The following is a 57,671-nucleotide window of genomic DNA, read 5'->3' as shown; positions in this document are numbered from 1 at the left end:
ACCCGCCGCGAACTCTGCTCGCGCAAGCACACCAGCGTCTCGGTCAACCGCCGGGTGCAATCGGTGATCGGCAACGCACACACCCGCGAATCCGCGCCAAACTCCGCCGCCGACACCACCCCCACACCGATCCCCACCACCACCGCCTCGCGCGCGGCTTCCCGGCCCTCGACCTGAATCGCCGGACGAATGCGAAAACCGGCGCGGGCCATTTCCTCTTCCAGGGTCTGGCGGGTTACCGAGCCGTGCTCGCGCAGCACCAGTGGCGTGTCATCGAGATCGGCCAGACAGATCGACTCGCGCTCGGCCCACGGGTGATGGCGCGAGACGAACGCCACCATCGGGTCGTTACGCAGCGGCACGCACAGCAGACGTTCATCAGTGACATCGCGCCCGAGCAGCGCCAGATCGGCCTGATAGTTGAACAGACGAAACAGCGATTCATCGGTGTTACCGGTCTCGATCTTCACGCTGATCCCCGGATACCGCTCGCAGAACCGCGCGATCTGCGGCAGCACGTGTATCGGTGCGTCCACTGCGAGAATCAGGCTGCCAGTCTGCAACGCCTGGGATTCCTGCAGCAGTTCCTGGGCTTCAGCCTCGATCACAAACAGCCGCTGAGTAATCGCCAGCAGCCGCTCACCGAGATCGGTCAGGCGCACCGAACGCTTGTTGCGATGGAACAGCAACACACCAAAGCGCTCTTCGAGTTTGCGCACCTGGTCGGAAATCGCCGGTTGCGTGAGAAAAAGCCGTTCGGCGGCTTTGGTGAAGCTTCCATGGACGGCCACGGCGTGGAAGGCTTTGAGCTGGGCGTGGGACACCGACATGCAGCCTCCAATAACAAGCTGAGCTTATGTGTGAAATACGATAAATCGATTTTATTTATTAAACAGTAATTGCTTTGATCCGCTCACGCCAGCGCTGACTGTTCGCTCGGACAGCAGCGTCGGCGATGAGCCTGTGCGTGCAACAACAGGACTCATCTGACCGCTATCGCCATCAGGGATGGGGCGCTGGCGCAGTGCTCAACAATAAAAAACACAGGCGTTTACTTAACGATTCTGCCGGCACACTCACACCCTGAGGTCAGAACCACAATGAACAAGCACATCGGCACCATTGCGCGTTGGCGCATGCAGATTTTCGCTGTCACCTGGCTCGCGTACGCCGCTTTCTATTTCACCCGCAAAGCGTTTTCGGTGGCCAAACTGGGCATCGCCGAAGATCCGACCTTCATGCTCGACAAAATGGCCATGGCCAACCTCGATGCGATCTATCTGGCGGCCTACGCCATCGGCCAATTCACCTGGGGCATGCTTGCCGACCGTTTCGGCCCAAGGGTCGTGGTGCTTGGCGGGCTGCTGATTTCCGCTGGTGCGGCATTGGTGATGGGCAGTTTCGCGACCTTGCCGATCTTCGCCACTTGCATGCTGATCCAGGGGCTGGCGCAGTCCACCGGCTGGTCGGGATTGTGTAAAAACCTTGGGAGTTTCTTCCCGGCGCAGCAGCGTGGGCGGGTGCTCGGATTGTGGAGCTCCTGCTATGCGTTTGGCGGTCTGGTGGCCTCGCCGTTCGCCGGCTGGTGGGCGTATACGCTGATGGGCACCTGGCACGCGGCGTTCATTTCCAGCGCGGCAGTGGTCGCGGTGGTGGCGCTGTTGTTCTTCATTTTTCAGCGCAACAAACCGGAAGACGTCGGCCTGCCGGCGGTGGAGCCGGAGCCGGAACTCAGTGCCGCGGAAACCGAAGCCAACAGCAAACTCAGTGTCTGGGAGCCGTTGAAGGAAATCTTGCGCAACCGCACGGTGCTGGTGCTGGGCCTGGCGTACTTCATGTTGAAACCGGCGCGTTACGCGATTCTGTTGTGGGGCCCGGTGATCGTCTTTGAGCAGATGCCAAGTGTCGGCAAGGTCGGCGCGGCGATCATTCCCACCTCGTTCGAACTGGCCGGTCTGCTCGGGCCGATCATGATCGGCTTGGCCTCGGACAAGCTGTTCGGCGCCCGGCGCATGCCGGCCTGCGTCCTCAGCCTGCTGGCGCTGACCGTGACCCTGGCGCTGTTCATGGGCGCGTTGCACACCGGCAGCGTGATGCTGGTGGTGGCGTTGCTGTTTGTCATGGGCCTGACCCTGTACGGGCCGGATTCGATGATCAGCGGCGCGGCCGCCATCGACTTCGGCAAGGCCAAGGCCGGTGCCACCGCGGCCGGTTTCGTCAACGGCTGCGGCTCGGTCGGCGCGGTGCTCGGCGGATTGCTGCCGGGTTACTTTGATTCGGTGACGGTGTTCATCGTCTTCGCCGGCTGCGCATTGTTCTCGGCGCTGGTGCTGATTCCGCACTGGAACAGCCGCCCGGTCGGGGTGATGGAACCGCGCGCGGCCATTCCCAATTGCCCGCTGACCATCAAACCTCTGCGTAACTGAAAACCCTTGCCCTGCGGCCTGCTGCGGCGCTCGCGGCAGGCTGTGTCGTGGCCATCTGACTGGAGAATCCCATGCGACCGTTTTGGCTCGAACAGGCCTTGCAGGCCGATCCATCCGCGACGTGTCCGTCACTGCAAGGCGAAGTGCGCAGCGACGTGTGCATCGTCGGCGGCGGCTACACCGGGTTGTGGACGGCGATCATGCTCAAGCAGCAGAACCCGGAACTCGATGTGCTGCTGATCGAAGCCGATATCTGCGGCGCCGGTGCCAGTGGGCGCAACGGTGGTTGCGCGTTGTCGTGGTCGGCCAAGTATTTCACCCTCGAGCGGCTGTTCGGTGTCGAGGAGGCAGTGCGTCTGGTCAAGGAATCCGAGCGCAGCATCCACGCCATCGGCGCGTTCTGCGAACAGTTCGGCGTCGATGCCGATTACCGCCTGGACGGCACGCTGTACACCGCCACCAACAAGGCGCAGGTCGGTTCGACCGACGCGGTGATCGCGGCGCTGGAGCGCAACGGCATCAACTCGTTCACGCAGCGCCCGGTGGCCGATGTGCAGCGCATGGCCGGTTCCAGCAAGCATCTGGAAGGCTGGTTCTCGCCAGCGGCAGCCAGTGTGCAACCGGGCAAACTGGTGCGCGGCTTGCGTCGGGTGGCGTTGCAACTGGGCGTGAAGATCCACGAGAACACGGCGATGACCGGCCTGGAGGAGGGCCGTCCGGCGCGTATTCACACTGCTGGCGGCTGCGTAATAGCCGACCGCGTGGTACTGGCGATGAACGCGTGGATGGCCCGCGCTTTTCCGCAGTTCGAACGCAGCGTGGCGATTGTCTCCAGTGACATGCTGATCACCGAGCCGCGCCCGGATCTGCTGCAGGAAATCGGTTTGACCAGCGGTGTCACGGTGCTCGATTCGCGGATTTTCGTGCACTACTACCACAACACGCCGGACGGCCGGATCATGCTTGGCAAGGGTGGTAACACGTTTGCGTATGGTGGGCGGATGTTGCCGGTGTTCGATCAGCCATCGCCCTATGCGGATTTGCTCAAGCGCAGTCTCGGCGACTTCTTCCCGGCGTTTGCCGATGTAAAGATCGACGCGACGTGGAACGGGCCGTCGGATCGATCGGTCACCGGGTTGCCGTTTTTCGGGCAGATGAGTGCCAGTGGCAATGTGTTTTATGGCTTTGGTTATTCCGGCAGTGGCGTCGGGCCGTGTCACATGGGCGGGCAGATTCTTGCCTCGTTGGTGCAGGGGCTCGATAACCCCTGGACCCGCTCGCCGTTGGTGAACGGGCCGCTGGGGTATTTTCCGCCGGAGCCGATTCGGTATCTGGGGTCGTTGATGGTGCGTAATGCGATTCGGCGCAAGGAGCGGGCTGAGGATCATGGGCGGCGGCCGCGGCGTCTGGATGTGCGGTTGGCGAGGTTTGCGGCGGCGGCGGGGAAGGCTGACAAGGGGTGAATGGGGGCTTTGATTTATGGGGGCATATCCGTTGCTGCGGTAACGGCTGCTTAGGGTTCCGCCCTTACGGCGGGTCACTTTTGCAGACGCCCAAAAGTAACCAAAAGGCTGGGCCCCGGCGTACGGCCCTCGCTTAGGCTCGGGTTCCTTCGCTCCGGGGTTCATCCGGGGGCATCGCCTCCGGTTTGCTTCGCTGCACCTCCTCTCGATGTGTTCGACTTCGTCGAACGGTCGCTGCGCTCCCACCCCCGGATAAACCCCTCCACTCAGCCTGCCGATGGGGCCGGCACGGCAAGATCAAGAGCTTTCGGCGAGCTGACACTCGGCCATTTGAGTGGTGAAAAGCATGCGCTTGGCTTTAGCTCCCTGTGGGAGCGAGCTTGCTCGCGAAGGCGGCCTCCCAGCCGACCCACCTCCAACAGCCCACACCCAATCCAACTGTGGGAGCTGGCTTGCCAGCGATAGCAATCTCCCAGCCGACCAATCTCCAACAGCTCACACCCAATCCAACTGTGGGAGCGGGCTTGCTCGCGAAGGCGGCCTGCGAGCCGACCCACCTCCAACAGCCCACACCCAATCCAACTGTGAGAGCTGGCTTGCCAGCGATAGCAATCTCCCAGCCGACCAATCTCCAACAGCCCACACCCAATCCACTGTGGGAGCGAGCTTGCTCGCGAAGGCGGCCTCCCAGCCGACCCACCTCCAACAGCCCGCACCCAATCCAACTGTGGGAGCTGGCTTGCCAGCGATAGCAATCTCCCAGCCGACCAATCTCCAACATCCCACACCCAATCCACTGTGGGAGCGGGCTTGCTCGCGAAGGCGGCCTACGAGCCGACCAGCGTCCAACTGCCCGCACCCAATCCAACTGTGAGAGCTGGCTTGCCAGCGATAGCGACCTCACAACCACCCAGTTTCTTCCAGGTGTACTCAATGCCAATGTCTGCGGCGCTTACGGATCGGCACCGTGCAGCAGCCAATCGAGCAACAGGCTGCTGTCGCGCGGTGGTGGTGTTTCACTCGGTGGCGCAGGGCGTGGGTTGGCGAGGCACAGAATCGGTCGATCCGGGTCGCTGTCGAGGAAGCTGACCCACACCTCACTGCCGGCGCGGGGCAACTGGTGGGTGGCGAGCCGGCCGGCGCCGGTCAGTGCGATTGGCAGCCACAGGCATGCAGACTCAGTTGTCTGCGCCGGCCAGAGGTTGACGCCGATGCGCCCGCGATCATCCAGTTGCGCGGGCTGGCCGGGCGATCCCAGCACTTGTGCCAGATGGTAGCCGCCAATGTTCGGGCGCGGCTGTGCCAATGGCGGGCGAAAATCGCTTGACCAGGGCAGGGCAGTGAAGTCGTTTCGATAGCGATGCACATCAGTGGTCGGGTCGAGGATCGAGGGGTGCTGGCCCTGGTGATGCAGTTCGGTGATCAGCCATTGTTCATTGAAGGTATTGATCGGATGCTCGCTGATCTGTAACAGATGCCCGCTGCGCAACGCGCTGCAATCGCAGGTGCCCCGGATCGAGCGCGACTGACAGCGCTGGCGCTGCAGATGGCGACGGCTGCGTTGTTCGGCGTGACGCTGTTCGCCGGACAGGTTCTGCGGTGCGAGTGCGGGCACGGGATGGTTGGCCGCGTCGGTGGCGATGGCCTCCTGCCCGCGGTTGCGAATGCCGTGCGCAGCCATCACCGGTGGCGCGTCATGGCGCTGAAACAGCGTGCTGACGCGCGGTGATGGTGTGTCGTCGGTGATGCCAAACGGCACCGGCAACGGTTCTTGCGGCAGGCTGAGGTTGTCATCGGCAAACACCAGCACATGCCCGTTCGGGTGATGTTCGAAGTGATAGTGGATGCCTTCCTCCTCACACAGCCGTTGCACGAAGGCCAGGTCACTTTCTTCGTACTGGATGCAAAAGGGCCGCGGCGGGTATTGGCCGACGCTCATTTCGATCCGGTAACTGTCCGCCGGCAACTCATGCTCGCCGAGCAATTGCGCGAGGATCGTCGGCACGCTCGTTTGCACGAAGACCCGGCGCCGGGGCGGCTGGTCCAGACTCAGCAGCAGCGGGACGAGGATCAGCCGGTAGCCGATGCGGTGGCTGGCGCGATGCTCGCAACTGACGCTGTGGATCAGACCGTGGATCCCGTGATCGGCGCCCAGGCGCAGGAACGCCGGTTGGCGCAGCAGACTGCCTGGGGGCAACGCCGGTGCCAGACCGATCATTTCAATTTCGAAGCGAAACGGTTGATTGAGTGCTTCCTTGCCACTGAAACGCAAGACCGGCAGGCACAGCGGGCCGTCGGTCAGGGTCAGGGTGAACGGGCTTTCCTTATCATTGAGCATTCGTACGGGCTCTGTGGGCAATACGGACGGCAGAGGGTACGAAAACGCGAGCACGAATGGTCATGGCTGGTGGGCTTTTCAGAATCGCCCTACAAGTCGTGGTGACGATGTCGATTCAACAATGATTTTTTTGGTCGATTGCCGACTTTAGGCCGTATAAACTTGGCGCCACGCGTCGGCCAATAGATGTCTCGGCGCCACAGATCAAGAGAGTGAGTAATGGGCGCACAGTGGAAGGTTAAACACAAAGAAGCGGCAGCCAACGCCAAGGGCAAGATCTTCGGCAAACTGGTGAAAGAAATCACCATCGCTGCCCGCAACGGTGCCGATACCGCCACCAACGCACACCTGCGTCTGGTGGTCGAGCAGGCCAAGAAAGCCTCGATGCCCAAGGAAACCCTGGACCGCGCCATCAAGAAAGGCGCCGGCCTGCTGGGCGAAACCGTGCAGTACCACCGCGTGACGTACGAAGGTTTCGCACCGCATCAGGTTCCGTTGATCGTCGAGTGCGTCACCGACAACATCAACCGCACCGTCGCGGAAATCCGCGTGGCGTTCCGCAAGGGTCAACTGGGCGCTTCCGGTTCGGTGGCCTGGGACTTCAACCACGTCGGCATGATCGAAGCGTCGCCGGACACCCCGGACGCCGATCCGGAAATGGCCGCGATCGAGGCCGGTGCCCAGGACTTCGAGCCGGGCGAAGAGGGCGCGACCCTGTTCCTGACCGATCCGACCGACCTCGACGCCGTGCAGAAAGCCCTGCCTGAGCAAGGCTTCACGGTGCTGTCGGCCAAACTCGGCTACCAGCCGAAGAACCCGGTCAGCGGCCTGAGCGCCGAGCAGATGGCTGAAGTTGAAGCGTTCCTCGAAGGCCTCGACAACCACGACGACGTGCAGGACATGTTTGTCGGTCTGGCGGGCTGATTTGCTGCAAAGATAAACTGTGGCGAGGGAGCTTGCTCCCGCCCGGCTGCGCGGCAGTCGTTGTTTTTGGGACGGCTTTGCCGTCCAGCGGGAGCAAGCTCCCTCGCCACAGGATTTGCGTCAGTTACAGCGTTTCCAGGACCTCGATCACTTCGCTGAACCCCGGCCGCGCCAGCACGTCCGGCTGACAGCAACGCTGTTCCAGCGCCTCCAGCACCTCGCGTTGTTCATCGCTCAACCCCGAGTCGACGCGCGCCAGCAATTCCCCGAGCAGAACCCCGAACGCCCGCACTTCGATGCGTTGCAGTGCCCGGGTTTCCAGATTGTCGGTGGTGGCATGGAACGACGCCGCGCCGAAATCCCCGAGCAAGCAATCGCCCTGATCGTTCAGCAGAATGTTGTGGCCGTAGAGGTCGCCGTGGGTGATGCCCTGTTGATGCAAGTGCTCGGCCGCCGAAGCGATGCCCTTGGCAATGTTCAGCGCCACTTCGGCACTGAAGCGGCAGTCCTCGGCATACACATCCCGCGAGCAGCTCGCCAGGCTCGGTAATGCCGCCAGGTTACGAAAGCTTGAGTCGATCAGTTGCATCACCAGCCCCTGTTGGCCATCGGGATGCCCGTGAATACGGCCTTCCACGCGGATCAGGTTCGGGTGCAAGCCCGCGGTGATGCAGGCGTTCATCTCGTGCAGCGGCGAACCGTCGCTGGTCATTTCACCTTTATAGAGCTTCACCGCGACCGGCACCTGCGAGCCGTCGGCGCGCTGCCACTGTGCCCGGGAAATCACCCCCGAGGCGCCTTCGCCCAGGCGCTGTTCCAGACGCAGCGCCGACCAGTCGATCAGCGGCGTGGCTTCCAGCGCGGCGGCATCGGCTTCGGTTTCCAGCGGATTGCCGGCATACGCCAGCCAGGTCAGGCTCGGCAGGGTCAGCAGCCACTGCGGCAGTTCACGCATCTGGTTGGCGGCGATGCGGATCAGCTCCAGGCGATGGCACTGGCTGATTGAGGCGGGCAGCGCTTGCAGGCGATTGCCGGCCAGCAGCAGTTTCTGCAGATACGGGCGCTCACCCAGTTCGACGGGCAGGCTTTCGATGCAGTTGTCGGTCAGGATCAACCAGCGCAGCAGCGGCGGCAGTGCTGCGCCTGGCACGTGGCTGATGCGGTTGGCCTTGAAGCCGATCATCGTCAGCGCCGCGCATTTTCCGACGCATTCCGGCACCTCGGTGAAGTGGTTGTCCGAGCAAAACAGAATGCGCATCCTGGTCAGGCGATGCAGATCATCGGGCAGACTGCTCAAGGCGTTGCCGCTGAGGTTGAGCACCTCCAGCGTATCGGCCAGTTCGAAAATCTCCCGGGGGAACTCGGTCAGGCCGCAAGACAGATCCAGCCGGGTAATGCCCGACAACTCGCCGGCGCGCAATTGAGCAAGGGTGTGCATGGGGATGTTCACTATCAAAGGAAAGAAGCGCCGGGCGCTCGGAATGGGCGACATGATAACGGCAAAGCCGGGATTTGCACTGAAGAACACTCTGATCCACTGTGGGAGCGAGCTTGCTCGCGAAGGCGTCCTGTCAGTCAGTGATTTGTCATTGACACTCCGCTTTCGCGAGCAAGCTCGCTCCCACAGTGGTAATCGGTGGTGATCAATGGGGTCAGTGGGTTTCCTGCAACTGCCCCAGGCGACTGCGGGTGCGCGCCAGATCGATGGCATTCCCGCCAAGGGCCTCGCGCAGTGGCAAGCGGCTGAGCAGTGTCAGGTGCTTGTCCTGGTCGTAGAGCACGTCGATCAGGTTGATGAAGCGCTGTTGTGCGGCGATCGAGCACTCACCGAGTTCCGGCAGGTCGTCGATGATCCACTGGTCGAAACGCCGACACAGCTCCAGATAATCCATCACCGCTGTCGGTTGCTCGCACACGTCGCTGAAGGTGAAAGCGACCCGGCTGCCATCGCACAGGCGCGCCTGAACGTGTCGGCTGCCCACCGGCAACGCAATGGCCGGGGCACCTTCGGGCGGCAGGTTCAGCGCCTGGCGCTGGGTTGCGGTGGCTGGCCACACATAGTGGCCCTGCGTGAAAGCCTGATGCGCATGGTTGCTCGCCTGGCTGCGGTAATCGTGCGGGCCGCCGACCTCCATCACTTGCATTCGGGCGTTGATCAATTCGATCACCGGTTTGAAGCGCGCGTGATAGAGCGGGTTGGGCAGCAAGCCTTCCGGCGGATAGTTGGAAGTCACCAGCAGCAGAATCCCGCGCTCGAACAAGGCCTTGAACAGGCGGGTGATGAGCATCGCATCGCCGATGTCATGCACATGAAATTCGTCGAAACACAGTACCTGGCAATCGGCTAACAGCTCGTCGAGGGTGACGCCGAGAGCGTCGTCCTGTTCGCGATGGTTGAACATGCCCTGATGCAACCGGGCAAAGAATTCATGGAAATGCACGCGCTGTTTCTGCGCGGTCGGCAGTGCCTGGAAAAAACCGTCGAGCAGCCAGCTCTTGCCGCGTCCGACCGCGCCATGCAGGTACAGGCTCGGCGGCATTTGCGGCTTGGCGCCGAACAACAGGCTGGCCTGCTGCGCCATGCAATCGATCACCCGCTGTTGGCTGTGGCTGAGGGTGTAACCCTGACTATGGGCCTTGTGCCGGAAATAGTCGCGGATCGACTGGGCATTCGCGTCATGCCCGGCATGCGCTGGCCGGCCCTTGGCGAACCAGCGGCGCAGCGCCGACCAGCGTAGGGTCAGTGGCGATCGTTTGGGCGCTCGAGAGGGCACAGTGCAGTCACTCCGTGTTCATCAGACCGGCGCCCGGGAGCGCGGCGCCGTAGTGTAACCAGAGGCTGCGCCCGGCTTCCATCGCGGCTCGTCGACTGTGGGCGATCACTGAACAGATTTGTGCGGGACGTACAGCTATTTTCAGCGATGTAATTCGCCGTGTTGCCAAACTTTCGAAACATATCCCGGCAGGACCATGGATCCAATCGACTGGCGGATTCGTCGTCCATTGCTACCCTGAAACACAGTAACGTCATCCAGGATGTTCCCTCACAAGGAATGGGACAGTGATTGTACGTGTGGTGATGGGCCTGCTCGGGGTGCTTGGGGCCTCGGTGCATGCGGCGGATCTTCAGGTCGAAGTCCGCGTTGACGTGCAGCGTGGTTGCCAGTTGATCGGCCAGCAGCGCGAGGCAGGTATTGAACAGCTGGGCGTGCTGGATTTCGGCAGTGCTGCGCGTCTCGATGATCCGGCCGGGCCACTGGGTGCGGCGCTGACCAACCAACGGTTGCCACGTCTGGAATGCAACCCTGACACGCCTTATCAACTGCGGGTCGACGGTGGCCTGCATGGCGGCGTTGGCGAGGTTCGCTACATGGCGGGGGCGGCGGGGAGCCAGCCGATTGCATATCGGCTGTATCAGGACGCGGCGCGCCGGGTGCCGCTGGTGGTGAACGTGCCAGTCAGCGGCCGGGTGCCGGACACCGGCACGGTGGAGTTGCCGCTTTACGCGCGGATCGAGCGTCTGGCGCAGGTGCCGCAGGTCAGCCGCTATTCGGATCTGGTGAAAGTCACCGTGACCTGGTGAGTGCAGGATTTCAGGCAATCCGCTGGAGGCGGATTGCGCAGGGAAGGGGCGTTCAATCCTGAACGCAAGGTACGCAGGCATCCTGAAGGAGTAGGACGGACGCTATGACAGGCAAGCACTGGATGGTTATCGCCACGGGTACGTTGCTGTTGCTCGCTGACGACGCACAGGCGGCGATCAGTGGGCAGATCAATGCGCGGCTGATCCTGATCGCCGGGTGCGAAGTCACCAACAGCGCCACCCCGGCGATCCCGGTGAGCAATCTGGGCACCCTCGATTTCGGTCAGCAGGGGCCGACCTGGAACGCGCCGATCAAGGCCAGTCTCGACGGCGACAGCAGCGGCAAGCTGAACGTCGCCTGCAATCCCTCGGTCACCGGTTTCACCGTCACCATCGACGGCGGCAGCCACGGCGACGGCACCACCCGCCGCCTGAGCAACGGGCGCCAGACCCTGCCTTATCAACTCTTTCTGGATGCCTCCGGTAGCCAGCGCTACAGCATTGGTCAACAACACAATTTCGCTGTCACCAGCGGTGCGCAGATACCGATTCCGGTGTTTGGCACGGTGGTGGCGAATACCCGCGCGGTTCCGGCAGGTGTCTACACCGACACGCTGACGGTGACGCTCGACTGGTAACCCCGTAGAGGACGGACACCATGCGCAAGTTTGCATCAAGGATAGGTTTGTCGTTGCTCGGCCTGACGCTGGTTTCCAGTGCCCACGCCGCCACCACGGTCACCGGCCAGATCACCGCCAGCCTGACCCTGATCAGCAGCTGTCAGGTCAACGGTGCCGGCGGCTCCACCGGGCTGAACTTCGGTGCCTTGAACTTCGGCACCGCCAACAGCCTGTTCACCACCGCCAGCGGGCAGGTTCTGGGCGGTGGCGGCGGGGCGCTGTCGATTCTCTGCTCCAGCGGCACGACCCCGGTGGTCAAGGTGCGTGCGGGTGCTCACGATGGGCAGTCGCCGGGCGGCGCTCGCGCGCTGTACGACGGTGTCGCCAACTACGTGCCGTACGACTTCTACACTGATGCCGGGCATTCGCAACTGCTGCCGATCGACGGCACGATCAACCTGGCGACCAGCACTGGCGTGGCGCAGACGGTGAATATCTACGGTCAGGCGGTGGGCAAGGCCGGGCTGCCGGCAGGGACTTACACCGACACCGTCGCTGTTGAACTGACGTTCTGATGCCATGCGCCGCCAGTTCTGCGCTGCGATGCTCCTGCTCTGTGCGGGCAGTGTGCCGCTGCCGCTGGGGGCGGCGACCAGTCAGAGCTTTCAGGTCAGCGCGACCATCACGCCGGGATGCTTGGTGGTGGGCGGGGTGTCGAATTACGGCGGACTGAATTTCGGTTCGAGTTCGGCCCTCGCGACCGGCACGGTGCAAGTGGCATTGACCGGCGGCGTGCAGTTGCAATGCACGCCGGGGGTGGCACTGAACATGACGGTCGATGGCGGCCAGTACAACAGCAGCGGTCGCCACATGCAGATCAACAGCGGCAGTGCGCGGGTGGCGTATGCGCTGTTTCGCGATGCGGCTTACAGCCAGAGCCTGGGCATCGGCCAGAGCGTGGCGGTGGCCTATAGCGATGCGAACAACATCAGCCTGCCGATTTACGGTCAGGTGCAATTGCCGGGCAATCAGCCCGGGGGGACGTACAGCGACGTGTTGCAGGTGCAGCTGTCGTGGTAAAGCGACATTTGAATGGCCGACAAGGAGCAGGTTCATGGGGGCAGTTACGTCTGGGCATTCGTTGTTGCAGGGCGCGTTGCTGGCGCTGGTCATGCTCGGGGCCGGCCATGCGCAGGCCGCCAGCTCGGTGCTGATCTGGCCGATCGATCCGGTGCTGGAGGCCGATCAACAGGCCAGTGCGCTATGGCTGGAGAACCGTGGCACGGAAACCGCCAACCTGCAGATCCGCGTGTTCGGCTGGAGCCAGAGCGGCTTTGCAGAGCAATACCAGAACCAGCGCGACGTGATCGGCAGCCCACCGGTGGCGAAGATCGAACCGGGGCAGAAACAACTGGTGCGTCTGACCCGAACCAAGGATGTGCCGCCGGGGCAGGAACTGGCCTACCGGATCATCATCGACGAAATCCCTTCCGCCCAGCCGCCGGCTGCCGAGGGCGGCAAAACCGCGGCCGCGATCCGCTTTCAGATGCGCTATTCGGTGCCGTTGTTTGCCTACGGCGCGGGGCTGTGGAGCAAGGAAGACAGCACCCGCCCGCGTGACCCCAAAGGTATCGGTGTGCCGCAGCTGAGCTGGCGCACGGTGGCGGTGGACGGTCGACCGTATATCGAAGTGCGCAATCAGGGCGCGGTGCATGCGCGGCTGACCGACGTGGCGATCAAACAGGGTGGACAGAGCAAGCCATTAGCCGAGGGGTTGCTGGGTTATGTGCTGCCGGGCGCGGTGATGCGCTGGCCGGCACCTGGGGCGTTGGCGAGTGAGTCGGCGTTGCAAGTGCGAGTCAATGGCGGGGCGCAGGTGCAGAGCATTGCGCCGGGACGCTGAAAAGGGAGCCATGCCGAGTGGACTTTTGTGGCGAGGGAGCTTGCTCCCGCTGGGTTGCGAAGCCGCCCCAAGCCATGTCAGGCAGTCCGCTTAAACAGTTCTGACGACGGCTGTGCCGCCGAGTGGGAGCAAGCTCCCTCGCCACAATGAATGCATCGTGTCGTCAAAATTCCAGAGAAAGATAACTGGCTTTGGCAAGAGTGGCATCAGGAGGATCGAGTCCATTGACGGACGTAAAGCGTGTATGAGCCCGGGATGGGCTCGTCGTATTCAGCGTCCGTTGTGGCTCATGACCGGCGCGTGTTGCCTGATGTTCGTGCAACCATCCGAGGCCGGCGAACTGCCGCCACCGCCCAGCGGCATGGAGGCCGTGAGTGATGCACAGTTGTTTCTGGAGTTGGTGGTCAATCAGATGAACACCGGGCGGGTGGTGGCGGTGCAGCAACGTGACGGGCATCTGTTTTTGCCGGCCAGCGTATTGGCTGAAACCGGGATGAAATTGCCGGGCAATCCTGGTGCTGAAGTTGATCTCGACGGCCTGCCTGGACTGCACAGCGAATACGACAGTGTCGGCCAGCGCCTGCTGCTGGTGGTGCCACCGCAGTGGCTGCCGGATCAGTTCATCGGTAATCGCGAGAACTATCCGCGCACCCCGGCGCTGAGCAGTTTCGGCGCGTTGTTCAACTATGACCTGTACCTCAACGACACCGACGATGCCGGCACTTATCTGGCGGCGTGGAACGAGGTGCGGCTGTTCGATAGCTGGGGCACGTTGTCCAACACCGGGCAGTACCGGCGCACCTTGTCCGGCGATTCGGTCAGCACACTGGACAACGGCTACCTGCGCTACGACACCACCTGGCGTTACTCCGACGACGAGCGAATGCTCACCTACGAGGGCGGGGACGTGATCAGCGGCGCCTTGCCGTGGAGCAACTCGGTGCGTCTGGGCGGTGTGCAGTTCTCGCGGGACTTTGCCGTGCGTCCGGATCTGGTCACCTATCCGTTGCCGCAGTTCGCCGGTGAGGCCGCGGTGCCGTCGTCGGTGGATCTGTTCATCAACGGCTACAAGTCGAGCAGCACCGACCTGCAACCGGGTCCGTATACCCTGACCAACATTCCCTTCATCAACGGCGCCGGTGAGGCCGTCGTGGTGACCACCGATGCGCTGGGGAGGCAGGTGTCGACCACGGTGCCGTTCTATGTCACCAGCAGTCTGCTGCAAAAAGGCCTGAGTGATTTCTCGGTGGCGGCCGGTACGTTGCGCCGCGATTACGGTTTGAAGGACTTCAGCTATGGCCCTGGCGTGACCTCCGGCAGCCTGCGCTACGGTGTCAGCGACAGCTTCACCCTGGAAAGCCACGCCGAAGCGGCTGACTCGCTGACCCTCGGCGGGATCGGCGGCAATTGGCGTCTGGGCAATTTCGGCGTACTCAACAGCGCCATCAGTCAGAGCCGATTCGACGGCGACGGCGGCGAGCAGTTGAGTCTCGGTTATCAGTACAGCAGCCAGCGCTACAGTTTTTCCTGGCAGCGCCTGCAACGCCGCGATCAGTACGCCGACCTCAGCGTGATCGACAGCCCGTATATCAGCCTCAGCCGGCGCAGCGAGCAGGCGACCCTGAGCGTCAACCTTGAGCGCTGGGGCAGCCTCGGTGCCGGTTATTTCGATGTGCGCGCGGCGGACGATTCGCGCACGCGTCTGCTCAACCTGAGCTGGAGCAAACCGCTATGGCGCAACAGCAGCTTCTATCTGTCGGCCAACCGCGAGATCGGCGACAGCCACTGGGCGGTGCAAGCGCAACTGGTGATCCCGTTCGATCTGCGCGGCAGCCTGGCGATCAGCAGCGAGCGCAGCAAGACCGGGCAGAGTCAGCAGCGGGTCAATTACAGTCGTTCGGTGCCGACCGAGGGCGGGGTCGGTTTCAATCTGGGGTATGCCAAGGGTGATGGCCCCGATTATCGTCAGGCTGATGTGACCTGGCGTCTGCAATCGGTGCAGTTGCAGGCCGGGGTTTACGGCACCTCAGACGCCGAGACCCGTTGGGCCGATGCCAGTGGCTCGCTGGTGTGGATGGACCGCCAGGTGTTCGCCGCCAATCGCATCGACGACGCGTTTGTGGTGGTCAGCACCGATGGTTTCGCCGACATTCCGGTGCGCTACGAAAACCAGCAGGTCGGTCAAACCGATAAAAACGGCCACTTGCTGGTGCCGTGGAGCAGCGCGTACTACCGCGGCAAATACGAAATCGATCCGCTGAATCTGCCGGCCAACGTACGCAGCCCCAACGTCGAACAACGCATCGCCGTGCGCCGTGGCAGCGGCTATTTGCTGGAATTTCCACTGACCCGGGTAATCGCCGCGAGCATCGTGCTGGTGGATGCGCAGCAACGCGAGCTGCCATTGGGTGCGGGTGTGCTTCATGAGCAGAGTGGCGCGCGCACGGTGGTCGGCTGGGACGGCTTGGTCTATCTGGAAAACCTCCAGGCGCAAAACTCGTTGCAGGTGACGCTGGCCGACGGCAAGACCTGCAAGGCGCAATTCGCCGTGGACATGCAGCAAAGCCAGGTGCCGCTGATCGGCCCGTTGGTGTGCCAATGAGCGCGGCGCGGATCTGCCTGTGTCTGGCGTTGCTGCTGCCGGGGATGGCGCAGGCCTTGTGTTCGGTGGTCAGCACCACGCCGGCGGCGTTCGGTTCGATCAGTTCGATTGCCGTGCGCACCACGACGCAGCCCAGTTCCACACTCAATGCAGGCTTGAGTTGTACCGGTTCGCTGTTGTCATTGCTGACCAGCAACGACCATTTCTACGCCACCATTACCTCGACCCAGAGCGGCTTGCTCGGGCCGACCGGTGACGTCATCGGCTACACGATCTACGCCAACAACAGCACCAGCTACCCGGTCACCCGTGGCACCGCCTTCGACTTCGCCCGCAACGGCATCATCGATGCCTTGGGATTGCTCAACGGCACCACCCCGAAAACCGTGCCGCTGTATCTGGGCACGACCATTGGCAGTAACGTCGCCGCCGGGGTTTATACGGAAACCCTGAGCATTTTCTGGAACTGGAATTACTGCTCCGGGATCGGTATCGGCAGTGTTTGTCTGGGGCGCGACATCAATAGCGGTACCGCGACGTTGACCGTGAACCTGACCGTGTCCAACGACTGCACGATTACTGCGCCGAACATTGCCTTTGGTAGTGCGCCGGTAATCAGTGCCTTTACCCCGGTGACCGGGCAGACCATCAATCTGGCCTGCACCAAGGGCAGTGCTTACACCGTCGGTTTGAGCGACGGACAGAACCCGGTCAGTGTCGGCGGTCGGCGGCGGATGATTTCCGGAAGTAATTATCTGGCCTACGACATCTTCAAAAGCGCTGGCACCACCCGTTGGGGCAGTGTCGGCAGCGCGCGCCGGTCGAGCACTGACGCCGAGGTCAATCCAGGAAATGGTCTGGGCACCGGAAGTCAGATCTTCAACTACAACGCGAAGATCTACACCGATCAGACCACACCGCCGGCGGGGACTTACCTGGACAATGTGGTGCTCGACGTAGGGTTCTGACTCATACGATGACCCCTGTGGGAGCGGGCTTGCTCGCGAATACGGTGTGTCATTCAGCAATGATGGTGGCTGATCTACCGCTTTCGCGAGCAAGCCCGCTCCCACAGGGGGATTGGCGCAGTTTTCACAATGGCAGTGACTGCCTCAATTGCTGCACCGCCGGCGAATCCGTCGGGCTGACCATCGCATAGTTGTACCCGCCACCGGACCAGTAATCGGCCTGCAGATCGCCGTCGCTGCGACTGCCGCGTGGCAGGAAGGTGTTCTTCGGCCCCGGTGGTCGCACATAGAAACTGACCTTGTGGCCGCTGCGATCCTCATACACCACCATCGCCGCCGGGCCTTCATCGGTGCTGAGCAGACGACCGCTGACCGGCTCGAAGCCGGCGGATTTCAGATCCGGCAAGCGACTGGCCCGGGTGAAATAGCGGTCGAGCCAATGCTGCATGTCGCCGTCACTGGCAACCTTGTAGTCCGCCGGCAGAATTCCTTGCTGGGCAATCAATCGATAGGCTTGCAAGGCATCGGTCATGGGTAGCGTGGAAGAGCGCACGAGGGTCATTTCCCGCGCCTGCCAGCCACTGAAACCGCCGATGCCGACCGCGATCAGCAACACCGCCGCGCTGGCCAGATGACGTCGCGACTGACGCTTGAGGCGCTGGCGAATCAGCGCCGGATCGAGTTCCGGATTGGCCGGTTGCTGCAAGGCACCGCCCAGTGCTGCACGCAACAACTGGGCGTCGTGCTGCCAGGCGCGCACCTGCGCGGCGGCTTCCGGGTGCGTGGCCAGCCAGGTGTCGACCAGACGGCGGTCGGCTTCGTTGAGTTGGTGATCGACGTACGCGTGCAGGTCGCGCTCGCTGGGGGGCATGCTGATCATTTGAGTATCCGCAAAGAAGGGCTGCTGATTTCGCCATCGCTGAGTTGGCGCAAGGCCTGGCGGGCGCGGGACAGGCGCGACATCACGGTGCCTGTGGGGATGTCGAGGATTTCGGCGACTTCCTTGTAGCTCAGGCCTTCGACCGAGACCATCAGCAACAGCGCGCGTTGTTCGGTGGGCAGGCGATCGAAGGCTTGCAGGGTCGATTGGGCGATCACGGTGCGCTCGACCGAGGGTTCGGCGTCGTCGCGACCGGTGAAGAATTCGAGCATCCGCGCATAACGACGCGAGCGCCGATGGGCGTCGAGAAATTGCCGATAGAGAATCGCGAACAGCCACGCGCGCACATCACCCTCGGCGCGTTTCGCACCCCAGCCGGACAGGGCCCGCTCGAGGCTGGCCTGCACCAGATCGTCGGCGCTGCTGCTGTTGCGGGTCAGTGACACGGCAAAGCGGCGCAATCTGGGAATGATTTCTCTCAACTGTTCGTCGAATTCGCTCATGAATTTCTGCTAGTCACTACGCTGTGGACTAGGGAGACGTCTGCCGTTCGAGGTTATTCCACGTTCGGAAAAATAAATACCGGGCCATGGAATAAATCCCGCTGGGGCGCGTCTTGCTGATTCTTCCTACTTGTGGCCGATGGCCCTGGAGTTATTCATGGTTGATCGCACTTCACCGCCGGGCAGGCCGTCGCGCCCGCCCTTGAGTGCCGCGAGCACAGTGTTGCGCCTGACGGCGATTGCCGTGGTGGTTGCCGCAGTGGCCGGAGCGTTTGCCTACGTGCACGGTAACCTTGACCCACAACGTCTGACGCCCAAGGCGCTGGTCGATGTGCTGGAGAAAAACAACGGCGTGCATCCCGGGTTCCGGCGCAACCACGCCAAGGGCGTGTGCGTGATCGGGCATTTCGAGAGCAGTGGCGAGGCGCGGGCGTTTTCTTCGGCGCAGGTGTTCAACGAGGCGCAAACCCCGGTGGTCGGGCGTTTCGCATTGCCGGCGGGGAATCCCTACGCCCCGGACAGCAGCGTGCCGATCCGCAGCCTGGCGCTGCGTTTCACCCAGGCCAACGGTCAGCAATGGCGCACCGGGATGAACAGCATGCCGGTGTTCCCGGTTGGCACCCCCGAGGCGTTCTATCAGTTGCAGCAGGCGCAGTCGCCGGATCCGGCCACGGGTAAACCGGATCCGTCGAAAGTGCCGGCATTCTTTGCCGCGCACCCGGAAGCCGTGCCGTTTCTGACGTGGGTGAAGACCGCCAAACCGTCGGCCAGCTATGCCACTGAAACCTACAACAGCGTGAATGCGTTCTATCTGGTCAACGCCAGTGGGCATAAGCAGGCGGTGCGCTGGAGTGTCACGCCACTGGCGCGTGATGCCGCTGGCGCAGCGGCGCCGGAGGGTGCGGATTTTCTCGAGAAGGATCTGGTGCAGCGTCTGGCCGAAGGGCCGTTGCGCTGGCAGCTGAATATCACCCTGGCCAACCCCGGTGATCCGGTGAACGATGCCAGCAAAACCTGGCCCGAAGGCCGCAAGGTGATCAACGCCGGCACGCTGGTGCTGGAGAAGACTCAGCCGCAGCTCAGCGGCGAATGCCGCGACATCAACTACGATCCGCTGGTGCTGCCGGCTGGTATCGAAGGCTCCGACGACCCGCTGCTCGCCGCGCGTTCCGCCGGTTACGCCGATTCCTATCTGCGGCGAACCAGCGAAGTCAGCCAATTGCCCGCCGCCCGTCAGGAGGCTCGCCCATGAGCACGCAACCGACTCATTTCGCGCTGTTGGCGCGGCTGCTGCACTGGCTGATGGCGCTGATGATCATCGCCATGTTGTTCATTGGCGCCGGCATGGTCACTTCGGTTTCACAGCGGCATGAATGGCTGATTCATCTGCATAAACCGCTGGGGATCGCGATTCTGCTGCTGGTGGTTGTGCGCCTGTTGGTACGGTTTTCTACCCGACAGCCGCCGCTGCCGGCGGATCTGCCGGGTTGGCAGGTGATGGCGGCCAAGGCTTCGCATGTGTTGTTGTACGCGTTGATGCTGGTGCTGCCGGTGCTCGGTTGGGCGATGATCAGTGCGTCGGGGGAGCCGGTGATGCTGAGCAATACCCTGCAATTGCCGTCGATCCTGCCGGCCGATGCGCAAGTGTTTGCCCTGCTGCGCAAGGCGCATGGCTATCTGGCGTACCTGTTGTTCCTGACGGTGCTGTTGCACCTGGCGGCGGCGCTGTTCCACGGTTGGGTGCGCCGCGACGAGGTGCTCGACAGCATGTTGCGCGGTCGCGATCGCGATTAACCCGCTTGTGTGGCGCACCGCTGCGGTGCGCCACTTCTCAGGGTCAGCCACCAATAACCCAGCGCCAATGCGTTGATAACGGCGCCAAGCAGACACACGCCGGTCCAGCCGGCCCAGGCGTACATCGCCGTCGAGGTAATCGAACCCAATGCACTGCCGATCGAATAGAACAGCATGTAGCCGGCGGTGAGGCGGCTTTGCGCTTCAGGGCGCACGCTGTAGATCATGCTCTGGCTGGTGACGTGCACGGCCTGCAAGCCCAGATCGAGGGTGATCACGCCGAGCAACAGCGCCCACAGCGAGGACTGGGTGAGGGCGATCGGCAGCCACGAGGCGAGCATCAGCAGCAGCGACAGGCCACTGACCCATTGGCCCAGGCCGCGATCAGCCAGATGCCCGGCGCGCGCGGCGGCAAGTGCACCGGCGGCACCTGCCAACCCGAACAGGCCGATTTCACTGTGCGACAGCGACAGTGGCGGGGCAGCCAGCGGCAGCACCATCGGCGTCCACAACACCATGGCGCTGGCGAAGGTCAGCAGCGCGAGAATCGCCCGTTGCCGCAGCACCGGCTCTTGCCCGAACAGGCTGAACACCGAAGCGATCAGCGCGCCGTAACGGCTCGCGGGCTGCGCGGCTTCATTCTTGGGCAAGACGCGCAACAGCAGCAGCGCCATGAGCAGCGTCAGACCCGCAGACAGCAGATAGATCGCGCGCCAACCCGCCAGATCAGCCATGGCCCCGGCAATGGTGCGCGCGAGCAGAATGCCGACGACGATGCCGCTGGTGACGACGCCGACCACCCGGCCGCGTTGCGCCGGGATCGCCAGGGTCGCGGCGTAGGCCACCAGCATTTGCGTCACCACCGCGAGCAAACCGGTCAGGGTCATGCCGAGCAGCAACCATACGCTGCTGGGCGCCAGCGCGATCATCAACAGCGCGGCGGCCGAGAGCAGGGTCTGGGTGACGATCAGCCGCCGACGGTTGAGCAGGTCGCCAAGTGGCACCAGCAACACCAGACCGATGCCATAGCCGATCTGCGTCAGGGTAATGACGATGCCGATGGTGGCCGGTGACATGGCGAAGGCTTCGGCCATGGCGTCCAGCAGCGGCTGCGCGTAATACACGTTGCCCACCGCCAGTCCGCAGGCGACGGCAAACAGCAGCACCACGCTGCTTTTGAGAGGTTGAGGTTGCATGCCCTGATTCCTTTTTGGGTTTCAAATTAAAACCATAATCAAGGTAGGCACTCTGGTTTTAATTTGCAACCTTGTTGGTCATGGCGTGTGATTGCGCAAAAAAAAGATCGCAGGCATAGCTGCGATCTTTGGGTAGAGCGGGGGAAGGATCAGCGCAGAGTGTCGATCATGTCTGCGATCGTGGTCAGCACGTCCTTGCCCAACTGTTTCGAGCGCTTGCCCGACCAGCCCGTTTCTTTGTTCGGATGGTCATCGTGATCCTTGAACGGCATTTCAAGGGTCAGCGACAGGCAGTCGTATTTCTGGCCGACCGCGTTGCAGGCCAGGGTCATGTTGGCCTGACCCGGTTCGTCGCGGGTGTAGCCATATTTGGTCTGGAAGTCTTTCGTGGTGTGCTTGAGGTGCGTGCGGAAATGCTCTTCGAGCTTCTCGATGCGCGGTGTGTAACCCGGGTTGCCTTCACAACCGGCGGTGAACACGTGGGGGATTTCCTCGTCACCGTGTACGTCGAGGAATAGATCGACGCCGTACTTTTCCATCTGCTGTTGTACGAAAAGTACCTCTGGGCTGATGTCCTGACTGGCGCTCTGCCAAGCGCGGTTCAGGTCCTGGCCCATGGCGTTGGTACGCAAATGCCCGTGGAAGGCGCCGTCCGGGTTCATGTTCGGTACCAGATACAGATCGGCGCTGGCGAGCAGCTTGTTCAGCATCGGATCGTCGTGGCGTTCCAGGCGCTCGATCACGCCTTCCATGAACCATTCGGCCATGTGTTCGCCCGGGTGCTGTTGCGCGATGATCCAGATTTTGCGCTGGCCTTCGGCGCCGCTGCCCTTGCGCAGCAGTTGAATATCACGACCCTCGACGCTTTTCCCGGTGGCCAGCAGTTCGGTGCCGGCCTTGGTCAGCGCTTGCTCGATCAGCCAGTCGTGACGACCTCGGCTGTAGGGTTCGAAGTAGGCGAACCAGGCGTGAGTCTGCTCGGCTTCGAGGCAAAAGCGCAGGCTGTCGCCTTCGAAACTGGTGGGAATGCGGAACCAGTTGACGTGATCGTAGGAGGCGACGGCCTGATAGCCAGTCCAGGCCTTGTTGTAAGAGGATTGACTGGCGTTGACCAGGCGAAACCAGTGTTCCTGATGAACATGCAGGCCGCTGGCCTTGAAGTGGAACCACTGAAAATGCGCGCTGCGGGTATCCGGGCGAATGGCCAGAACCGGGTTGAGCGGATTGGAGATGTCGATGACTTGAATGTTGCCGCTGTCGAAGTTGGCGCTGATGTCGAACGAAGATTTGGCCACGGTCATAATCGGTTCCTGAATATGATTTTTATGGCGGCTACTTTACACGCAAGACTGGGGTGAAACCGAGGGAAATTGCGGGTTGCGGTGGGGGGCGTCTTCCGTGACGCGCAAGCAGCTTAGAGACTGTGCGATTGATTCTCAAGTGCTAATTGTCATTAGTTTGCCCCAATCTGGCCGGGCTTTGCTTGCCAAGCGATATTCTTTTGATATTATCCGCGCCATCGAATTTGCAGCACCCAAAGACTTCATTAGCCTGAAGCCATAAGCCCGAAAAACGGGCAAAAAAAGACCCGGCAAAAAGCCGGGTCAAAAACCGTGATTAGCCTGATGAGGAGATAGTCCAGAAGACCGACCTAAGGTCCCTGGTCCATCGACTGATCTCGCGACCAGTTGCTTGCAATAATAATCATTATCATTTGCAAGTCAAATGTTTTTATCTGCGCGATTGGAAAACTCTTTCCCGTCCGTCCGCTTCCCGTGTCCGTTAGAGCTGTTCGCCATCAATTGAATGGTCGACCATCGCTCGCGCCATATCCACCATATGCACCACCGAAAATGCCAGGTCGCGGCTCGCGCCCTGCAGGTTTTCGGCTGCCTTGAAGGCGGTGGCGGCTGCGCAGCGCAACAGATCCGACGCGTGCACGAGGGCCTCTTCGCCGCTGAGATGGCGTTTCACATCAAAAAAACGTTCATCTATCTCGGGTTCTGACACAGCTGGTTTCAAGTAATAGTCCAGTGCTCGCTGCGCTGCTGCATTGCCTTGAGGGGAGGTGAACGTGGTGTCCATTTGCAGATCGGGCAAGTCTTTGCTGCTGATATTCATGGTGAAGGGTCACTCCTTGTTCGATTGAAAGTGAGTGCTTCCAGCATAGTACGATGCGTAGTTGTGACCAGAATTTAAATACTACAATATGTGTTTTGCCGGCCGAAGGCGGGGCAAGTAAGGTGCCGCACATGGATAAATGGATTGAGTTGGTCAAGGCCAAAATGAGTGAACTCAAAATCACTCAAACAGAGCTCGGAGAGCGCGTCGGCATGTCCCAGGGCGGGATCGGCCATTGGCTGAACAAACGTCGCGAACCGGGCATTACGGAAATGAATCGCGTATTGCAGGCACTCGGGATGGACTTCCTGGAAGTGGTGCTGGTGATTCGCGAACCGCAGGAGACCGACGATGACGAGATGCCGCTGGCGCAGAAGTACAACCCGTATTTCCGCTATCCGGTCAGCGATTGGCACACGCCGTGCGAATCGCGTGAGAGTGCAACCGCCGCTTACGCCCCGTCACATGACAAGCAGCGCTTCGAACTGACGGATTATCACGCCCGTGGCGCAGCGTTCTGGCTGACCGTGACGGGAAACTCGATGACCGCACCTTCAGGTCAGAGCATCGCCGAAGGCATGCTGATCTTGGTGGACCCGGAGGTGGAGGCGCTGCCCGGCAAACTGGTGATCGCCCAGTGGCAGGGCTGCGATGAAGCGATCTTTCGCAAGCTCGACGAAGAGGGCGGCCAGCGTTATCTGGTACCGCTCAATCCGACCTGGCCCAAAGCCCTGTTCACCGATGAGTGTCGAATCATCGGCGTGGTGGTTCAGGCCACGGCGCGTTTCTAGTCAGATCGATCCTCGCTCGGCGTAGGATCGATCTCCCATTTACTCGGCTTCCAGTTCCACCAAAGCGCTGCCTTCGCCGACCATTTCGCCTTCCTGGCAATACAGCGCTTTGATCACTCCCGCATGGGGCGCGCGAATGCTGTGCTCCATCTTCATCGCCTCCAGCACCACCAGTTGCGCACCGGCCTCGATCGATTGCCCGGCCTCCACCAACACCCGCACGATGCTACCGTTCATGGGCGCAGTCAGACCGCCCTGATGGCTGTGGCTGGCGTCGACGGCGCTGATCGGGTCATACGCCTGAATGCGCCGCAACTCGCCGTCCCATTGCAGGTACAGCGAATCGCCCTGGCGAATTGCCCGCAGGACACGGCGTACGCCATCGTGCTCGACCACCAGTGCTTCACCGGACAGTGTGGCGTTGCCTGAGCTATTCAGCGTCAGCGCCCGATCCTGGCCCTCGCAGCTCAAATGCAAGGTGACTTCTGCCGGCAGACCGGCGCGCAAACCACTGTTCAAGGCCCACGGCGACTCCGGATCATCCGCCCGAACAGTACCCGGCAAACTCTGCGCGAAAGCCTGCGCTGCCGTATTCCAGAACCCATCACTCAGTTCAACCGGAGCCGGCAGCAGCGTTTCCTGATAACGCGGAATAAACCCGGTATCCAGCTCCGCGGCGGCAAACGCGGGATGCGCGATGATCCGCCGCAAAAAGTTGATGTTGGTCTTCAAGCCGCCAATCGCGAACTCATCAAGCATGCTCAACAGCCGTAGGCGCGCCTGTTCGCGATCTTCGCCCCAGGCGATCAGCTTGCCGAGCATCGGGTCATAGAACGGCGAAATTTCATCGCCTTCTGCAACCCCGCTGTCCACCCGACGCCCCGGTCCGGCGGCCGATTCGCGGTAAAGCTCCAGACGCCCGGTGGCGGGCAGGAAATCATTCGACGGATCTTCGGCATACAGCCGCACTTCAATCGCATGGCCATTGAGCGGCACCTGATCCTGGGTGATCGGCAGCGCTTCACCGCGCGCCACACGAATCTGCCACGCCACCAGATCGAGGCCAGTGATCGCTTCGGTGACCGGGTGCTCGACCTGCAAGCGCGTGTTCATCTCCATGAAGAAGAATTCGCCGCGCGCATCGAGCAGAAATTCCACGGTGCCGGCACCGACGTAACCGATCGCCTGCGCCGAACGCACGGCCGCTTCGCCCATGGCCCGGCGCAGTTCCGGGGTCAGGCCCGGTGCCGGGGCTTCTTCGACGACCTTCTGGTGCCGGCGCTGGATCGAGCAATCACGCTCGTTGAGGTACAGGCAGTTGCCATGCTGATCGGCGAACACCTGAATTTCCACATGGCGTGGTTTGAGCAGGTATTTCTCCACCAGCATCCGCGAATCGCCGAACGACGACTGCGCCTCACGCTGCGCCGAGGCCAGCGCTTCGGCCAGTTGGCTGACGTCCTCAACCACTTTCATACCTTTGCCGCCGCCACCGGCCGTGGCCTTGAGCAGCACCGGATAGCCAATGCGTGCGCAGGCATCGCGGAAGGTTTCGAGATCCTGCGCCTCGCCGTGATAGCCCGGCACCAGCGGCACACCGGCGGTTTCCATCAGCGCCTTGGCTGCGGATTTGCTGCCCATCGCGTCGATGGCCGAAGCGGGCGGGCCGAGGAAAATCAGCCCGGCCTGTTCAATGGCACGGGCGAAGCCGGCATTCTCCGACAGGAAACCGTACCCCGGGTGAATCGCCTGCGCGCCGCTGGCCTTGGCCGCCGCGATCAGCTTGTCGATTTGCAGATAACTGTCGGCGGCTTTGCTGCCCCCGAGATCAACGCGGATATCCGCTTCGCGGCTGTGCCGCGCTTCGCGGTCGGTGGCGCTGTGCACGGCGACGGTGGTCAGGCCAAGCGCCTTGGCGGTACGCATGACCCGGCAAGCGATCTCGCCGCGGTTGGCCACCAGCAGGGTGGTGAGAACAGGTGCGCTCATCAACGCGGCTCCTTGGGGGTGGTTGCGGCTTGCCAGCTAGGTGCACGTTTTTGCAGAAAGGCGCGCAAGCCTTCCTGGCCTTCAGGGCTGACGCGGATGCGCGCGATGGCGTTTTCGGTGTAGCGGCGCAGCGCCGGGGTCAGCGCGCCGTTACCGACTTCGCGCAACAGATCCTTGCTGGCGCGCATCGCGGCCGGACTGTTGAGCAGCAGGTTGTCGATCCATTGTTCGACGGCTTGATCAAGCTCGGCAGCCGGATAGCTCTCGGACAACAAACCGATTTCTCGCGCACGCTGCCCGCCGAAGCGCTCGGCAGTCAGCGCATAACGACGCGCGGCACGTTCGCCGATGGCCTGCACCACGAACGGACTGATCACCGCCGGTGCCAGGCCGATGCGCACTTCCGACAGACAGAATTGCGCGTCATCGGCGCCGATTGCCATGTCGCAGCAACTGATCAGCCCCAGCGCGCCGCCGAACGCCGCGCCCTGCACCACGGCCACGGTCGGGATTTTCAGCTTGGCGAGGTTGTACATCAGCTCCGCCAGTTCGCGGGCATCGTCCAGGTTGGTGTGGTAATCGAGTTCGGCCGATTGCTGCATCCACGCCAGATCGGCGCCGGCGCTGAAATGCTTGCCACGCCCGCGCACCAACAGGAAACGCAGGCTGGCGTCGCTGGCAACCTTGTCCAGCGCCAGAATCAGTTCGCGGATCATTTCGGCGTTGAACGCGTTGTTTTTCTCCGCGCGGTTGAGCCACAGGGTGGCGAAACCCCGTGAGTCGTTGTGCAGTTCGAGGGTGTTAAAGTCGCTCATATTCTTCCGTCTCCACGGTTTCTGTGGGAGCGGGCTTGCTCGCGAAGACGGTCTGTCAGTTGCGGATACGTCGACTGATACACCGCTTTCGCGAGCAAGCCCGCTCCCACAAAAAAGCATCACATCCGGAACACGCCGAAGCGGCTCGGTTCGATAGGTGCGTTCAACGACGCGGACAAAGCCAGGCCCAGCAAGTCGCGGGTCTGCGCCGGGTCGATGACGCCGTCGTCCCACAGGCGTGCGCTGGAGTAGTAGGGGTGACCCTGCTCTTCGTACTGGTCGAGGATCGGTTGCTTGATCTCGGCTTCCTGCGCGGCGCTGAAGGCTTGGCCGCTGCGTTCGGCCTGCTCGCGCTTGACCTGCGCCAGCACGCCCGCCGCCTGCTCGGCACCCATCACGCCGATGCGCGCATTCGGCCACATCCACAGGAAGCGCGGATCGTAAGCGCGGCCGCACATGCCGTAGTTACCGGCGCCGAAGCTGCCGCCGATGATCACGGTGAATTTCGGCACTTTGGCGCAGGCCACGGCGGTCACCAGTTTCGCGCCGTGCTTGGCGATGCCGCCGGCCTCATATTTCTGGCCGACCATGAACCCGGTGATGTTCTGCAGGAACAGCAGCGGAATGCCGCGCTGGCAGGCCAGTTCGATGAAGTGCGCGCCTTTTTGCGCGGCTTCGGCGAAGAGGATGCCGTTGTTGGCGAGGATCGCGATCGGGTAGCCATGCAGGTGCGCAAAACCGCAGACCAGGGTGGTGCCGAACAGCGCCTTGAACTCATCGAACACCGAACCGTCGACCAGCCGCGCAATCACTTCGCGCACGTCGAATGGCTGTTTGGCGTCGGCCGAAACCACGCCATATAACTCGTCGCTGGCGTACAGCGGCGCAATCGGCGTGCGCTGCTGCACTTCGCCGAGCTTGCGCCAGTTGAGGTTGGCGACGCTGCGGCGGGCGAGGGCGAGGGCGTGTTCGTCGCTCTCGGCGTAATGGTCGGCCACGCCGGAAATCTTGCAGTGCACATCGGCACCGCCGAGGTCTTCAGCGCTGACGACTTCACCGGTCGCGGCTTTCACCAGCGGTGGGCCGGCGAGGAAGATTGTTGCCTGATTGCGCACCATGATCGCTTCGTCAGCCATCGCCGGTACATACGCGCCGCCCGCGGTGCAGGAGCCCATGACCACGGCGATCTGCGGAATGCCCATGGCGCTCATGTTGGCCTGGTTGAAGAAGATCCGGCCAAAGTGCTCGCGATCCGGGAACACCTCGTCCTGACGCGGCAGGTTGGCGCCGCCCGAGTCCACCAGATAGATGCACGGCAGGCGGTTCTGCTGGGCGATGGTCTGCGCGCGCAGGTGTTTTTTCACGGTCAGCGGGTAGTACGAGCCACCTTTCACCGTCGCGTCGTTGGCGACGATCATGCACTCGACGCCTTCGACCCGGCCGATCCCGGCAATCACCCCGGCGGCTGGCACGTCTTCGCCATACACGGCGTGGGCGGCGAGCTGGCTGATCTCGAGAAACGGCGAGCCCGGATCGAGCAGACGGTTGATGCGTTCGCGCGGGAGCAACTTGCCTCGCGAGGTGTGACGTTCCTGGGCTTTCGCGCCGCCGCCCTGCGCCACTTGGGCGAGCAGGGTGTGCAGCGCGTCGACCTGTTCAAGCATCGCTGCACTGTTGGCGGCGAACTCCGCTGAGCGGGGATTGAGCTGGGTATGCAGGATAGCCATGTGCAGCTCCGTTTTAGCGGGTTTCGTTGAACAGTTCGCGGCCGATCAGCATGCGCCGGATCTCACTGGTGCCGGCGCCGATTTCGTACAGCTTGGCGTCACGCAGCAGACGTCCGGCCGGGAATTCGTTGATGTAGCCGTTGCCGCCAAGAATCTGGATCGCGTCGAGGGCCATTTGCGTGGCGCGCTCGGCGGTGTAGAGGATCACCCCGGCGGCGTCCTTGCGCGTGGTTTCGCCACGCTCGCAGGCCTGAGCGACTGCATACAGGTAGGCGCGGCTGGCGTTGAGCTGGGTGTACATGTCGGCGACTTTGCCCTGGATCAGCTGGAATTCGCCGATGCTCTGGCCGAACTGCTTGCGATCGTGGATGTACGGCACGATCAGGTCCATGCACGACTGCATGATCCCGGTCGGGCCGCCGGACAGCACCACGCGTTCATAATCGAGGCCACTCATCAGCACTTTCACGCCACCGTTGAGCACACCGAGGATGTTTTCTTCCGGCACTTCGACGTCATCGAAGAACAGCTCGCAGGTGTTGGAACCGCGCATGCCGAGCTTGTCGAACTTGTTGCTGCGGCTGAAGCCTTTCCAGTCGCGTTCGACGATGAACGCGGTGATGCCGTGCGGGCCTTTTTCCAGGTCGGTCTTGGCGTAGATCACGTAGGTGTTGGCGTCAGGGCCGTTGGTGATCCAGGTCTTGCTGCCGTTGAGTACGAAGCGGTCGCCGCGTTTGTCGGCGCGCAGTTTCATCGAGACCACATCGGAACCGGCGTTCGGCTCGCTCATGGCGAGTGCACCAACGTGTTCGCCGCTGATCAGTTTCGGCAGGTATTTGGATTTCTGTTCGTGGTTGCCGTTGCGGTTGATCTGGTTGACGCAGAGATTGGAGTGCGCGCCGTAGGACAGCGCCACGGAAGCCGAGCCGCGGCTGATTTCTTCCATCGCCACCACGTGCGCCAGGTAACCCAGACCCGCACCGCCGTACTCTTCCGGCACGGTGATGCCGAGCAGGCCCATGTCACCGAATTTGCGCCACATGTCAGCCGGGAACAGGTTGTCGCGGTCGATCTGCGCGGCGCGTGGGGCGATCTGATCGGCGACGAAGGACTGAACCTGATCGCGCAGCATGTCGATGGTTTCACCGAGGGCGAAGTTCAGGGATGGGTAGCTCATGGGTCACCTTTTGGCTTTTTTGTAGGGTGGGGAGGGCGGTCGAACGGCTCTCACCTTTACGTTAACGTAAGCCTGTGACGAATGGCTGTCAATCACCCTTTACGTTAACGTCAACTTGAGCGAGAGTAGGGGCAGTTCAGGATTGAAAGCGGACAGACTTTTGTGGAAATGATCCTTTGTGGTGAGGGGATTCATCCCCGATGGTTGGCGAAGCCGACCCAAAACCTGTGAATGCGGTTCAGCAGGAAAAACTGAGGGTGCGCTTCGCACACCATCGGGGATGAATCCCCTCACCACAAGGCCACCCGCAAAAAAGTGAGCTCCGGTAAACCCACTAATAAAGACAATAGGGGTCATCATGGATCAACCCAGTGCAAACCCGCAGCGCAGCTATACCCGAGGCTCCCAGGACAAAGCCTTGCTGGCGATGACCATCGGGCAGAAGTTCGATCAGACTGTCGCGCAACACCCGTACGGCGAGGCGCTGGTCGTAAGGCATCAGCAGTTGCGTTATACCTGGCAGCAACTGGCCGATAGCGTCGACCTGCACGCCAGAGCCTTGCTGGCGCTGGGTTTGCAGGCGGGAGATCGGCTCGGTATCTGGGCGCCGAACTGTGCACAGTGGTGCATCACGCAAATCGCCACGGCGAAGCTCGGCGTGATCCTGGTCAACATCAACCCGGCCTACCGCAGCTCCGAACTGGAATACGTGCTCAAGCAGTCCGGTTGCCAGTGGCTGGTGTGCGCCGGCGCTTTCAAGTCCTCCAACTACCACGCCATGCTGCAAGGGCTGGTACCGGAACTCGCAGAGCAATCCATCGGCCATTTGTGCAGCGAACGTTTGCCGGATTTGCGCGGGGTGATCAGTCTCGACACACAGCCACCGGCGGGCTTCCTGCCGTGGTCGCAACTGGCCGATCTGGCGAGCAGTGTTTCGCCCGAACAACTGCGTGAACGCAGCGACAGTCTGCACTTCGATCAACCGGTGAATATCCAGTACACCTCCGGCACCACCGGTTTCCCCAAGGGCGCGACCCTCAGTCACTACAACATCCTCAACAACGGTTACATGGTCGGCGAAAGCATCGGCCTGACCCCGAGCGACCGCCTGGTGATCCCCGTGCCGCTGTATCACTGCTTCGGCATGGTCATGGGCAACCTCGGCTGCATCACCCACGCCAGCACCATGATCTACCCCAACGACGCGTTCGACCCGTTACTGACCCTGCAAACCGTCGCCGAAGAACAAGCCACCGGCCTCTATGGCGTGCCGACCATGTTCATTGCCATGCTCGATCAGCCGCAGCGCGCCGTGTTCGATCTGTCGAGCCTGCGCACCGGGATCATGGCCGGCGCCACGTGCCCGATCGAAGTCATGCGTCGGGTCATCAGCGAGATGCACATGAGCGAAGTGCAGATCGCCTACGGCATGACCGAGACCAGTCCGGTGTCGCTGCAGACCGGGCCGAACGATGAGCTGGAACTGCGCGTCACCACCGTCGGCCGCACCCAGCCGCAACTGGAAAGCAAAATCATCGACGAGGCGGGCAACCTGGTGCCGCGCGGCACCATCGGTGAGCTGTGCACCCGCGGTTACAGTGTGATGCTCGGTTACTGGAGCAACCCGCAAGCCACGGCCGAAGCCATCGACGAGGCGGGCTGGATGCACACCGGCGATCTGGCGAGCATGAACGATGAGGGTTACGTGAACATCGCCGGGCGTAACAAGGACATGATCATTCGCGGTGGCGAGAATATTTACCCGCGTGAGCTGGAAGAGTTTTTCTTCACCCACCCGGCGGTGGCGGACGTACAAGTGATCGGCATTCCCTGCTCGCGTTACGGCGAGGAGATTGTCGCCTGGATCAAGTTCCATCCCGGCCACCATGCCACCGAACAAGAGCTGCAAGCGTGGTGCAAGGAACGCATCGCGCACTTCAAGACGCCGCGTTACTTCAAGTTCGTCGAAGAGTTCCCGATGACGGTGACGGGCAAGATCCAGAAATTCAGGATGCGCGAGATCAGTATCGAGGAGTTGAAAACAGTCGAGCGGTGAACACAAACACTGTGGGAGCGAGCTTGCTCGCGAATGTGGAGTGTCAGGCGACAAATTTGTATCTGATACACCGCATTCGCGAGCAAGCTCGCTCCCACAATGGAGAGAGAGTGTTTCTCGGATCACAGAAAGCACAAAGGGGAGCCGAAGCTCCCCTTTAATTTTGTCGTCGCGTGCTCTTTTTTATTATTGAGGGGCGGTCTGTTGTTGTTTTTGGCAACCGTGGCCCTTTACCGCTGTTTTTGGCGACCCCCATCCGGGGTCAAGAGCAAACGTATTTTTTTGAGCGCTGATCTGCTTTCTCGTTAAACGATCCAACCGATTCGGGAGCTACCTGAAGGTAGTTTTATTGTTCTCTGCCCGGTTGCGGGTCACTCCTGAGAGCACCCTGAAAAGCACACCTTCTCCAAAAAAATCTGTTAGCTGCGTCTCTGCCGTGTTGTTTTTGTTATGTCAGAGTCGGTACGTCTTATTTTTATTGGTTTGCTGCTTTTTATTCTTGTTATGCCATAGAGATAGCAGAAGCCGTGCCAACTTTTTAAAATCCTTTCAAATCAATGATTTGAGATTTTTGAAGGATTTTTCCTTCTGGGCAAACCAGACAATTTGTTTCCGTGTTACTCGACCACGCCCACGTTTCCGACACAGCGGTAACACCTTCGCCCTCACTGGGCGTTACGGGCCTTGGCCACACGCGAACCGCTCGGGCGACCGAGCACCGCGCTGATCTGTTGACCCGCCGCAATCAGGGCGTCCAGGTCGATGCCGGTCTCGATGCCCAGACCATTGAGCAGGTACACCACGTCTTCGGTGGCGACGTTACCGCTCGCGCCTTTGGCGTACGGGCAGCCGCCGAGGCCGGCGATAGAGCTGTCGAACACCGCGATGCCTTCCAGCAGGCTGGCATAGATGTTGGCCATCGCCTGGCCGTAGGTGTCGTGGAAGTGCCCGGCGAGTTTTTCCCGTGGCACTTGCGCCGACACCACTTCGAACAGCCGCCGGGTCGCGCCGGCGGTGCCGGTGCCGATGGTGTCGCCGAGGGACACTTCGTAGCAGCCCATCGCATACAACTCACGCGCGACCATCGCCACTTGTTCCGGCGCCACTTCGCCTTCGTAAGGGCAGCCGAGCACGCAGGACACGTAACCGCGCACGGTAACGCCGTGCTGTTTCGCGGCCTCCATGATCGGTGCGAAGCGCGCCAGGCTTTCGCTGATCGAGCAATTGATGTTGCGCTGCGAGAACGCCTCGGACGCCGCAGCGAACACCGCGACTTCTTTCACACCGGCCGCCAGTGCATCTTCAAAACCGCGCAGGTTCGGCGCCAGTGCGCCGTAGGTCACGCCGGGTTTGCGCTGGATCTGCGCAAACACTTCGGCGGATCCGGCCATCTGCGGCACCCATTTCGGCGAGACAAAACTGCCGACTTCGATATAACCAAGGCCGGCGGCGCTCAGGGCGTCGACCAGTTGCACCTTGTCAGCCACGCTGATCGGTTGGGCTTCGTTCTGCAGGCCATCGCGCGGGCCGACTTCTATCAGGCGTACTTGGGAGGGGAGGGACATGGGTTGACCTGCTCATTTTCGGAATTACATGAGGTCCCTGTGGGAGCGGGCTTGCTCGCGAAGGCGGTGTATCAGATACAAAATTTGTCGCCTGACACTCCGCCTTCGCGAGCAAGCCCGCTCCCACAGGGAATGAGTTGTGGCTGATTACTGCGCTATCTGCTGGCTCTTCAGCGTCTGCTCCAACGCCTGCACGCAGCGTTCTTCAGCGGTGTCGAGTTCCAGCTTCATCTGTTCGATGTCGAGCAACTGCTGCTCGAGCTGTTCGCGGCGCTCGCCGATTTTTGCCAGCATGCTGTTGAGCTGTTTGGTGTTACCGCTGGACGGGTCATAGAGCTCGATCAGCTCACGGCATTCGGCCAGCGAGAAACCGATGCGCTTGCCGCGCAGGATCAGCTTCAGGCTGACCTTGTCACGGGGTGAGTAGATGCGTTCCTGGCCACGGCGCTCAGGGCTGAGCAGGCCTTGTTCTTCATAAAAGCGGATCGCCCGGGTGGTGATGTCCAGCTCGCGGGCGAGGTCGGAAATGCTGTAGGTCTGGCTGCTCATGAAAGCGCTCGGAAAAAGGTCTTGGCGCTAAGCTAATGGCGAGTTGACGTTTACGTCAAGCAGGAAGGATCGTTGCTGTCAGTGCCGGCCTCTTCGCGAGCAAGCTCGCTCCCACAGGATCAGTGGCGTGCACAAGACCATGTGGGAGCGAGCTTGCTCGCGAAGAACGATAACGCGGTAGCCGGCCTTACACCTTGTCCAGCTTCTTCTCCTGCGCCGCCACCTGCTGGCACAACTCGATGATCTGCTCGCGCATCCAGCGATTGGCCGGGTCCTGGTCGGTGCTTTCATGCCAGTACAGGTGAGTCTCCAGCGGCGGCACGTCGTTGACCGGCAGGTTGAACGCATGCAAGTCGTTACGCCGGGCAAAGCGCTCGGGTACCGTCATCACCATGTCGGTCTGCTGCATGACCTGCGACGCCATCAGATAATGCTGCGAGCGCAGGGCGATCTTGCGCTGAATGCCCATTTTGCCCAGCGCCAGATCCACATAGCCCAGCCCGCTGCGGCGACTGGAGATATGGATGTGGGTCAGCGACAGATAGTCATCCAGCGACAGTTTCTCCTTGCCCGCCAGCGGATGACCCTTGCGCATTGCACAGAGGTAACGGTCTTCCATCAGCTTGACGTGGCGCACCTGCGGGTCGGTGTTGAGCGGGGCATCGACGGCAAAATCCAGGCGTCCGGCCGCCAGTTCCTTGGTGGTTTCGCGGCGTTTGGACAGGAAACTTTCAATGATCACCGTCGGCGCCAGACGCCGCAAACGCTGGAACAGCGGCGGCAGAATCACCGCCTCAGTGAGGTCGGTCATGCTGATGCGGTAAGTCTTCACCGCCTGCGCCGGGTTGAAAATCCGGCTCTCCTGCACTGACACCCGCAGCAGCGACAGCGCGTTGCGCACCGGGCCGATGATGTTCTGCGCCATCGGCGTCGGCACCATGCCCTGGGCGGTGCGCACGAACAGCGGATCGTTGAAGGTCTCGCGCAACCGCGCCAGCGCGTTGGACACCGCCGGCTGGGTAATCCCGACAATCTGCCCGGCGCGGGTCAGGTTGGCTTCGGTGTAAATCGCGTCGAAGACGATGAAAAGGTTGAGGTCGACCTTACTCAGATTCATAACGCGGTTTCTCTTGTTCTAGGGGCTGACGATCAGCGGATCATATATCGGTGATGAATGTTTATACACGCCGAGAATAGGCTAGGTAAATTATCAGCGCTGTTCTAGCATCGATTGCATGATCTGAACAACCTCTGCCCATAGAAGGTAATTGCTCATGGATTTCGCTTATTCGCCCAAGGTGCAAGAACTGCGTGAGCGCGTGACCGCGTTCATGGACACTTACGTTTACCCGGCCGAAGCCGTGTTCGAACGCCAGGTTGCCGAGGGTGATCGCTGGCAGCCGACCGCGATCATGGAAGAGCTCAAGGCCAAGGCCAAGGCCGAAGGTCTGTGGAATCTGTTCCTGCCTGAGTCGGAACTCGGCGCCGGCCTGACCAACCTCGAATACGCACCGCTGGCGGAAATCATGGGCCGTTCGCTGTTGGGGCCGGAGCCGTTCAACTGCTCGGCGCCGGACACCGGCAACATGGAAGTGCTGGTGCGCTACGCCAATGAAGAACAGAAACAGCGCTGGCTCGAACCGCTGCTGCGCGGCGAGATCCGCTCGGCGTTTGCCATGACCGAGCCTGACGTGGCCTCGTCCGACGCCACCAACATGGCCGCCCGCGCCGTGCGTGATGGCGATGAATGGGTGATCAACGGCAAGAAATGGTGGACTTCCGGCGCCTGCGATCCGCGCTGCAAGATTCTGATCTTCATGGGCCTGAGCAATCCCGACGCGCCGCGTCATGCGCAGCACTCGATGATCCTCGTGCCGGTCGACACCCCCGGGGTGAAAATCGTCCGTCCGCTGCCAGTCTTCGGTTACGACGATGCACCGCACGGTCACGCCGAAGTGCTGTTCGACAACGTGCGGGTGCCGTACGAAAACGTTCTGCTCGGTGAAGGGCGCGGCTTTGAAATTGCTCAGGGTCGCCTTGGCCCGGGGCGGATTCACCACTGCATGCGGTCGATCGGCATGGCTGAACGTGCGCTGGAATTGATGTGCAAACGCTCGGTGAGCCGCACCGCGTTCGGCAAGCCGTTGGCGCGTCTGGGCGGTAATGTCGACAAGATCGCTGACTCGCGGATGGAAATCGACATGGCCCGTCTGCTGACCCTGAAAGCGGCGTACATGATGGACACCGTCGGCAACAAAGTGGCGAAGAGCGAGATCGCGCAGATCAAGGTCGTCGCGCCGAACGTGGCGCTGCGGGTGATCGACCGGGCGATCCAGATTCACGGCGGAGCCGGGGTCTCGAATGATTTTCCGCTGGCCTACATGTACGCCATGCAGCGCACCCTGCGCCTGGCCGACGGCCCGGACGAAGTGCACCGCGCGGCGATCGGCAAGTTCGAGATCGGCAAGTATGTGCCGAAGGAAATGTTGCGCAGCGGTCATTAAGACCGCGTCGCCAGCTTCGCGAGCAAGCCCGCTCCCACATTCGACCGCATCCCGACTGGAAGCATGCGATCAAAAGTGGGAGCGGGCTTGCTCGCGAAGGGGCCCATGCATCCAGCACACCTGCATCAGATTCAGTACACCCAAACCTCAACCCGCCGATTCTTGATCCTGCCTTCATCCGCACTGTTCGCCGCCACCGGCATCTGCGCGCCAAACCCGCGTACCTCGCGCAGCACCACGCCGTTTTTCACCAACTCGCGGCGCACCGCCATCGCCCGCAGCTTCGACAGCAGGTCGGCCCGTGCCGGGTCGTCTTTCTCGTCGCCAAACCCCACCAGCGTCACCGCACGCTCGGTCTTGTCGTGGCGCTTTATATAGTCGAGCACGCGCGCCAGATCCTGCCGTGCCTTGTTGTCCAGATTCGCGCTGCCTTCCTCAAAGCGGAAGTTCACCGTCAGACGCTGGGCGTGACGGCTGAGGGATTGATAACCCTCGGGCATCAGCGCATTCGGCGTGACGGTCATGGCACGCACGGTCTGGCTGATGAAACCATTGACCGCGACAATCTTCTGGCCCTGTGGGCTTTGCGCAAACGCCACCAGTGCCGATGCCCACGGATTCTGGTTGCCGGGCGGCAGATAAAAGAACAGGCGCCGCGACAGCGGATAGTCCTCAGTGGCAATCAGGCTGTTGAGCGGCAACATCGATTGCGATGCGCCGTCGGCAATCGCCACGGCTTTGGCCTGGCGCACATAAGGCAGACCGATGAAACCGATACCCTGCGGATCACTGCTCACCGCGTCGGACAATTGCTCGCTGGATTCGAAGCGTTTCGCACTGGAACTCAGACTTTTCCCACGCCGACCCAGCACCAGTTCCTTGAACGTGTCGTAAGTGCCGGACTGATCATCCCGCGCATATAAATGAATCGCGCCGCCGCGACCGCCGAGGTCTTCCCAGGTTTTCACCTCACCGCTGAAGACCCGCGCCAGTTGCTCTGTGTCCAGTTGCTGCAGTGGGTTGCCTGGGTGAAGGATGATCGCCAGGCCGTCGATGGCAATCACCTGCTCGGCGGCGGCGCTTTTCAGATCGCCGAGCGCTTGCAGGCTGAGCAGTTCGCTGTCCTTGATCGGTCGGGAGGAGGCGGCGAGGTCGGCACTGGCGCTTTTCAGTGCAGTGAAACCGGTGCTGGAACCGTGGGCGGCGACTTCAATCACCACCCGTTTGCCTTGGGCGGTCTGGCCGACGATGTGTTGTTCGTTGGCGGCGACGGGGTTCTCGCGGTGAATTTTCAGCAGGCCCTGGTCCTGCAGAAAGCCTTCAACCAACGCCGGGCCAAGGTCGGCGCCAATGGTGTTGGAACCCTGAATGCGCAATGCCGGTCCGTTTTCAGGGATGGGCAGGGTGGCGGCACTGACCGTCAGCCATGCACTCGACAGAAAAGCGAACAGAACACGCAGGATCATGCCGGCACCGAATCAAGCCAAGGGGATTGCCGGGGAGATTAAGTCAGGCGCATGACCAAAACATGACAGTGATCCAATGTAGGAGTGAGCCTGTGGTGAGGGGATTTATCCCCGATGGTTGGCGAAGCCGACCCAAAATCTTCATTTCGATCTATTAGAGACGACTGGGGCCGCTTCGCAGCCCATCGGGGATAAATCCCCTCACCACAGGCTCACTCCTACAGGGAGAAGCGTTGTGAATCAGCTCAACTCAAGCCAGATCGGCGCATGATCCGACGGCTTTTCCATCCCGCGCAGCTCATAGTCCACGCCCGCATCCTTGACCCTTGGCAGCAAACCATGGGACGCGAGGATCACGTCGATCCGCAGCCCGCGTTTCGGTTCGTCTTCAAAACCACGGCTGCGATAGTCGAACCAGCTGAACATGTCGGTCACGTCCGGGTTCAGGTGACGATAGCTGTCGGTCAGGCCCCAGTTTTTCAGGCGGGCCATCCACTCGCGCTCTTCCGGCAGGAAGCTGCATTTGCCGGTTTTCAGCCAGCGCTTCATGTTGTCCGGGCCGATGCCGATGTCGCAGTCTTCCGGGGAAATGTTCACATCACCCATCACCACCAGCGGCTGCTCGTTGTGAAACTGGCTTTCCAGCAGGGTTTGCAGGTCGCTGTAAAAGCGTTGCTTGGCCGGGAATTTGGTCGGGTGGTCGCGGCTTTCGCCTTGCGGGAAGTAGCCATTCATGATGGTCACCGGCACGCCATTGGCGTCGGCGAAGGTGCCCCAGATAAAGCGGCGCTGTGCGTCTTCTTCATCGCTGGCGAAGCCTTTGTGGATCGCAAGCGGTTCTTTGCGCGAAAGCAGGGCGACGCCGTAATGGCCTTTCTGACCGTGGAAATAAACGTGGTAGCCCAGCGCACGCACTTCTTCCAGCGGGAACTGGTCGTCGTGAACCTTGGTTTCCTGCAGGCCGATCACGTCCGGCTGATGCTTTTCGATCAGCGCTGCCAGCTGATGCGGACGGGCGCGCAGTCCGTTGATGTTGAAGGAAACAATCTTCATGGTCGGCAGTCCTGGCAAAAGGGCGATGCTAGCTGACATGTGGGATGGGGGCCAGTGTGGGGTGGGAGAAATCATTTTTGCCTGCCAGATAGATGTTGTCTGAACCGGCCTATTCGCGAGCAAGCCCGCTCCCACAGGGGTATGCATTCCAAATGTGGGAGCGAGCTTGCTCGCGAAGAGGCCCGCCCGGTCGATGAAGCTCCCGGCTTGGTCTATACCTGTGGGGAACTGCGCCACCCGCAAAAGGTTCGTACCATCAAGAGCGCAGTCATTTGAGCCGCGCCCCGAGGGAGAATCACCGTCATGCCTGAAACCCAGACCGCCATCGCCGACATCCACATGCTCGACCGCGGTTACTCGCGCGAAGCCCGATCGCTGCTGTATCAGGCCTATCGCCACGAGCCGACCTTCGGTTACCTGTTCGAGGCCGAGCGGCCGGGTTACGAGCAGCGCGTGCGGGCCACGGTGCGTGAACTGGTCAAACAGCATTTTCTGCAGGATCAGCCGGCCATCGGCCTGTTGGTCAACGACCGGCTGATCGGCATCGCCCTGATCGCGCCGCCGCAGCGTCGCCTGGGCATCACCGAAAGTTGGGCATGGCGCCTGCGCATGGTGCTCAGCACCGGATTCCGCTGCACCCGGCGCTATCTGGAATATCACGATGCGGTGGCCGCCTGCGTGCCCAGCGACTCCGTGCACATGCTGCCGCTGCTGGGGATTCATCCGCAGTTTCAGGGCAAACACTTCGGCGAGCAGTTGCTGACCGCCGTGCATAACTGGTGCGCGGTGGACGAAACCTCGCAAGGCGTGGTGCTCGACACCGGCAACCCGCGCTACTTGGAATTCTACAAACGTCAGGGTTATGAGGAGATCGGCGAAGTGGCCGTCGGCCCGGTGCGCGAGCACGTGTTTTTTCACGCCAATCCGCAGGTGTTACAAACTGCAACGGCTTAGCCATAGAACTTTTTCGGAAATTTCCTGTTCTATCACGCTCCCAAGCCCGTGATAGCATCCGCGCCTATGAAGTTTCCAGGAAGATTTACCAGTGGCGTGCTCATGCTGTTAACCAGCTGCGCGGCGCTGGCGCAAAGTGAATTGGACGTGCGGATCAAACCGTCCAACGATGAACTCAAGGCCAATATAGAAGGTTATATCGGCAGCCTCGGCGATCGTGACGAACAAGCCTTGCTGCGCTTCAGTCGCGGTGCCGAGGAGCAGGCGCGCAAAGCGGCGCAGGCCTTGGGTTATTACCAGCCGCAGATCGACAGTGACGTGAAGGGCGGCGAAAAACCGCGCCTGGTGCTGAACATCGATCCCGGCGAACCGATTCGTCTGCGCAACGTCACCATCCGCGTCGACGGGCCTGCCGCCTCCCTCAAATCCTTTCGTGTGCCGAGCAGTGACACGCTCAAGTCCGGCGCCGTGCTCAACCATGGGCGTTATGAAGACGCCAAACGCCTGATCCAGAACCAGGCCTCGCGCTTCGGCTTTTTCAGTGGCCATTTCACCAGCCAGAAACTTTTGGTCGACCCGCGTGCCGGGGTGGCCGACGTTGAATTGATCTACGACAGCGGCCCGCGTTATGCGCTGGGCAAAGTCAGTTTCGAGGGCGATACGCCGTTCGACGAAGACCTGCTGCAACGCATGGTGCCGTTCAAAGCTGGCGATCCGTATGACTCCGAGCTGATCGCCGAACTCAACCGCGACCTGCAATCGAGCGGCTATTTCGAAGGCGTGCGCGTCGATGCGGCGCCGACGGCGGCGAAAAACGACGTGATCCCGGTCGACGTCAAACTCGACACGCGCAAACCACGCACCATGGGCCTGGGTCTCGGTTATTCGACCGACGTCGGCCCGCGGATCAAGGCCAACTGGACGCGCCACTGGGTCAACCCGCAGGGCGACAGTTACGGCTGGGAAGCCGAGTTGTCGGCGCCACGACAAAACGTCGGGTTGTTCTATGACATCCCGCTTGATCCGCCGCTGACCGACAAACTGCGCTGGGCCGGCGGTTATCAATACGAAGACATCGACGGCTCGGACACCCTGAGCAAGCTGCTGACGTTTGGCCCGGAATGGCACAGCAAGTTGCCCAGCGGCTGGCAGCGAGTGATCTCGCTGAAATGGCAGCGCGAAGAATATGAACTCGGCGACGACTCCGGCCTGAGTACCTTGCTGATGCCCGGCATCAGTTACTCGTACCTGAAAAGCGACAACCGCATCGACCCGCACAACGGCTATCGCCTGACCTTTGAAAGCAAAGTGGCGAAGGAAGGCCTCGGTTCGGACAACAACCTTTTATATGGCACGGCGTTGATCAAAGGCCTGACCACGGTGTTCGACAACCACCGCTTCCTCGGTCGGGTGCAGGTCGGCGGCAGCGCCACCAACGGTTACAACTCGGTGCCGCCGTCGCTGCGTTTCTTCGCCGGTGGCGATCAGAGCGTGCGCGGTTACGACTACCAGAGCCTGTCCCCGGAAAACTCCAAGGGCGACCGCATCGGCGGCCGCTACATGGTCGCCGGCAGCGTCGAGTATCAGTACTCGATTGCCGAGAAATGGCGGGTCGCGACTTTCGTCGACCAAGGCAACTCCTTCAACAAACTCGAATTGCCGAACCTCAAGACCGGGGTCGGTATCGGTGTGCGCTGGGTCTCGCCGGTGGGGCCGATCCGCCTCGACCTGGCCCACGCGCTGGACGACGACGGCGGCATCCGGCTGCACTTTTCCATGGGGCCTGAGCTGTGAAGCGTGGTTTGAAAATATCGGCACTGGCGTTGTTGACGCTGGTGCTGTTGGTTGTAATGAGCATCAGCGCGGTACTCGGGACTCAGGCCGGCAGCCGTTGGGCGCTGAGCCTGGTGCCGGGTTTGAGCGTGGAGAATTTCCAGGGCCGTCTCGGTGGTCAATGGAGCGCCGATCATCTGCTGTGGCAGCAGGACAGCAGTCGGGTCGAACTGAACCAGGCGATCTTCGCCTGGTCGCCGCTGTGCCTGACCCGCATGACTTTGTGCATCGAACAGCTCAAGGCTGATCAGGTGATTCTGCAATTCCCGCCGAGTGAAGAAACCACTGAAAGCGGCCCGATCAAACTGCCGGATCTGCAACTGCCGGTGGCCATCGAACTCGGCGACGTACAAGTCGGCAGCCTGCTGTTCAACGGCAGCGAGCAGCTCAAGGGCCTGCAACTGGCGGCGCACTGGACCGCCCAGGGCATGCAGATCGACAGCGTGAAACTGCAGCGCGACGACCTCAGCCTGAACCTCTCCGGCCTGCTGCAACCGACCGGCAACTGGCCGCTGAACATCGCCGGTGACCTGAGCCTGCCGTCCCCAGGCACTGGCCCATGGACGCTGGCGTTGAAAGTCGACGGTGATCTGCTGAAAACCCTCAACCTGCACGCCGATAGCCGTGGCTACCTCGACGGCCAGTTGAGCGGCGAACTGCAACCGCTGGCGGAAAACCTGCCGGCCAAGGTGCGTATCACCTCCGAGGCATTCAAACCGAGCGCCGATCTGCCGGACACTCTGCAACTCAATCAACTGGTTTTGACCGGCGAAGGTGACTTGAAAAACGGTTACCAGTTAAACGGCAATGCCACGCTGCCCGCCGATAAAGGCCCGGTGGCGCTGCTGCTCAAAGGTAAGGTCGATGCCAGCGGCGCGCAGATCGCCGGCCTCGACCTGACGGCCAACGATAAGCAAAGCCTCAAGCTCACCGGCAGCGTTGACTGGAGCAAGGGCCTCACGGCTCAGGCCAACATCAACTGGCAGGATTTCCCGTGGCATCGGCTGTATAACGAAATCGACGAGCCGCAAGTCGCCTTGCGCACCTTCACCGGCGAAGTCTCCTACACCGACGGTCAGTACCTCGGTAACTTCGCCGCCGACCTCGATGGCCCGGCGGGGGCGTTCAGTTTGAGCAGTCCGTTCAGCGGCAATCTGAAACAGATCGCCTTACCGCAATTGAAAATGCAGGCCGGGCAGGGCAAGGCCGAAGGCCATGTCAACGTGCAGTTCGCCGATGGCATCGCCTGGGACACCGCGCTGGATCTCTCTGCGCTGAACCCGGCGTACTGGATTGCGGAGCTGCCGGGCACCTTGGCCGGGCCACTGAAAAGCAAAGGCGAAATGAAGAACGAGCGCTTGAGCCTCACCGCCGACCTCGACCTCAAAGGCAAATTGCGCGGGCAACCGGCAATCCTCCAGGCCAAGGCCGACGGTGCCGGGGAGCAATGGAACCTCAACGCCCTGCAAATCCGCCTCGGCGACAACAGCATCAGCGGCAAGGGCAGTCTGCAACAGAAGCTCACCGGGCAGATCGACATCAAACTGACGCGTCTGGCCCAGCTCTGGCCGCAGCTGCGGGGGCAGGTCACGGGTCAGGTCAACGTTGCCGGTACGCTGAAAGCACCGCAAGGCAAACTCGGCCTGCAAGGTTCGCAACTGGCGTTTCAGGACAATCGCCTGCAAAGCCTCAACCTCGACGCCACGCTCGACAGTGCGCAACGGGCGAAGATCGATCTCAAAGGCAGTGGCATTCAGGCCGGCGATAGCAATCTTGGCGTATTGACCGCCAGCGCTCAGGGCGACATCAAGAGTCAGAAACTCAACCTCGACCTGCTCGGGCCGAAGCTGAAACTGGCCCTCGGTCTGGACGGCAATCTGGACAAGGGTAACTGGCGCGGTCGTTTGGCCAGCGGCGATATTCAGGCCGGCGGCCAGGACTGGAAACTGCAGAGCCCGGCCAAACTCGAACGCCTCGCCGACGGCAAGATCAACTTCGGCGCGCATTGCTGGATGTCCGGCAATGCCAGTCTGTGCGGTGAAGATCAGCGCCTGCTGCCGGAGCCGAAACTGCGTTACCACCTCAAGCAGTTCCCGATCGAAAGCCTGGCGCAATGGTTGCCGAAAGACTTTGCCTGGCAGGGCAAGCTCAACGCCGACCTGCAACTGGATCTGCCGGCCAGCGGCCCCAACGGCGTGGTCAGCGTCGACGCCAGCGGCGGCACCTTGCGCATGAAGGAAAAGGATCAGTGGCTGGACTTCCCGTACCAGACCCTGAAGCTCACCAGCAAACTCACACCGAAGCGCGTCGATACCGAACTCAACTTCGTCGGCGGCAAGCTCGGCGAATTGATGGTGCAGACACAGCTCAATCCGTTGCCGAAAAACAAGCCGTTGAACGGCTCGTTCCGGCTCTCCGGACTGGACCTGTCGGTGGCGCGGCCGTTTGTACCGATGGTCGAGAAACTCACCGGGCGCCTCAACGGCAGCGGCACGATTTCCGGCGGGCTGCTGGCGCCGCTGGTCAACGGCACGGTGAAACTCAGTGACGGCGAAGTCTCCGGCGCCGAGCTGCCGATGGAACTCAAGGATCTGCAACTGCAAGCAGTGATTGCCGGTGAGTCGGTACGTCTGGACGGCGGCTGGAACAGCGGCAAGACCGGCCAGGGCAGCCTCAATGGCAACGTCGCGTGGGGGCAGGCGCTGATAGTCGATCTGGCGCTCAAGGGCACGCAATTGCCGGTCACCGTTGAACCGTACGCCAAGCTTGAAGTGGCGCCGGACCTGAAGATTTCCATGGCCGGCGATGAGCTGAAGATTGCCGGCAAGGTACAGGTGCCGCGAGGCGAAATCACCGTGCGTGAACTGCCGCCATCGACGGTAAAGGTTTCCGACGACACGATCATCGTCGGGGCGCAGACCGAAGAGGGTAAACCACCGATGGCGATGAAAATGGACATCGACGTGGTGGTCGGCGAAGACAAACTGAGCTTCGCCGGGTTCGGCCTGACCGCCAACCTGCAAGGTCACGTGCACATCGGCGACAACATGGACACCCGTGGCGAGCTGTGGCTCAACGACGGCCGTTACCGCGCCTACGGCCAGCGCCTGAACGTGCGCCGGGCGCGTCTGTTGTTTGCCGGTCCGATCGATCAGCCGTATCTGGATATCGAGGCGATCCGCCAGACCGACGACGTGATCGCCGGTATCCGCCTGAGCGGCAGCGCCGAGCAACCGACCACGCAAATCTTCTCTGAACCGGCCATGAGTCAGGAGCAGGCGTTGTCGTACCTGGTACTGGGACGTCCGCTGAGCACCAACGGCGAAGACAACAACATGCTCGCGCAAGCGGCGTTGGGCCTGGGCTTGATGGGCAGTTCCGGGGTCACCAGCGGCCTGGCCAAAGACCTTGGGATTCAGGACTTCCAGCTCGACACCCAAGGCAGCGGCAACACCACCAGCGTGGTCGCCAGCGGCAACATCTCCGAGAAACTCAGCCTGCGTTATGGCGTCGGCGTGTTCGAGCCAGCCAACACCATCGCGCTGCGTTACAAGCTGAGCAAGAAGGTTTATGTCGAAGCCGCCAGCGGTGTCGCCAGTTCGCTGGATATCTTCTACAAGCGCGATTTCTGAGAGCGTGGCCAATAGCCGGGTCGTGACGCTGCGATCCGGTTTTTCCAGGATGTATTAGACTCACCGAACCCTCAAAACCTTGCCGGTTGCGCCTATGGTCCGCTTGAGTATGGTCTTGCTCGGTAATGACTTTGTCCGTAACCGTTGGTCGACGCTGGCGCTGACCGGCATTGTCTGGGGCGCGGCCGGGGTGGCGATCTTCATCGATGCACTGGACGGCGTGCTGTATTTTCCGCTGCATGTCTTTGGCTATCTGCTGTTACTCGAGGCCCTGATTATCCTGCTGGTGCCAGCACCGCAGACAGGCACCGCCGCCGCTTTGCGCAAGGCGCGCGGTCTGGCGTTCCTGCTGCTTGGGCTGCTGATCGTCGACCGGCAACATGTCGCCAGCCTGATTCTGGCAGTGCTGTTCGGTGTGGCGTTTCTGCTCGATGGCGGCTTTCGGCTGGCGGCGGCGGTGGTGGTGCGCTTTGTCGGTTGGCGATTGTCGCTGCTCACCGGATTGTTCGAAATCACCTTTGGCCTGTTCATCCTCGAACCGTATCCGACGTTGTATAAGGGCACGGTGCCTTTCTGCATTGGCATGAGCATCTTTCTTTCGGGCTGCGCGTTGTTGTGCCAGTCACTGCGCTTCAAACACCAGCCACCGTTGGCGAGTCCGGCCTCGGTCGGTGGGCCGGCCCCCAGCACCGCGCTGGTGATCCATGTCTGGACCCCCAGCGGCACCGTCGATGACACTCTGGTGCGCAACCGCTTGCTCAATCGTTATATCGCCGCGGTCGACATCAACGGCGTGATCTCCGCCGGCCACGCGGCACTGGAATGTGGCCCGGACATTTACATCAGCCATTACCCGCTGGATGACATTGATCGTTCGGCGGGGGATTTCGTGCGCTTGCTGCGGGCGATACCGAACAACGATGTCGCCGGGCGATTTCTGCCTGACTATGCGGGGGAGGTGGCCGACTGGTGCCCGTCTTCGGTTCAGGTCAGTTTTGCTCACTATGACGCCCGGCGGTTGCAGGCGTTCTGGAGCGAATATCGGCAGAACAGCACATACAACCTCACCAGCCGCAACTGCTCGAGTGCCGTCGCCCACAGCCTCGAAGCAGCCCTTGAAGGGGCGATGAATCGCGGGCATTCGAGCATGCTCGATTTCGCCAGAGTGATCCTCAGCCCCGAGTTCTGGGTGGCGGCGCAGGTGCGTAAACGCGCCGAAGTGATGGCCTGGACGCCCGGTCTGGTGCTCGATTATGCACGGGCGTTGCATGCCGCCATCGAGCCGGCACCGCCGGGCTGGCACAGCATGTATGCGGTGATCAAACGCGCTTGCGGTTATGCGCTGACGGCCTTGCGCGGGCGTGAAGTGCATCCCCTCCAGCCGCCATCTGTGCATCCTTCCGACAAATCCTGACCGACGTTACACCCAGTCGCTGCCTTCGCGAGCAAGCTCGCTCCCACATTGATCCATGTATGCATGAGATCCCTGTGGGAGCGAGCTTGCTCGCGAAAGCGTCAGTGCGGGCAACACAAAAACCCACTCCACTGGTCAACTAACTACAAAGCAACCTAACTATTACGTTGACATTCGCTGCCTAGGCAGTAACATCTCGACATACATTCACTGCCTAGGCAGTTATTAGGTGAGCACATGAAGCATTTCACCCCGGACGAATTCAAACATTGCCATCTCGGCCTGTTGCTCGGCCGTGCCGCGCTGCTCAAGGACCGGATCATCGACACCCACATGGAACCCCACGGCATCACCGCCGCGCAGTTCAAGGTGTTGATCATCATGGCCCAGTTCGGCGTCGACACCCCGGCCGAGCTGTGCCGGCATTTGTCGCTGGACAGCGGTTCGATGACACGCATGCTTGATCGTCTGGAGCAGAAAGGTTTCCTGGCTCGCCAACGCAGCGAAGGCGATCGCCGTCAGGTGCAACTCAAACTCACCGAGCAGGGCCAGCAACTGGCCGATCGCCTGCCGCACATCGGCGCCGATGCAATGAATGAACTGGCCGGCGCCGTCACCACGGACGAGTTGAAGACCCTGGAATACATCCTCAAGAAAATTCTGCTGGCAGCCGGTGACCCGATCACTATCCAGCGGTTAGGTGAACACAATGAGCGGTAAAACCTTGCGCACCAGCCTGACCCTGGTGCTGTCGGCGATGATCCTCGCCGGCTGCGCCAATTACAGCGGCCTCGACACACAGGGCAAAAGCCTGGATGCGAAAAGCCTCAACGCCAGCCAGTCCCTCAACGGCGTGACCCTGTCGCCGGCAGCCTGGCCGAAGAGCGACTGGTGGACCAGCCTTGGCGATTCGCAACTCGACGGGCTGATCCGCGAAGCGCTGCACGACAGCCCGGACATGCAGATCGCCGAAGCGCGCGCGCATCAGGCCAGCGCCGCCGCGTATGCCGCCGATGCCGAACGCTATCCGACCCTCGACGCCAGCGCCGGCATCAGCCGTTCGCGTCTGGCCAAGGATCAGGACCCGCGAGGGCAGGGCGATGCCTACGCCACCGTGCGTAACGTCAGCGCCGGTTTCAATTACAACTTCGACCTGTGGGGCGGCCAGCGTGATGCCTGGGAAGCTGCACTCGGTCAGGCTCGCGCTGCCGAAGTCGACCGTCAGGCCGCGCAATTGACCCTCGCCGCCGACGTGGCCCGGGCCTACAGCGATCTGGGTCAGGCGCATATCGTTTACGACCTGGCCAACGACGATCTGAAACGCACCAAACAGATGCTTGATCTGAGCCAGCGCCGCTTGAGTGCCGGGATCGACAGCCAGTACCAGTTCCAGCAAACCCAAAGCCTTGAGGCCAGTTCCGAAGCCAGCCTGATCGATGCCGAAAAGCGTCTGAACAGCGCGAAGATCGCCCTGGCCGTGCTGCTCGGCAAAGGCCCGGATCGCGGCAACGAAATTGCTCGACCGAAAGTTCTGCAAGCCAGCGCCGTGGCGGTGCCGTCGGTGTTGCCGGCGGAACTGCTCGGTCGGCGTCCGGATCTGGTCGCTGCGCGCTGGCGCGTTGAGGCCGCGAGCAAGGACATCGACTCGGCGAAAACCCGCTTCTATCCCAACTTGAACCTCACGGCTTCGGCCGGTGCCGAATCCTTGTTGGGTGACGCGATGTTCGGGTCGGCCAGTCGCTTCTTCAGCATCGCCCCGACCATTTCGGTGCCGATCTTCGCCGGTGGACGCCTGCGCGCCAACCTCGATGCGCGCGACGCCGATTACGATCTGGCGGTGGCGCAGTACAACAAAAGCCTGGTGAAAGCCCTCGGTGATGTCAGCGACACGATCAACCAGTTGCGTGACATCGGCCGGCAGATCGGCGCGCAGCAGCACGCCACCGAGATTGCTCAGGATTCTTACAACACCGTCGTCCAGCGTTACGGTTCCGGCATCGGCAACTACCTGGACGTGCTCAGCATCGAGCAGCAATTGCTGCAGGCCCAGCGTCAGCTGGCCAACCTCAATGCCGAGCAGATCGACCTGTCGATTCAACTGATGCAAGCGCTGGGCGGCGGCTTTCAGGGTGAAACCCTGACCGCAGCCAACGCCACCCCAGCCACGTCGCACAACTAATTCAGGTATTTGTCATGGCCACTGCCGAAAACACTCAAACTCAAGACAACACCCCCGACACCGGTAATCCACGCAAACGCAAATTCATGCTGCTGGTGCTGGCCGTCGTGGTCCTGCTCGCCGGGGCCGGCGTCTGGGCGTATCACGAATTCATCGGGCGCTTCAACGAAAGCACCGACGACGCCTACGTCAACGGCAACGTCGTGGAGATCACCCCGCTGGTCACCGGCACCGTGGTCAGCATTGGCGCTGACGATGGTGATCTGGTTCACGAAGGTCAGGTGCTGATCAACTTTGACCCGAACGACGCCGAAGTCGGCCTGCAAAGTGCCCAGGCGAAACTGGCGCGCACTGTACGTCAGGTGCGCGGCCTGTACAGCAACGTCGATGGCATGAAAGCCCAGGTCAACGCGCAACAGGCTGAGGTGCAGAAGGCTCAGGACAACTACAACCGCCGGAAAAACCTCGCTGCTGGCGGGGCGATTTCCCAGGAAGAACTGTCCCACGCCCGCGACGACCTGACCTCGGCGCAAAACGCCCTGGCCAACGCCAGGCAGCAACTGAAAACCACCAGCGCGCTGGTCGATGACACCGTGGTTTCGTCGCACCCGGACGTGATGTCCGCCGCAGCGGATCTGCGTCAGGCGTACCTGACCAACGCCCGCAGCACCCTGATCGCGCCAGTCACCGGTTACGTCGCCAAGCGCACCGTGCAGCTCGGTCAGCGCGTACAGCCGGGCACCGCGCTGATGGCGGTGATTCCGCTGGATCAACTGTGGATCGATGCCAACTTCAAGGAAACCCAATTGCGTGACATGCGCATCGGCCAACCGGTGGATATCGAGTCCGACATCTACGGCAGCAGCGTGAAGTACAGCGGCACCGTCGACAGCCTCGGCGCCGGTACCGGCAGCGCGTTCGCCCTGTTGCCGGCGCAGAACGCCACCGGCAACTGGATCAAGATCGTGCAGCGTGTGCCGGTGCGGATTCACATCAACGCCGAAGAACTGGCCAAGCACCCGCTGCGGGTCGGGCTGTCGACCAACGTTGAAGTGAACCTGCACGACCAGAGCGGCCCGGTGCTGGCCCAGCAACCGCCGCAAAAGGCCTCGTTCAGCACCAACGTCTACGACCGCCAACTGGCTGAAGCCGACGCGATGATTGCGCAGCTGATCCACGACAACAGCGCTGCGGTGAGCAAGACCGCGCAACGCTGAATCTTCCCCCTGTGGGAACAGGTTCTCAAGGTGATGAGATTTACTGTGGTGAGGGGATTTATCCCCGATGGACTGCGCAGCAGGCCCGGCTTTTCTGAATCAAAGGAGGGGCCGCTTCGCGACCCATCGGGGATAAATCCCCTCACCACAGATGAACTTCCTCATCACAAGGGCCTGTTCCTTATGGGCAACTGCTTCTTTAACAGACGCAGCGTCAACCCGGTTTCATAGGATTCACAATGAGCAATAACGCCTCTTTCACGCCGCCCAGCCTGTTGCTCAGCACCATCGGCCTGTCGCTGGCGACGTTCATGCAAGTGCTCGACACCACCATCGCCAACGTGGCGTTGCCGACAATTTCCGGCAACCTCGGGGTGAGTTCGGAGCAGGGCACCTGGGTCATTACCTCGTTTGCCGTGAGCAACGCGATCGCGCTGCCGCTGACCGGTTGGCTCAGTCGGCGCTTCGGCGAGGTGAAGCTGTTTCTCTGGGCCACTATCCTGTTCGTGCTGGCCTCGTTCCTCTGCGGTATCTCCACCTCGATGCCGGAACTGATCGGCTTTCGCGTGCTGCAAGGCCTGGTGGCCGGGCCGCTGTACCCGATGACGCAGACGCTGCTGATTGCGGTCTATCCCCCCGCGAGGCGCGGCATGGCCCTGGCGTTGCTGGCGATGGTCACGGTGGTCGCGCCGATTGCCGGGCCCATCCTTGGTGGCTGGATCACTGACAGCTACAGCTGGCCGTGGATCTTCTTCATCAACGTACCGATCGGCATCTTTGCGGTGATGGTGGTGCGCTCGCAACTGGCCAAGCGCCCGGTGGAAACCAGTCGCCAACCGATGGACTACGTCGGGCTGATCACGTTGATCATCGGCGTCGGCGCGTTGCAGGTGATCCTCGACAAGGGCAATGACCTGGACTGGTTCGAATCGAATTTCATCATCATCGGCGCGGCGATTTCGGTGATCGCGCTGGCGGTGTTTGTGATCTGGGAAATGACCGACCAGCATCCGGTGGTCAACCTGCGCCTGTTCGCGCACCGCAACTTCCGCATCGGCACGCTGGTGCTGGTGCTGGGTTACGCCGGGTTCTTCGGCATCAACCTGATCCTGCCGCAGTGGCTGCAAACCCAGATGGGTTACACCGCGACCTGGGCCGGTCTGGCGGTGGCGCCGATCGGGATTCTGCCGGTGTTGCTGTCGCCGTTTGTCGGCAAGTACGCGAACAAGTTCGACCTGCGCCTGCTGGCTGGTCTGGCGTTCCTGGCGATTGGCCTGAGCTGCTTCATGCGCGCCGAGTTCACCAACGAGGTGGACTTCCAGCACATCGCCCTGGTGCAGCTGTTCATGGGGATCGGCGTGGCGCTGTTCTTCATGCCGACCCTGAGCATCCTGATGTCTGACCTGCCACCGAGCCAGATCGCCGACGGCGCAGGCCTGGCAACCTTCCTGCGCACCCTGGGCGGCAGCTTTGCGGCATCGTTGACCACATGGATCTGGATCCGCCGCGCCGATCAGCATCATGCGTACATGAGCGAAAGCATCAGTACCTTCGAACCGGCGACCCGCGAGACCTTGAACCATTTAGGCGGCGCGAGCCAATCGGCGTACGCGCAGATGGATCAGATCCTCACCAGTCAGGCGTACATGCTCTCCACCGTGGATTACTTCACGCTGCTGGGCTGGGGCTTCATGGGGCTGATTCTGATTGTGTGGCTGGCGAAGCCGCCGTTTGCGGCGAAGGCCGGGCCTGCTGCTTCAGGACACTAAGGTCAAAAGCCCCTCACCCTAACCCTCTCCCGGAGGGAGAGGGGACTGACTGAGGGTTTCTTTCGAGGTCCGCCGACCTGAGCCACCGAGTTGAACTAAGGTTTTGAATAGCATGAAGATCGGCTCCCTTTCCCCCTCGCCCCCCCTGGGGGAGAGGGCTGGGGTGAGGGGGGGGCGATCTTCAGCCGTGCGGCAGGGCCGACGGCGGGGCAAAGTCGAACGGTGCCAGGGCATACCCGTTCTCATCCACCTGCAACGCCCAACCCTGACGATCCCAGTCCCCCAGCACAATCCGCTTCGCCGCCTGCTCGCCGAGTTGCAGCTTGTGGATCGCCGGACGATGGGTGTGGCCGTGGATCAGGGTTTTTACCCCGTATTGCTGCATGATCCGCGGAATTTCCTCAGGTGTGACATCAACAATGTCATTGGCCTTCATCCGCGTCTGCGCGCGACTTTCGCTGCGCAGCTTGCGCGCCAGTTTGTGGCGGGTGCTCAGCGGCAGGTGGCGCAGGATGAACAGGGTGATCGGGTTACGCAGGTAGCGCCGCAGCTTCATATAGCCGACATCGCGGGTGCACAGGCTGTCGCCGTGCATCAGCAGCACCGGCTCGCCATAGAACTGCACGACACTCGGGTCCTTCAACAGGGTGCAGCCGGCTTCTTTGCAGAAGGCCTTGCCGAGCAGGAAGTCGCGGTTGCCGTGCATCAGAAAGATCGCCGTGCCGCTGTCGCTCAACTGGCGCAGGGCCTGGCAGATGGAACGCTGGAAGGGCGTCATGGCGTCGTCGCCAATCCATGCCTCGAAAAAGTCGCCAAGGATATACAACGCACTCGCCGAGCGGGCGCGTCCGGCGAGCAAATCCAGAAACGCCCGGGTGATGTCCGGGCGCTCCTCTTCCAGATGCAAGTCTGAAATCAGCAATATCACGCTTCGATGATCTCGGCTTTCTCGATGATCACGTCGTCTTTCGGCACGTCCTGGTGACCGGCCTTGGAAGTGGTGGCAACGGCTTCGATCTTGTCGACCACGTCGGTACCGGCAACGACTTTACCGAACACGGCATAACCCCAGCCCTGAGCGGTCTTGGCAGTGTGGTTGAGGAAGCTGTTGTTGGTGGCGTTGATGAAGAACTGCGCCGAGGCCGAATGCGGGTCCATGGTGCGGGCCATGGCCAGGGTGTACTTCTCGTTCTTCAGGCCGTTGTCGGCTTCGTTCTGGATGCTGGCGCGCTTGTCTTTCTTTTCCTGCATGCCAGGCTGGAAACCGCCGCCTTGGATCATGAAACCCTTGATCACACGGTGAAAGACTACGTTTTCGTAGTGACCGGCCTTAACGTATTCAAGGAAGTTGGCAACGGTGATCGGCGCTTTTTCAGCGTCCAGTTCGATGACGATGTCGCCGTAGTTGGTGGTCAGTTTGACTTGAGTCATGATCGGTGCTCTTTTTCAATGAAGCGTTTTATAAGGAATTCGTGGGTATTGGGACATTTGCGCCCTATACCGGTTCAGCCCATCGGCCAAGGTGCGCAGTTTAGCGTGACAGGCGCGAATTTCGAGGCTGTTTTTCATATCCCGGCGATTAAATGCGCTCCTTTATAGGCCGCGCTCTGTCAGCCCCTTGACAGCATCGGCTATGATAGCGGCTTTGTTTTGTCTGGCCCCCTTTGCGGCCGCGCACATGTAAGTCAAGGATCCTATGAGCAAGCCCACTGTCGACCCTACCTCGAATGCCAAGTCCGGCCCTGCCGTGCCGGTCAATTTCCTGCGGCCGATCATCCAGGCAGACCTGGACTCGGGCAAGCACACCCAGATCGTCACCCGTTTTCCGCCTGAGCCCAACGGCTACCTGCACATCGGCCACGCCAAGTCGATCTGCGTGAACTTCGGCCTGGCTCAGGAGTTCGGCGGCGTCACGCACCTGCGTTTCGACGACACCAACCCGGCCAAGGAAGACCAGGAATACATCGACGCGATCGAAAGCGACGTCAAATGGCTGGGCTTCGAGTGGTCCGGCGAAGTGCGCTACGCCTCGCAGTATTTCGACCAGTTGCACGACTGGGCGGTCGAGCTGATCAAGGCCGGCAAGGCCTACGTCGACGACCTGACCCCGGAGCAGGCCAAGGAATACCGTGGCAGCCTGACCGAGCCAGGCAAGAACAGCCCGTTCCGCGATCGTTCGGTGGAAGAGAACCTCGACTGGTTTGCGCGCATGCGCGCCGGTGAGTTCCCGGACGGTGCCCGCGTGCTGCGCGCGAAGATCGACATGGCCTCGCCGAACATGAACCTGCGCGACCCGATCATGTATCGCATCCGCCACGCTCATCACCATCAGACCGGTGACAAGTGGTGCATCTACCCGAACTATGACTTCACCCACGGTCAGTCGGACGCCATCGAAGGCATCACCCACTCGATCTGCACCCTGGAATTCGAAAGCCATCGTCCGCTGTACGAGTGGTTCCTGGACAACCTGCCGGTGCCGGCTAACCCGCGCCAGTACGAATTCAGCCGCCTGAACCTGAACTACACCATCACCAGCAAGCGCAAGCTCAAGCAACTGGTCGATGAAAAGCACGTCAATGGCTGGGATGACCCGCGCATGTCGACGCTGTCGGGCTTCCGTCGCCGTGGCTACACGCCGGCGTCGATCCGTAACTTCTGCGACATGATCGGCACCAACCGTTCCGATGGCGTGGTCGACTTCGGCATGCTCGAGTTCAGCATCCGCCAGGACCTGGACGCGAACGCCCCGCGTGCCATGTGCGTGCTGCGTCCGTTGAAAGTCGTGATCACCAACTACCCGGAAGGTCAGGTCGAAAACCTCGAACTGCCGCGTCATCCGCAGAAAGAAGAACTCGGCGTGCGCCAGCTGCCGTTCGCCCGTGAGATCTACATCGACCGCGATGACTTCATGGAAGAACCGCCAAAGGGCTACAAGCGCCTGGAGCCGAACGGCGAAGTGCGTCTGCGTGGCAGCTACGTGATCCGTGCCGACGAAGCGATCAAGGACGCCGACGGCAACATCGTCGAACTGCGTTGCTCGTACGACCCGGACACCCTCGGCAAGAACCCGGAAGGCCGCAAGGTCAAAGGCGTGATCCACTGGGTGCCGGCCGCTGCCAGCATCGAGTGCGAAGTGCGTCTGTACGATCGCCTGTTCCGTTCTCCGAACCCGGAGAAGGCCGAAGACAGCGCGAGTTTCCTCGACAACATCAACCCTGACTCACTGCAAGTGCTGACCGGTTGTCGTGCTGAGCCATCGCTTGGCAACGCACAGCCGGAAGACCGTTTCCAGTTCGAGCGCGAAGGCTACTTCGTCGCCGACATCAAGGACTCGAAACCAGGTCAGCCGGTATTCAACCGTACCGTGACCCTGCGTGATTCGTGGGGCCAGTGATTTAGCGTCAAGGAAATATAAAGTGCTGACGATCTACAACACGCTCACCAAGAGCAAAGAAGTCTTCAAGCCGCTGGATGGCAACAAGGTGCGCATGTACGTGTGCGGCATGACCGTGTACGACTACTGCCACCTCGGCCACGGCCGCAGCATGGTCGCGTTCGACCTGGTGACCCGCTGGTTGCGGTTCAGCGGTTACGACCTGACCTACGTGCGCAACATCACCGACATCGACGACAAGATCATCAATCGTGCCCGCGAGAACGGTGAGTCGTTCGAAGCGCTGACCGAACGCATGATCGCCGCGATGCACGAAGACGAAGCGCGCCTGAACATCAAGAAGCCGGACATGGAGCCGCGCGCCACGGATCACATTCCGGGCATGCACGCGATGATCCAGACCCTGATCGACAAGGGCTTCGCCTACGCCCCGGGCAATGGCGACGTGTATTACCGCGTCGCCAAGTTCATGGGTTACGGCAAGCTGTCGCGCAAGAAGATCGAAGACCTGCGCATCGGTGCGCGCATCGAAGTCGACGAGTCGAAAGAAGATCCGCTGGACTTCGTCCTGTGGAAAGCCGCCAAACCGGGCGAGCCGAGCTGGGAATCGCCGTGGGGCGCCGGGCGTCCGGGCTGGCACATCGAGTGCTCGGTGATGTCCACCTGCTGCCTCGGTGAGACCTTCGACATTCATGGCGGCGGCAGCGACCTCGAGTTCCCGCACCATGAAAACGAAATCGCCCAAAGCGAAGCGGCCACCGGCAAGACCTACGCCAACGCGTGGATGCATTGCGGCATGATCCGTATCAATGGCGAGAAGATGTCCAAGTCCTTGAACAACTTCTTCACCATTCGCGACGTGCTCGACAAGTACCACCCGGAAGTCGTGCGCTACCTGCTGGTGTCGAGCCACTACCGCAGTGCGATCAACTACTCGGAAGACAACCTCAAGGACGCCAAAGGCGCACTCGAGCGTTTCTACCACGCGTTGAAAGGCCTGCCGAACGTGGCACCGGCCGGCGGCGAAGCGTTCGTCGAACGTTTCACCACCGTGATGAACGACGACTTCGGCACGCCGGAAGCCTGCGCGGTGCTGTTCGAGATGGTTCGCGAGATCAACCGTCTGCGCGAGAGCGATCTCGACGCGGCGGCCGGTCTGGCGGCACGTCTGAAAGAACTGGCGAGCGTGCTGGGTGTATTGCAACTGGAAGCCGATGACTTCCTGCAAGCGGGCGCCGAAGGGCGTGTCGATGCGGCTGAAGTCGACGCACTGATTGCTGCACGTCTGGCGGCACGCGCCGGCAAAGACTGGGCCGAATCCGACCGCATCCGCGACCAGCTCACCGCCATGGGCGTGGTGCTGGAAGACGGCAAGGGCGGCACGACCTGGCGTCTGGCTGACTGATTGCTTGATCCGCGTTAAAACAAAACCCGCCGAGTGCGGGTTTTGTTTTTTCTGGCGGGGCCTTAGCTCAAGGCGCCGGTGCTGACCGCGACGATCAGGAAAATCCCCAGCACCGCACGGTAGATGACGAATGGCCAGGTGGAGAACTTCTCCAGAAAACGCATCAGGCCCCAGATCGCGAAGAACGCCGAGATGCTGGCGATCACCAGACCGAAAATCAGGTGCCCCCAAACGGCAGCGGGAAGGTCGGCATGGAATAACACCCACAACTCCTTCAGACCGGCGAGGGCGATCGCCGGCAGCCCGAGCAGGAACGAGAACCGCGCCGCTTCTTCACGCTTGAAGTTGAGAAACAACGCCGCCGTCAGCGTCGAGCCGGAGCGCGACACCCCGGGAATCAGCGCGCCAATCTGCGCAATGCCGACGATCAGCGCATCGCGCAGACGCATTTCGTCAACGCTGCGCCGATGGCGACAGGTGAGTTCGGCAGCGGCCAGCAACACCGCCATGACCACGCAGGAAATCCCGATCACCATCAGACCGCGCAAGGGTGAGTTGCAGGCATTGAGCGTCGACGACAACGCGATCCCGGCAATCCCGATGGGAATGGTCGCCAGCACAATCGCCACCGCGAGGATGAACCAGCGGTTGTTGAAATCCCGTTGGCGCACCGCATCGACGCTGCCGCCGACCACTTGGCGGACATCGCGCCAGAAATAACTGACCACCGCCGCCAGTGCGGCCAGTTGCATCGCTGCGGAAAACGCCGAGCCGGGATCCGGCCAGCCGAGCAGGGCCGGGACGATGCGCATATGCGCGGTGGAGGAAACGGGCAGCAACTCGGTGATGCCTTGAATG

Annotated in this window: 46 protein-coding genes and 1 pseudogene (2 of these 47 running past the window's edge); 25 read left to right on the top strand and 22 right to left on the bottom strand. The window is 61.5% G+C overall.

Annotated features, from left to right (window positions below; genetic code table 11):
* Nucleotides 1-830 carry the 5' portion of a LysR family transcriptional regulator gene (locus M0808_RS18080; RefSeq protein ID WP_135295403.1) on the bottom strand. 43 nt of this gene lie to the left of the window's left edge, so only the first 830 of its 873 coding nucleotides appear in the window; the start codon lies at nucleotides 828-830; the stop codon falls past the left edge of the window.
* 270 nt (nucleotides 831-1,100) lie between these two features.
* Between M0808_RS18080 and M0808_RS18075 the strand changes: the two genes are divergently transcribed.
* Both M0808_RS18075 and M0808_RS18070 read left to right on the top strand, forming a co-directional pair.
* The gene (locus M0808_RS18075) at nucleotides 1,101-2,426 is read left to right on the top strand and encodes an MFS transporter (protein ID WP_027614598.1); all 1,326 of its coding nucleotides are present in this window, start codon (nucleotides 1,101-1,103) and stop codon (nucleotides 2,424-2,426) included.
* A 71-nt stretch (nucleotides 2,427-2,497) separates the two neighbouring features.
* Nucleotides 2,498-3,889 carry an FAD-dependent oxidoreductase gene (locus tag M0808_RS18070; RefSeq protein WP_247842055.1) on the top strand — a complete coding sequence of 464 codons (1,392 nt, stop codon included), beginning with the start codon at nucleotides 2,498-2,500 and terminating at the stop codon, nucleotides 3,887-3,889.
* Nucleotides 3,890-4,841: 952 nt separating this feature from the next.
* On the opposite strand, the gene tssI is transcribed toward M0808_RS18070, so the two are convergent.
* Nucleotides 4,842-6,227, bottom strand: a complete 1,386-nt coding sequence (gene tssI / locus M0808_RS18065; protein ID WP_027614600.1) for a type VI secretion system tip protein TssI/VgrG — start codon at nucleotides 6,225-6,227, stop codon at nucleotides 4,842-4,844.
* A 219-nt stretch (nucleotides 6,228-6,446) separates the two neighbouring features.
* Between tssI and M0808_RS18060 the strand changes: the two genes are divergently transcribed.
* Nucleotides 6,447-7,151, top strand: coding sequence for a YebC/PmpR family DNA-binding transcriptional regulator (locus M0808_RS18060; protein ID WP_027614601.1), 705 nt, complete (start codon nucleotides 6,447-6,449; stop codon nucleotides 7,149-7,151).
* A gap of 124 nt (nucleotides 7,152-7,275) precedes the next feature.
* Here the strand turns inward: M0808_RS18060 and M0808_RS18055 are convergent, their stop codons facing one another.
* Both M0808_RS18055 and zapE read right to left on the bottom strand, forming a co-directional pair.
* Nucleotides 7,276-8,589: a protein kinase gene (locus tag M0808_RS18055; RefSeq protein WP_247842054.1), complete on the bottom strand. Its 1,314-nt coding sequence runs from the start codon at nucleotides 8,587-8,589 to the stop codon at nucleotides 7,276-7,278.
* A 214-nt stretch (nucleotides 8,590-8,803) separates the two neighbouring features.
* On the bottom strand, nucleotides 8,804-9,925 hold the full coding sequence (zapE, locus tag M0808_RS18050; protein ID WP_247842053.1) for a cell division protein ZapE: 1,122 nt from the start codon (nucleotides 9,923-9,925) through the stop codon (nucleotides 8,804-8,806).
* Nucleotides 9,926-10,212: 287 nt separating this feature from the next.
* Between zapE and M0808_RS18045 the strand changes: the two genes are divergently transcribed.
* From M0808_RS18045 to M0808_RS18015, 7 genes are all read left to right on the top strand, one after another.
* On the top strand, nucleotides 10,213-10,734 hold the full coding sequence (locus M0808_RS18045; RefSeq protein WP_247842052.1) for a spore coat U domain-containing protein: 522 nt from the start codon (nucleotides 10,213-10,215) through the stop codon (nucleotides 10,732-10,734).
* 104 nt (nucleotides 10,735-10,838) lie between these two features.
* Nucleotides 10,839-11,372 (top strand): spore coat U domain-containing protein, encoded by a 534-nt coding sequence (locus M0808_RS18040; RefSeq protein ID WP_096795681.1) that lies wholly within the window; start codon nucleotides 10,839-10,841, stop codon nucleotides 11,370-11,372.
* Between the two features lie 20 nt (nucleotides 11,373-11,392).
* Nucleotides 11,393-11,929, top strand: coding sequence for a spore coat U domain-containing protein (locus tag M0808_RS18035; RefSeq protein ID WP_027614606.1), 537 nt, complete (start codon nucleotides 11,393-11,395; stop codon nucleotides 11,927-11,929).
* Nucleotides 11,930-11,933: 4 nt separating this feature from the next.
* A complete protein-coding gene (locus tag M0808_RS18030; protein WP_225138430.1) occupies nucleotides 11,934-12,434 on the top strand; it encodes a spore coat U domain-containing protein in 501 nt (166 codons plus the stop codon).
* Nucleotides 12,435-12,468: 34 nt separating this feature from the next.
* A complete protein-coding gene (locus M0808_RS18025) occupies nucleotides 12,469-13,257 on the top strand; it encodes a molecular chaperone (protein ID WP_096795679.1) in 789 nt (262 codons plus the stop codon).
* Nucleotides 13,258-13,501: 244 nt separating this feature from the next.
* Nucleotides 13,502-15,859 carry a fimbria/pilus outer membrane usher protein gene (locus M0808_RS18020; protein ID WP_247842051.1) on the top strand — a complete coding sequence of 786 codons (2,358 nt, stop codon included), beginning with the start codon at nucleotides 13,502-13,504 and terminating at the stop codon, nucleotides 15,857-15,859.
* Nucleotides 15,856-16,827 (top strand): spore coat U domain-containing protein, encoded by a 972-nt coding sequence (locus tag M0808_RS18015; RefSeq protein ID WP_098968113.1) that lies wholly within the window; start codon nucleotides 15,856-15,858, stop codon nucleotides 16,825-16,827. The genes M0808_RS18020 and M0808_RS18015 overlap by 4 nt, the downstream gene beginning before the upstream one ends.
* Nucleotides 16,828-16,842: 15 nt before the next feature.
* Here the strand turns inward: M0808_RS18015 and M0808_RS28585 are convergent.
* The 3 genes and pseudogenes from M0808_RS28585 to M0808_RS18005 form a co-directional block, all read right to left on the bottom strand.
* Nucleotides 16,843-16,932: pseudogene (locus M0808_RS28585) on the bottom strand (metal ABC transporter ATP-binding protein); the annotation flags it as partial.
* A gap of 19 nt (nucleotides 16,933-16,951) precedes the next feature.
* Entirely contained in the window at nucleotides 16,952-17,707 is a 756-nt protein-coding gene (locus M0808_RS18010; RefSeq protein WP_247842050.1) for an anti-sigma factor, read from the bottom strand.
* A complete protein-coding gene (locus M0808_RS18005) occupies nucleotides 17,704-18,210 on the bottom strand; it encodes a sigma-70 family RNA polymerase sigma factor (protein WP_135295410.1) in 507 nt (168 codons plus the stop codon). Before M0808_RS18005 ends, M0808_RS18010 begins: the two co-directional genes overlap by 4 nt.
* Nucleotides 18,211-18,367: 157 nt before the next feature.
* Between M0808_RS18005 and M0808_RS18000 the strand changes: the two genes are divergently transcribed.
* On the top strand, nucleotides 18,368-19,462 hold the full coding sequence (locus M0808_RS18000) for a catalase family peroxidase (RefSeq protein WP_247842049.1): 1,095 nt from the start codon (nucleotides 18,368-18,370) through the stop codon (nucleotides 19,460-19,462).
* Entirely contained in the window at nucleotides 19,459-20,004 is a 546-nt protein-coding gene (locus tag M0808_RS17995; RefSeq protein ID WP_003223686.1) for a cytochrome b, read from the top strand. Before M0808_RS18000 ends, M0808_RS17995 begins: the two co-directional genes overlap by 4 nt.
* On the opposite strand, the gene M0808_RS17990 is transcribed toward M0808_RS17995, so the two are convergent.
* From M0808_RS17990 to M0808_RS17980, 3 genes are all read right to left on the bottom strand, one after another.
* Nucleotides 20,001-21,200, bottom strand: a complete 1,200-nt coding sequence (locus M0808_RS17990) for an MFS transporter (protein ID WP_247842048.1) — start codon at nucleotides 21,198-21,200, stop codon at nucleotides 20,001-20,003. The genes M0808_RS17995 and M0808_RS17990 overlap by 4 nt on opposite strands.
* Before the next feature lie 149 nt (nucleotides 21,201-21,349).
* The gene (locus M0808_RS17985; RefSeq protein ID WP_247842047.1) at nucleotides 21,350-22,501 is read right to left on the bottom strand and encodes a M14-type cytosolic carboxypeptidase; all 1,152 of its coding nucleotides are present in this window, start codon (nucleotides 22,499-22,501) and stop codon (nucleotides 21,350-21,352) included.
* A 481-nt stretch (nucleotides 22,502-22,982) separates the two neighbouring features.
* Complete coding sequence (locus M0808_RS17980) at nucleotides 22,983-23,321, bottom strand: DUF3077 domain-containing protein (protein ID WP_247842046.1); 339 nt, start codon at nucleotides 23,319-23,321, stop codon at nucleotides 22,983-22,985.
* A 131-nt stretch (nucleotides 23,322-23,452) separates the two neighbouring features.
* Between M0808_RS17980 and M0808_RS17975 the strand changes: the two genes are divergently transcribed.
* Nucleotides 23,453-24,112: an XRE family transcriptional regulator gene (locus M0808_RS17975; RefSeq protein WP_027614618.1), complete on the top strand. Its 660-nt coding sequence runs from the start codon at nucleotides 23,453-23,455 to the stop codon at nucleotides 24,110-24,112.
* A 39-nt stretch (nucleotides 24,113-24,151) separates the two neighbouring features.
* Here M0808_RS17975 and M0808_RS17970 read toward each other — a convergent pair whose 3' ends face one another.
* The 4 genes from M0808_RS17970 to M0808_RS17955 form a co-directional block, all read right to left on the bottom strand.
* The gene (locus M0808_RS17970; protein ID WP_247842045.1) at nucleotides 24,152-26,101 is read right to left on the bottom strand and encodes an acetyl/propionyl/methylcrotonyl-CoA carboxylase subunit alpha; all 1,950 of its coding nucleotides are present in this window, start codon (nucleotides 26,099-26,101) and stop codon (nucleotides 24,152-24,154) included.
* Nucleotides 26,101-26,916 (bottom strand): gamma-carboxygeranoyl-CoA hydratase, encoded by an 816-nt coding sequence (locus tag M0808_RS17965; protein WP_135295414.1) that lies wholly within the window; start codon nucleotides 26,914-26,916, stop codon nucleotides 26,101-26,103. The genes M0808_RS17970 and M0808_RS17965 overlap by 1 nt, the downstream gene beginning before the upstream one ends.
* Before the next feature lie 119 nt (nucleotides 26,917-27,035).
* Nucleotides 27,036-28,643: a carboxyl transferase domain-containing protein gene (locus M0808_RS17960; RefSeq protein WP_247842044.1), complete on the bottom strand. Its 1,608-nt coding sequence runs from the start codon at nucleotides 28,641-28,643 to the stop codon at nucleotides 27,036-27,038.
* 13 nt (nucleotides 28,644-28,656) lie between these two features.
* Nucleotides 28,657-29,820, bottom strand: coding sequence for an isovaleryl-CoA dehydrogenase (locus tag M0808_RS17955; protein WP_007961115.1), 1,164 nt, complete (start codon nucleotides 29,818-29,820; stop codon nucleotides 28,657-28,659).
* A 358-nt stretch (nucleotides 29,821-30,178) separates the two neighbouring features.
* Between M0808_RS17955 and M0808_RS17950 the strand changes: the two genes are divergently transcribed.
* Nucleotides 30,179-31,876 (top strand): AMP-binding protein, encoded by a 1,698-nt coding sequence (locus M0808_RS17950; RefSeq protein ID WP_247842043.1) that lies wholly within the window; start codon nucleotides 30,179-30,181, stop codon nucleotides 31,874-31,876.
* Between the two features lie 665 nt (nucleotides 31,877-32,541).
* On the opposite strand, the gene M0808_RS17945 is transcribed toward M0808_RS17950, so the two are convergent.
* The 3 genes from M0808_RS17945 to M0808_RS17935 form a co-directional block, all read right to left on the bottom strand.
* Entirely contained in the window at nucleotides 32,542-33,441 is a 900-nt protein-coding gene (locus M0808_RS17945; RefSeq protein ID WP_027614624.1) for a hydroxymethylglutaryl-CoA lyase, read from the bottom strand.
* A gap of 147 nt (nucleotides 33,442-33,588) precedes the next feature.
* Entirely contained in the window at nucleotides 33,589-33,990 is a 402-nt protein-coding gene (locus M0808_RS17940; RefSeq protein ID WP_027614625.1) for a MerR family DNA-binding transcriptional regulator, read from the bottom strand.
* A gap of 187 nt (nucleotides 33,991-34,177) precedes the next feature.
* Nucleotides 34,178-35,107: a LysR family transcriptional regulator gene (locus M0808_RS17935; protein ID WP_247842042.1), complete on the bottom strand. Its 930-nt coding sequence runs from the start codon at nucleotides 35,105-35,107 to the stop codon at nucleotides 34,178-34,180.
* A 157-nt stretch (nucleotides 35,108-35,264) separates the two neighbouring features.
* Here M0808_RS17935 and M0808_RS17930 point away from each other — a divergent pair, with 157 nt between their 5' ends.
* Complete coding sequence (locus M0808_RS17930) at nucleotides 35,265-36,494, top strand: acyl-CoA dehydrogenase (RefSeq protein WP_003223710.1); 1,230 nt, start codon at nucleotides 35,265-35,267, stop codon at nucleotides 36,492-36,494.
* Nucleotides 36,495-36,625: 131 nt separating this feature from the next.
* Here the strand turns inward: M0808_RS17930 and M0808_RS17925 are convergent, their stop codons facing one another.
* On the bottom strand, nucleotides 36,626-37,960 hold the full coding sequence (locus M0808_RS17925) for a phosphate ABC transporter substrate-binding/OmpA family protein (RefSeq protein WP_247842041.1): 1,335 nt from the start codon (nucleotides 37,958-37,960) through the stop codon (nucleotides 36,626-36,628).
* Between the two features lie 240 nt (nucleotides 37,961-38,200).
* Complete coding sequence (gene xthA, locus M0808_RS17920; protein WP_247842040.1) at nucleotides 38,201-39,013, bottom strand: exodeoxyribonuclease III; 813 nt, start codon at nucleotides 39,011-39,013, stop codon at nucleotides 38,201-38,203.
* Between the two features lie 303 nt (nucleotides 39,014-39,316).
* Between xthA and M0808_RS17915 the strand changes: the two genes are divergently transcribed.
* From M0808_RS17915 to M0808_RS17880, 8 genes are all read left to right on the top strand, one after another.
* A complete protein-coding gene (locus M0808_RS17915; RefSeq protein ID WP_007961094.1) occupies nucleotides 39,317-39,967 on the top strand; it encodes a GNAT family N-acetyltransferase in 651 nt (216 codons plus the stop codon).
* 66 nt (nucleotides 39,968-40,033) lie between these two features.
* Nucleotides 40,034-41,761 carry an autotransporter assembly complex family protein gene (locus tag M0808_RS17910; protein ID WP_134785984.1) on the top strand — a complete coding sequence of 576 codons (1,728 nt, stop codon included), beginning with the start codon at nucleotides 40,034-40,036 and terminating at the stop codon, nucleotides 41,759-41,761.
* Nucleotides 41,758-45,432, top strand: a complete 3,675-nt coding sequence (locus M0808_RS17905; RefSeq protein ID WP_247842039.1) for a translocation/assembly module TamB domain-containing protein — start codon at nucleotides 41,758-41,760, stop codon at nucleotides 45,430-45,432. The genes M0808_RS17910 and M0808_RS17905 overlap by 4 nt, the downstream gene beginning before the upstream one ends.
* A gap of 94 nt (nucleotides 45,433-45,526) precedes the next feature.
* Nucleotides 45,527-46,846: a hypothetical protein gene (locus tag M0808_RS17900; protein WP_247842038.1), complete on the top strand. Its 1,320-nt coding sequence runs from the start codon at nucleotides 45,527-45,529 to the stop codon at nucleotides 46,844-46,846.
* A 237-nt stretch (nucleotides 46,847-47,083) separates the two neighbouring features.
* Nucleotides 47,084-47,566, top strand: coding sequence for a MarR family transcriptional regulator (locus M0808_RS17895; protein ID WP_064586973.1), 483 nt, complete (start codon nucleotides 47,084-47,086; stop codon nucleotides 47,564-47,566).
* Complete coding sequence (locus M0808_RS17890) at nucleotides 47,556-49,025, top strand: efflux transporter outer membrane subunit (RefSeq protein ID WP_247842037.1); 1,470 nt, start codon at nucleotides 47,556-47,558, stop codon at nucleotides 49,023-49,025. Before M0808_RS17895 ends, M0808_RS17890 begins: the two co-directional genes overlap by 11 nt.
* Nucleotides 49,026-49,039: 14 nt before the next feature.
* Nucleotides 49,040-50,242, top strand: coding sequence for an HlyD family efflux transporter periplasmic adaptor subunit (locus tag M0808_RS17885; RefSeq protein ID WP_247842036.1), 1,203 nt, complete (start codon nucleotides 49,040-49,042; stop codon nucleotides 50,240-50,242).
* A 239-nt stretch (nucleotides 50,243-50,481) separates the two neighbouring features.
* On the top strand, nucleotides 50,482-52,011 hold the full coding sequence (locus M0808_RS17880) for a DHA2 family efflux MFS transporter permease subunit (protein ID WP_027614637.1): 1,530 nt from the start codon (nucleotides 50,482-50,484) through the stop codon (nucleotides 52,009-52,011).
* Nucleotides 52,012-52,192: 181 nt separating this feature from the next.
* Here M0808_RS17880 and lpxH read toward each other — a convergent pair whose 3' ends face one another.
* Together lpxH and M0808_RS17870 are read right to left on the bottom strand one after the other, a co-directional pair.
* Nucleotides 52,193-52,939 (bottom strand): UDP-2,3-diacylglucosamine diphosphatase, encoded by a 747-nt coding sequence (gene lpxH, locus M0808_RS17875; protein ID WP_247842035.1) that lies wholly within the window; start codon nucleotides 52,937-52,939, stop codon nucleotides 52,193-52,195.
* Complete coding sequence (locus tag M0808_RS17870) at nucleotides 52,936-53,442, bottom strand: peptidylprolyl isomerase (RefSeq protein ID WP_098968133.1); 507 nt, start codon at nucleotides 53,440-53,442, stop codon at nucleotides 52,936-52,938. Before M0808_RS17870 ends, lpxH begins: the two co-directional genes overlap by 4 nt.
* A gap of 265 nt (nucleotides 53,443-53,707) precedes the next feature.
* Between M0808_RS17870 and M0808_RS17865 the strand changes: the two genes are divergently transcribed.
* Nucleotides 53,708-55,408 carry a glutamine--tRNA ligase/YqeY domain fusion protein gene (locus M0808_RS17865; RefSeq protein ID WP_135295429.1) on the top strand — a complete coding sequence of 567 codons (1,701 nt, stop codon included), beginning with the start codon at nucleotides 53,708-53,710 and terminating at the stop codon, nucleotides 55,406-55,408.
* A gap of 22 nt (nucleotides 55,409-55,430) precedes the next feature.
* Entirely contained in the window at nucleotides 55,431-56,813 is a 1,383-nt protein-coding gene (cysS, locus tag M0808_RS17860) for a cysteine--tRNA ligase (protein ID WP_247842034.1), read from the top strand.
* Nucleotides 56,814-56,875: 62 nt separating this feature from the next.
* Here cysS and uppP read toward each other — a convergent pair whose 3' ends face one another.
* A protein-coding gene (gene uppP / locus M0808_RS17855; protein WP_134785993.1) for an undecaprenyl-diphosphatase UppP crosses the window boundary here: on the bottom strand, nucleotides 56,876-57,671 show its 3' portion. The gene runs 77 nt beyond the window's last position; only the last 796 of its 873 coding nucleotides appear in the window; its start codon lies beyond the right edge, outside the window — the gene reads right to left on this strand; it ends in the stop codon at nucleotides 56,876-56,878.

Origin of the sequence: Pseudomonas sp. MWU12-3103b (genome assembly GCF_023100615.1) — a bacterium.
Classification (GTDB): domain Bacteria; phylum Pseudomonadota; class Gammaproteobacteria; order Pseudomonadales; family Pseudomonadaceae; genus Aquipseudomonas; species Aquipseudomonas putida_A.
The sequence above is the reverse complement of the archived record's forward strand: the minus strand, read 5'-3'. Positions and strand labels throughout refer to the sequence as shown.

Bases quoted from the DNA above. Each gene is read 5' to 3' on its own strand.
- M0808_RS17900 (WP_247842038.1), top strand. From the start codon at position 45,527: ATGGTCCGCTTGAGTATGGTCTTGCTCGGTAATGACTTTGTCCGTAAC.
- xthA (WP_247842040.1), bottom strand. From the start codon at position 39,013: ATGAAGATTGTTTCCTTCAACATCAACGGACTGCGCGCCCGTCCGCAT.
- M0808_RS17880 (WP_027614637.1), top strand. From the start codon at position 50,482: ATGAGCAATAACGCCTCTTTCACGCCGCCCAGCCTGTTGCTCAGCACC.
- M0808_RS17925 (WP_247842041.1), bottom strand. From the start codon at position 37,960: ATGATCCTGCGTGTTCTGTTCGCTTTTCTGTCGAGTGCATGGCTGACG.
- M0808_RS17975 (WP_027614618.1), top strand. From the start codon at position 23,453: ATGGATAAATGGATTGAGTTGGTCAAGGCCAAAATGAGTGAACTCAAA.
- M0808_RS18055 (WP_247842054.1), bottom strand. From the start codon at position 8,589: ATGCACACCCTTGCTCAATTGCGCGCCGGCGAGTTGTCGGGCATTACC.
- M0808_RS18035 (WP_027614606.1), top strand. From the start codon at position 11,393: ATGCGCAAGTTTGCATCAAGGATAGGTTTGTCGTTGCTCGGCCTGACG.
- M0808_RS17980 (WP_247842046.1), bottom strand. From the start codon at position 23,321: ATGAATATCAGCAGCAAAGACTTGCCCGATCTGCAAATGGACACCACG.
- M0808_RS17995 (WP_003223686.1), top strand. From the start codon at position 19,459: ATGAGCACGCAACCGACTCATTTCGCGCTGTTGGCGCGGCTGCTGCAC.
- M0808_RS17945 (WP_027614624.1), bottom strand. From the start codon at position 33,441: ATGTCCCTCCCCTCCCAAGTACGCCTGATAGAAGTCGGCCCGCGCGAT.
- M0808_RS17865 (WP_135295429.1), top strand. From the start codon at position 53,708: ATGAGCAAGCCCACTGTCGACCCTACCTCGAATGCCAAGTCCGGCCCT.
- M0808_RS17940 (WP_027614625.1), bottom strand. From the start codon at position 33,990: ATGAGCAGCCAGACCTACAGCATTTCCGACCTCGCCCGCGAGCTGGAC.
- M0808_RS18015 (WP_098968113.1), top strand. From the start codon at position 15,856: ATGAGCGCGGCGCGGATCTGCCTGTGTCTGGCGTTGCTGCTGCCGGGG.
- M0808_RS17930 (WP_003223710.1), top strand. From the start codon at position 35,265: ATGGATTTCGCTTATTCGCCCAAGGTGCAAGAACTGCGTGAGCGCGTG.
- M0808_RS17910 (WP_134785984.1), top strand. From the start codon at position 40,034: ATGAAGTTTCCAGGAAGATTTACCAGTGGCGTGCTCATGCTGTTAACC.
- M0808_RS18075 (WP_027614598.1), top strand. From the start codon at position 1,101: ATGAACAAGCACATCGGCACCATTGCGCGTTGGCGCATGCAGATTTTC.
- M0808_RS17950 (WP_247842043.1), top strand. From the start codon at position 30,179: ATGGATCAACCCAGTGCAAACCCGCAGCGCAGCTATACCCGAGGCTCC.
- M0808_RS18040 (WP_096795681.1), top strand. From the start codon at position 10,839: ATGACAGGCAAGCACTGGATGGTTATCGCCACGGGTACGTTGCTGTTG.
- M0808_RS17885 (WP_247842036.1), top strand. From the start codon at position 49,040: ATGGCCACTGCCGAAAACACTCAAACTCAAGACAACACCCCCGACACC.
- M0808_RS18030 (WP_225138430.1), top strand. From the start codon at position 11,934: ATGCGCCGCCAGTTCTGCGCTGCGATGCTCCTGCTCTGTGCGGGCAGT.
- M0808_RS17955 (WP_007961115.1), bottom strand. From the start codon at position 29,820: ATGAGCTACCCATCCCTGAACTTCGCCCTCGGTGAAACCATCGACATG.
- M0808_RS17970 (WP_247842045.1), bottom strand. From the start codon at position 26,101: ATGAGCGCACCTGTTCTCACCACCCTGCTGGTGGCCAACCGCGGCGAG.
- M0808_RS17915 (WP_007961094.1), top strand. From the start codon at position 39,317: ATGCCTGAAACCCAGACCGCCATCGCCGACATCCACATGCTCGACCGC.
- M0808_RS18070 (WP_247842055.1), top strand. From the start codon at position 2,498: ATGCGACCGTTTTGGCTCGAACAGGCCTTGCAGGCCGATCCATCCGCG.
- M0808_RS18005 (WP_135295410.1), bottom strand. From the start codon at position 18,210: ATGAGCGAATTCGACGAACAGTTGAGAGAAATCATTCCCAGATTGCGC.
- M0808_RS17935 (WP_247842042.1), bottom strand. From the start codon at position 35,107: ATGAATCTGAGTAAGGTCGACCTCAACCTTTTCATCGTCTTCGACGCG.
- M0808_RS18025 (WP_096795679.1), top strand. From the start codon at position 12,469: ATGGGGGCAGTTACGTCTGGGCATTCGTTGTTGCAGGGCGCGTTGCTG.
- M0808_RS17960 (WP_247842044.1), bottom strand. From the start codon at position 28,643: ATGGCTATCCTGCATACCCAGCTCAATCCCCGCTCAGCGGAGTTCGCC.
- M0808_RS17890 (WP_247842037.1), top strand. From the start codon at position 47,556: ATGAGCGGTAAAACCTTGCGCACCAGCCTGACCCTGGTGCTGTCGGCG.
- M0808_RS17870 (WP_098968133.1), bottom strand. From the start codon at position 53,442: ATGACTCAAGTCAAACTGACCACCAACTACGGCGACATCGTCATCGAA.
- M0808_RS18010 (WP_247842050.1), bottom strand. From the start codon at position 17,707: ATGATCAGCATGCCCCCCAGCGAGCGCGACCTGCACGCGTACGTCGAT.
- M0808_RS18060 (WP_027614601.1), top strand. From the start codon at position 6,447: ATGGGCGCACAGTGGAAGGTTAAACACAAAGAAGCGGCAGCCAACGCC.
- M0808_RS17985 (WP_247842047.1), bottom strand. From the start codon at position 22,501: ATGACCGTGGCCAAATCTTCGTTCGACATCAGCGCCAACTTCGACAGC.
- M0808_RS17990 (WP_247842048.1), bottom strand. From the start codon at position 21,200: ATGCAACCTCAACCTCTCAAAAGCAGCGTGGTGCTGCTGTTTGCCGTC.
- tssI (WP_027614600.1), bottom strand. From the start codon at position 6,227: ATGCTCAATGATAAGGAAAGCCCGTTCACCCTGACCCTGACCGACGGC.
- M0808_RS17895 (WP_064586973.1), top strand. From the start codon at position 47,084: ATGAAGCATTTCACCCCGGACGAATTCAAACATTGCCATCTCGGCCTG.
- M0808_RS18020 (WP_247842051.1), top strand. From the start codon at position 13,502: ATGAGCCCGGGATGGGCTCGTCGTATTCAGCGTCCGTTGTGGCTCATG.
- M0808_RS18000 (WP_247842049.1), top strand. From the start codon at position 18,368: ATGGTTGATCGCACTTCACCGCCGGGCAGGCCGTCGCGCCCGCCCTTG.
- M0808_RS17965 (WP_135295414.1), bottom strand. From the start codon at position 26,916: ATGAGCGACTTTAACACCCTCGAACTGCACAACGACTCACGGGGTTTC.